Annotated in this window: 43 protein-coding genes and 1 tRNA gene; 31 read left to right on the top strand and 13 right to left on the bottom strand. The window is 70.2% G+C overall.

Annotation, left to right across the window (positions count from 1 at the left end; genetic code table 11):
- Positions 1-85: 85 nt before the first annotated feature.
- From AOK00_RS06230 to ligD, 3 genes are all read right to left on the bottom strand, one after another.
- A complete protein-coding gene (locus AOK00_RS06230) occupies positions 86-2,212 on the bottom strand; it encodes a hypothetical protein (protein WP_055599302.1) in 2,127 nt (708 codons plus the stop codon).
- A gap of 188 nt (positions 2,213-2,400) precedes the next feature.
- Positions 2,401-3,285: an ATP-dependent DNA ligase gene (locus AOK00_RS06225; RefSeq protein WP_254047257.1), complete on the bottom strand. Its 885-nt coding sequence runs from the start codon at positions 3,283-3,285 to the stop codon at positions 2,401-2,403.
- 355 nt (positions 3,286-3,640) lie between these two features.
- Positions 3,641-4,537 carry a non-homologous end-joining DNA ligase gene (ligD, locus tag AOK00_RS06220; protein WP_055599301.1) on the bottom strand — a complete coding sequence of 299 codons (897 nt, stop codon included), beginning with the start codon at positions 4,535-4,537 and terminating at the stop codon, positions 3,641-3,643.
- Between the two features lie 73 nt (positions 4,538-4,610).
- Between ligD and AOK00_RS06215 the strand changes: the two genes are divergently transcribed.
- On the top strand, positions 4,611-5,714 hold the full coding sequence (locus tag AOK00_RS06215) for a Ku protein (RefSeq protein ID WP_055599300.1): 1,104 nt from the start codon (positions 4,611-4,613) through the stop codon (positions 5,712-5,714).
- A 117-nt stretch (positions 5,715-5,831) separates the two neighbouring features.
- Here AOK00_RS06215 and AOK00_RS06210 read toward each other — a convergent pair whose 3' ends face one another.
- Positions 5,832-7,520 (bottom strand): AAA family ATPase, encoded by a 1,689-nt coding sequence (locus AOK00_RS06210; protein ID WP_063886528.1) that lies wholly within the window; start codon positions 7,518-7,520, stop codon positions 5,832-5,834.
- Between the two features lie 351 nt (positions 7,521-7,871).
- Between AOK00_RS06210 and AOK00_RS06205 the strand changes: the two genes are divergently transcribed.
- Positions 7,872-8,294, top strand: coding sequence for a hypothetical protein (locus AOK00_RS06205; RefSeq protein ID WP_055599299.1), 423 nt, complete (start codon positions 7,872-7,874; stop codon positions 8,292-8,294).
- A 130-nt stretch (positions 8,295-8,424) separates the two neighbouring features.
- On the opposite strand, the gene AOK00_RS06200 is transcribed toward AOK00_RS06205, so the two are convergent.
- From AOK00_RS06200 to AOK00_RS06185, 3 genes are all read right to left on the bottom strand, one after another.
- Positions 8,425-8,922: a DUF4265 domain-containing protein gene (locus tag AOK00_RS06200; protein WP_159041687.1), complete on the bottom strand. Its 498-nt coding sequence runs from the start codon at positions 8,920-8,922 to the stop codon at positions 8,425-8,427.
- A gap of 113 nt (positions 8,923-9,035) precedes the next feature.
- Entirely contained in the window at positions 9,036-9,791 is a 756-nt protein-coding gene (locus AOK00_RS36765) for a restriction endonuclease (RefSeq protein WP_079041855.1), read from the bottom strand.
- 1,075 nt (positions 9,792-10,866) lie between these two features.
- A tRNA-Arg gene (locus AOK00_RS06185) sits at positions 10,867-10,938 on the bottom strand.
- A gap of 160 nt (positions 10,939-11,098) precedes the next feature.
- Here AOK00_RS06185 and AOK00_RS06180 point away from each other — a divergent pair.
- From AOK00_RS06180 to AOK00_RS06060, 25 genes are all read left to right on the top strand, one after another.
- Positions 11,099-11,581: a response regulator gene (locus AOK00_RS06180; protein ID WP_079041854.1), complete on the top strand. Its 483-nt coding sequence runs from the start codon at positions 11,099-11,101 to the stop codon at positions 11,579-11,581.
- 101 nt (positions 11,582-11,682) lie between these two features.
- Positions 11,683-12,693 carry an ArgS-related anticodon-binding protein NrtL gene (gene nrtL / locus AOK00_RS06175; protein WP_055599294.1) on the top strand — a complete coding sequence of 337 codons (1,011 nt, stop codon included), beginning with the start codon at positions 11,683-11,685 and terminating at the stop codon, positions 12,691-12,693.
- Between the two features lie 12 nt (positions 12,694-12,705).
- On the top strand, positions 12,706-14,097 hold the full coding sequence (gene lysA / locus AOK00_RS06170) for a diaminopimelate decarboxylase (protein ID WP_055599293.1): 1,392 nt from the start codon (positions 12,706-12,708) through the stop codon (positions 14,095-14,097).
- 143 nt (positions 14,098-14,240) lie between these two features.
- Positions 14,241-15,533 carry a homoserine dehydrogenase gene (locus AOK00_RS06165; protein WP_055599292.1) on the top strand — a complete coding sequence of 431 codons (1,293 nt, stop codon included), beginning with the start codon at positions 14,241-14,243 and terminating at the stop codon, positions 15,531-15,533.
- Between the two features lie 6 nt (positions 15,534-15,539).
- Complete coding sequence (thrC, locus tag AOK00_RS06160) at positions 15,540-16,610, top strand: threonine synthase (RefSeq protein WP_055599291.1); 1,071 nt, start codon at positions 15,540-15,542, stop codon at positions 16,608-16,610.
- Between the two features lie 310 nt (positions 16,611-16,920).
- Positions 16,921-17,838: a homoserine kinase gene (gene thrB / locus AOK00_RS06155; RefSeq protein WP_030321061.1), complete on the top strand. Its 918-nt coding sequence runs from the start codon at positions 16,921-16,923 to the stop codon at positions 17,836-17,838.
- A 419-nt stretch (positions 17,839-18,257) separates the two neighbouring features.
- Positions 18,258-20,309, top strand: coding sequence for a transcription termination factor Rho (gene rho / locus AOK00_RS06150; RefSeq protein ID WP_301554186.1), 2,052 nt, complete (start codon positions 18,258-18,260; stop codon positions 20,307-20,309).
- 216 nt (positions 20,310-20,525) lie between these two features.
- A complete protein-coding gene (locus AOK00_RS06145; protein ID WP_055599289.1) occupies positions 20,526-21,623 on the top strand; it encodes an LCP family protein in 1,098 nt (365 codons plus the stop codon).
- 179 nt (positions 21,624-21,802) lie between these two features.
- On the top strand, positions 21,803-22,021 hold the full coding sequence (rpmE, locus tag AOK00_RS06140; RefSeq protein ID WP_055599288.1) for a 50S ribosomal protein L31: 219 nt from the start codon (positions 21,803-21,805) through the stop codon (positions 22,019-22,021).
- Positions 22,022-22,117: 96 nt separating this feature from the next.
- The gene (gene prfA / locus AOK00_RS06135; protein ID WP_055599287.1) at positions 22,118-23,194 is read left to right on the top strand and encodes a peptide chain release factor 1; all 1,077 of its coding nucleotides are present in this window, start codon (positions 22,118-22,120) and stop codon (positions 23,192-23,194) included.
- Positions 23,195-23,240: 46 nt separating this feature from the next.
- Positions 23,241-24,086, top strand: coding sequence for a peptide chain release factor N(5)-glutamine methyltransferase (gene prmC / locus AOK00_RS06130; protein WP_015036198.1), 846 nt, complete (start codon positions 23,241-23,243; stop codon positions 24,084-24,086).
- A 49-nt stretch (positions 24,087-24,135) separates the two neighbouring features.
- Positions 24,136-24,783, top strand: a complete 648-nt coding sequence (locus AOK00_RS06125; RefSeq protein ID WP_030321077.1) for an L-threonylcarbamoyladenylate synthase — start codon at positions 24,136-24,138, stop codon at positions 24,781-24,783.
- Positions 24,780-25,427 carry a protein-tyrosine-phosphatase gene (locus AOK00_RS06120; protein ID WP_055599286.1) on the top strand — a complete coding sequence of 216 codons (648 nt, stop codon included), beginning with the start codon at positions 24,780-24,782 and terminating at the stop codon, positions 25,425-25,427. The genes AOK00_RS06125 and AOK00_RS06120 overlap by 4 nt, the downstream gene beginning before the upstream one ends.
- Before the next feature lie 92 nt (positions 25,428-25,519).
- Complete coding sequence (glyA, locus tag AOK00_RS06115; protein ID WP_055599285.1) at positions 25,520-26,767, top strand: serine hydroxymethyltransferase; 1,248 nt, start codon at positions 25,520-25,522, stop codon at positions 26,765-26,767.
- Positions 26,768-26,885: 118 nt separating this feature from the next.
- Positions 26,886-28,199, top strand: coding sequence for an MraY family glycosyltransferase (locus tag AOK00_RS06110; protein ID WP_055599305.1), 1,314 nt, complete (start codon positions 26,886-26,888; stop codon positions 28,197-28,199).
- Positions 28,200-28,461: 262 nt separating this feature from the next.
- Complete coding sequence (locus AOK00_RS06105) at positions 28,462-28,875, top strand: hypothetical protein (protein WP_055599284.1); 414 nt, start codon at positions 28,462-28,464, stop codon at positions 28,873-28,875.
- A 222-nt stretch (positions 28,876-29,097) separates the two neighbouring features.
- On the top strand, positions 29,098-29,907 hold the full coding sequence (gene atpB / locus AOK00_RS06100) for a F0F1 ATP synthase subunit A (protein ID WP_055599283.1): 810 nt from the start codon (positions 29,098-29,100) through the stop codon (positions 29,905-29,907).
- 94 nt (positions 29,908-30,001) lie between these two features.
- Positions 30,002-30,268: an ATP synthase F0 subunit C gene (gene atpE, locus AOK00_RS06095; RefSeq protein WP_055599282.1), complete on the top strand. Its 267-nt coding sequence runs from the start codon at positions 30,002-30,004 to the stop codon at positions 30,266-30,268.
- 40 nt (positions 30,269-30,308) lie between these two features.
- Entirely contained in the window at positions 30,309-30,854 is a 546-nt protein-coding gene (locus tag AOK00_RS06090; RefSeq protein ID WP_030321090.1) for a F0F1 ATP synthase subunit B, read from the top strand.
- Positions 30,851-31,666 (top strand): F0F1 ATP synthase subunit delta, encoded by an 816-nt coding sequence (locus AOK00_RS06085; RefSeq protein ID WP_055599281.1) that lies wholly within the window; start codon positions 30,851-30,853, stop codon positions 31,664-31,666. Before AOK00_RS06090 ends, AOK00_RS06085 begins: the two co-directional genes overlap by 4 nt.
- A 146-nt stretch (positions 31,667-31,812) precedes the next feature.
- Positions 31,813-33,411, top strand: a complete 1,599-nt coding sequence (atpA, locus tag AOK00_RS06080) for a F0F1 ATP synthase subunit alpha (RefSeq protein WP_030321094.1) — start codon at positions 31,813-31,815, stop codon at positions 33,409-33,411.
- A gap of 20 nt (positions 33,412-33,431) precedes the next feature.
- The gene (locus AOK00_RS06075) at positions 33,432-34,349 is read left to right on the top strand and encodes a F0F1 ATP synthase subunit gamma (RefSeq protein ID WP_055599280.1); all 918 of its coding nucleotides are present in this window, start codon (positions 33,432-33,434) and stop codon (positions 34,347-34,349) included.
- Complete coding sequence (gene atpD, locus AOK00_RS06070) at positions 34,349-35,791, top strand: F0F1 ATP synthase subunit beta (protein WP_055599279.1); 1,443 nt, start codon at positions 34,349-34,351, stop codon at positions 35,789-35,791. The genes AOK00_RS06075 and atpD overlap by 1 nt, the downstream gene beginning before the upstream one ends.
- A 113-nt stretch (positions 35,792-35,904) precedes the next feature.
- Positions 35,905-36,279, top strand: a complete 375-nt coding sequence (locus AOK00_RS06065) for a F0F1 ATP synthase subunit epsilon (protein WP_024761909.1) — start codon at positions 35,905-35,907, stop codon at positions 36,277-36,279.
- Between the two features lie 142 nt (positions 36,280-36,421).
- Positions 36,422-36,868, top strand: coding sequence for a DUF2550 domain-containing protein (locus tag AOK00_RS06060; protein ID WP_079041857.1), 447 nt, complete (start codon positions 36,422-36,424; stop codon positions 36,866-36,868).
- A gap of 64 nt (positions 36,869-36,932) precedes the next feature.
- On the opposite strand, the gene AOK00_RS06055 is transcribed toward AOK00_RS06060, so the two are convergent.
- From AOK00_RS06055 to AOK00_RS06045, 3 genes are all read right to left on the bottom strand, one after another.
- Positions 36,933-38,693 carry a glycoside hydrolase family 18 chitinase gene (locus AOK00_RS06055; protein WP_055599277.1) on the bottom strand — a complete coding sequence of 587 codons (1,761 nt, stop codon included), beginning with the start codon at positions 38,691-38,693 and terminating at the stop codon, positions 36,933-36,935.
- 211 nt (positions 38,694-38,904) lie between these two features.
- Positions 38,905-39,558 (bottom strand): response regulator, encoded by a 654-nt coding sequence (locus tag AOK00_RS06050; RefSeq protein WP_055599276.1) that lies wholly within the window; start codon positions 39,556-39,558, stop codon positions 38,905-38,907.
- Positions 39,555-40,751, bottom strand: a complete 1,197-nt coding sequence (locus AOK00_RS06045) for a sensor histidine kinase (RefSeq protein ID WP_254047256.1) — start codon at positions 40,749-40,751, stop codon at positions 39,555-39,557. The genes AOK00_RS06050 and AOK00_RS06045 overlap by 4 nt, the downstream gene beginning before the upstream one ends.
- A 152-nt stretch (positions 40,752-40,903) precedes the next feature.
- Here AOK00_RS06045 and AOK00_RS06040 point away from each other — a divergent pair, with 152 nt between their 5' ends.
- Positions 40,904-41,527, top strand: a complete 624-nt coding sequence (locus AOK00_RS06040; RefSeq protein ID WP_055599275.1) for a hypothetical protein — start codon at positions 40,904-40,906, stop codon at positions 41,525-41,527.
- Here the strand turns inward: AOK00_RS06040 and AOK00_RS06035 are convergent.
- From AOK00_RS06035 to AOK00_RS06025, 3 genes are read right to left on the bottom strand one after another with little or no spacing between them, the layout of a single operon-like run.
- Positions 41,447-42,019, bottom strand: coding sequence for a cob(I)yrinic acid a,c-diamide adenosyltransferase (locus tag AOK00_RS06035; RefSeq protein ID WP_055599274.1), 573 nt, complete (start codon positions 42,017-42,019; stop codon positions 41,447-41,449). The two genes, AOK00_RS06040 and AOK00_RS06035, sit on opposite strands and share 81 nt — an antisense overlap.
- A 13-nt stretch (positions 42,020-42,032) precedes the next feature.
- Entirely contained in the window at positions 42,033-42,782 is a 750-nt protein-coding gene (locus tag AOK00_RS06030) for an ABC transporter permease (protein WP_055599273.1), read from the bottom strand.
- A gap of 35 nt (positions 42,783-42,817) precedes the next feature.
- The gene (locus AOK00_RS06025) at positions 42,818-43,591 is read right to left on the bottom strand and encodes an ABC transporter ATP-binding protein (RefSeq protein WP_055599272.1); all 774 of its coding nucleotides are present in this window, start codon (positions 43,589-43,591) and stop codon (positions 42,818-42,820) included.
- A 106-nt stretch (positions 43,592-43,697) separates the two neighbouring features.
- Here AOK00_RS06025 and AOK00_RS06020 point away from each other — a divergent pair, with 106 nt between their 5' ends.
- The 3 genes from AOK00_RS06020 to AOK00_RS06010 form a co-directional block, all read left to right on the top strand.
- Entirely contained in the window at positions 43,698-44,336 is a 639-nt protein-coding gene (locus tag AOK00_RS06020) for a TetR/AcrR family transcriptional regulator (RefSeq protein WP_055599303.1), read from the top strand.
- A gap of 323 nt (positions 44,337-44,659) precedes the next feature.
- Positions 44,660-45,508, top strand: a complete 849-nt coding sequence (locus AOK00_RS06015; protein WP_055599271.1) for a 3-hydroxyacyl-CoA dehydrogenase family protein — start codon at positions 44,660-44,662, stop codon at positions 45,506-45,508.
- Positions 45,509-45,634: 126 nt separating this feature from the next.
- On the top strand, positions 45,635-45,861 hold a 227-nt coding region (locus tag AOK00_RS06010; protein ID WP_107097318.1), incomplete at its 3' end, for an STAS domain-containing protein.

The raw sequence follows: 45,861 nt of genomic DNA, 5'->3' as shown, positions 1-45,861 counted from the left end.
GGCCGGGTACTCCACCACCCATCAGCCGGGACTCCACCGCCCCGCCGTCCGGCACTCCATCGCCCCGCCGTCCGGGCCCCGCAGCCTAGAACGCGCCCCGCTCCATCCTCGCGAGGGCCGCCCGGCACACGGTCAGGAGCTTCTCGTCGAGATGGATGTCATGGCTGCCGGAGGCACCCTCGCGGGCGTTGTGGCGGCGCCGTCGGGTCAGCTCGGTGAGGATCACCAGCTGCGCCTCCGAGGCGGCCGGGCCCATCTCCGCCAGGCACTCGGCCACGTCCACGCGCGCGTGCCGGTTCTCCTCCCAGGCCGCGAGCAGCACCGGCAGCGCCGCCGCCGTGTCCCCTGACACCCGCCACAGGGCCGCGGCGCTGCGGACCCGTACCCACAGGTCCCGCGCGGTCAGACCCGGCCCGAGGGCGGGGGCCGTCGAGGCGGCGGCCGGGCCGATCTCGCCCAGGGCCTGGGCGGCGGAGCACCAGTCCGCGCCCGAGGCGCCGGGCCGGAGCCATCGCTCCAGGGCGGTCAGGACCTCGCCCAGATCACCCTCGGCCGCCCACAGCGCGCGCGCCGCCGTCGTGGAGACGGTGGCCGATTCGGCGGTGAGGAGCCTGCGCACGTCCGGTACGGCCTCGCAGGCCGCGGGCCCGAACGCCGCCAGGGTCCGCAGCGCGGACTCGCGCACCCAGTCGCGCCGGTTCGCGGGCGCGCCGCGCAGGACCCGCAGGACCTCCGGCACGGCCTGGGAGCCCCGTACCGCCGCGAGGGCGTAGAGCAGGGGTGCCGCCCGGTCGTACAACCGCTCGTCGAGCTCGACCTCGGCGAGCCGGCGCCGCAGCAGCGGGGCCAGCATGGCGGCGGAGGGCCCGAGGCCGTCCATCGCGTACAGCAGCTCGCGCCGCACCTCGCGCTCCTCCAGGGCACGGGCGAGCAGCGGGACGGCGCGGGTGTCCCCGGCGCGGGCGAGCGCGAGCAGGGCGCCGTCGCGCCCGGACCGCCCGACGAAGCCGGTCTGGGGGCTGCCACCGACGCCGCTGCCGCCTGCCTGGGCAGGGCCGGGGCCGGTGCCCACGGCGAGGCGGGCGGCGAGTGCGTCGGCGGCGGGTGCGCCCAGCTCGAAGAGACGCTCCAGGAACGAGGTCGCGGCCTCCCGGAGCCGTGGCTCGGGGTCGTTGAGCTGGGCGCCGACGAGCCGGACGACCTCCTCGTACCGCCCCCGCCAGATCCGTATCAACCCGCCGCACAGCCAGATCGCGTCCGAACGCTGCCCCCAGTCGGGGCTGCGCAGCTGCGCCAGGATGAGCGCGATGCGGTCGTCGACCCGGTCGTCCAGCGCCGCGTGCAGGGTCCGGAGCAGCTCCTCCGTCCAGGGGGCGGGGCGCCCGGCGGCGTGCTCCTCCAGGAGCTCGCGGACCTGCCCGATGAGGGTCGGTGTCGCGGCCCGCTCGGTGCCGGGTACGGCCGGTCCCAGCGCCGAGGTCCTGATCTCCTCCAGGAGTCCCGTCACCCACGGCACGATGTCGTCGGGGATGTCGCCGGGCGCGCAGCGCGCCCGCTGGGCGAGGGCCGCGAGCCGGAGGCCGGGGTCCTGGGCGGCGCGGGCGAGCCAGCCGAGCCAGTCGACGGTCTCGTCGCGCAGCGACGCGTGGCGCAGGGCGATCCGCCCGACGGCGGCGACCAGGGCGAGCCGCACCTCGGTGTCCCGCTCGACGGTGAGCCGCTCCCGCAGCAGGGTCAGCACGCGCGCGGGCTCGGGGTGCAGCGAGGCGAGCGCGCAGGGCGCGGCGAGCCGCACCTCCGGGTCGGGGTCGGAGACGAGCCCGATGAAGACGTCGGCGCCGGCGGCGATCGCGGCGGCGGCCATCGCGTAGTTGGCGGCGGGGATGAACTCCTCGTCCTCGGAGTCGAGTTCGTCCAGTTCCTCGTCGTCGTCGAGCTCGATCCCGCCGATGCTGGTGAGCAGCTCGACGATGCAGCCGCGGTCCTGGACGGCGGGGTCGGCGACGAGTTCGAGGAGGAAGGGGATGCAGGCGAGGGTGGAGTCGTAGACGTCGCCCTGGTGGTGCACGGCCCCGTACATGCCGTCGAGGGCCGTCTCCCGCTCCGCGGGATCGGCGGAGGCGAGTCCGCGGAGCAGCTCCGGCACGTCGTCCGCGGGGCCGTACGCGTGCCCCAACGAGGCCCAGTCGACCTCCTCGATCCCCGTCAGCATGTGCCAGGCCGCCTTCCCCGTGAGCCCTGTACCAGGCAGCAAGTGTGCACCACGGGACGGGTAGCAAGGCCTTACCGGCAACACCGGGCCCGCGTAGAGCCCCAGTTGCGGTCTCTTTGCGCCATGTGCGGTACGCAGTGGGGCAGTTGCACTCAGTGCCCACCCCGGGAACGGGGTCCGGCGGCCGCCTACCCCTCGGACCGGACGCGGACGAAGGTCGCGTTCTCCTGCCGCTGCCGCACGGCGAGCTGCCGCAGTTCGACCGGGAGCGGCGGGTCGATCCACCGCACCGGTCCGTGCTCGGGGTCCTGGGCGAGCGGCCCCGCGCGGTCCCCGGCCAGGGCGCCGACCTCACGCGACTGCGCCGGGGTGAGCCGGGGCGAGGTGGAGACCGTACGACCGTCCGCGAGGCGTACGACCAGGGCCCGGGGCCGGTCGGGCGGTCCGACGACAGCGAGCAGCACGCCGTCGCTCGTCTCCATGTGCCGGATCTTCCGCCAGGCCCAGGTGGAGCCGGCCCGATAGGTGGAGGTCAGGGACTTCGCGACGATCCCCTCGACACCCGCGTCCCGCAGATCGCGGAACCAGTCGCGGGCGGTCTCCTCGTCCTGGGTGGCGAGCACCCGCTGGAGCGGCGGCTCGGCGTCGACCAGGGCCGTACCGAGCAGCTCCCACCGGTCGCGGAGCGGCAGTGCCCGTACGTCGCGCCCGGGGACGGCGAGCAGGTCGAAGGCGATGTACGAGACCGGAACGCCGGCCCGCGCCCGGTCGGCGGGGGAACGCAGCAGGTCGGTGAAGCTCAGCCGCCCCTCACGATAGGCGCACAGCTCGCCGTCGAGGACGATCCCGGGCGGCAGCTGGTCACGCAGGTGTGCGGCGATCCCGGGGAACTCGGGGGCGAGGTCGCGACGGGAACGCGACTGGAGGACGACCTTTCCGTCACCGAGGACGAAGGCGAGCGCGCGGAACCCGTCGAGCTTGAGCGAGTACTGGAGCTCCCGGGGCGGTCTTCCCTGCGCGGGGATCTCGTCGGCGGAGCGGGGCCGCATGACGTCGACGGGCGGAAGAAGCACGAGGTCGTGGGCGCCGGGGCGGGGGCCGCGGCCGGCCCCGGGGTCAACGCCGCGGCCGGAGCGGGAGCCGCGACCGGAGGCACGGCCGGGATCGGGGCCGCGGCCGGAGGCAGGGCCGGGACCGGGGCCGGGGCCGACGCCGGAGGCGGGAGCGCGATCAGGGCCGCCGCCGGGGGTGCGGGGCTCGGTGCGGCCGTGACCCGGAGTGCCACCGGCCGCGGGCGCGCCCCGGCCGGGGGGCCCGCCGGGGGTCCCGCCGTGCCCGCCCGGAGCGCCGCCACCGGTGGTCGCGGCGTCGCCGCGCCCGCCCCGGGCGTGCGCCCCGGCCCCGTTCACGACGCGTCCCCGGCCCGGTTCACGGCACGACCCCCGCCCGCTCGGGCGCGAAAAGTGGCGCGAGGAGATCCCCGTACCGCTCAAGACGTGGCGCGATGTCATCCATGAGGAGGACGAGGGACTCGGGGTCCGCGGCAGGCCCGGCGCACTCCTCGACCTCCTCCCACGTGACGGGCGCGGAGACCATGGGGAGGGGCCGCGCCCGCAGGGTGTAGGGGGTGGCGGTGGTCTTCGCGGCGGCGTTCTGGCTGTGGTCGACGAAGACCTTGCCGGGCCGCAGCGCCCGGGCCATGCGGTGCACGACGAGCCGCGGCAGCGCGGCCTCCGCCTCGACGGCGAGCTTGCGCGCGTACGCCGAGACGAGCGGGGACGGCGTGGGCACCACGGGGACGAGCAGGTGCAGCCCCTTGGAGCCGGAGGTCTTGGCGAAGGCGTCGAGACCGTCCGCGGCGAGCCGTTCGCGCAGGTGGAGGGCGACGCGGCAGCACTCGACGACCGTCGCGGGCGGCCCGGGGTCGAGGTCGAACACGATCCGGTCGGCGACGGCGGGGGCGGCGGCCCGCCACTGGGGCGTGTGGAACTCCACGACGAGGTTCGCGGCCCACATCAGCGAGGCGAGGTCCTCGACGACGACCTGCCGCGCCCGGGGGTCCTCGGAACGCGGCACGGGGGTGGTCCTCACCCAGGAGGGTGTGCCGGGCGGCGGATTCTTCGTGAAGAAGAGCTGCCCGTCGGGACCGTCCGGATAGCGCAGGAAGGACACCGGGCGATCGCGCAGATGCGGCAGGATCGCGGCCCCGACGGTCGCGTAGTAGTGGAGCAGCTCGCCCTTGGTGGTGCCGGTGACCGGGTGGAGCACCTTGTCCAGGTTGCTGAGCGCCAGGCGCCGTCCCTCCACCTCTGTGAGAGGCGTCATACGATGAGAATCCCACGATTACGGACAAATCGGGGACGACGAAACGTCCTGATCCGACCCGAAGGGAACATCTGTGCGATCCATCTGGAACGGCGCCATATCCTTCGGCCTGGTCAGCATCCCGATCAAGCTGGTGAACGCCACCGAGAGCCGGTCCGTCTCCTTCCGGCAGATCCACACCGAGGACGGCGGCCGCGTCCGCTACAAGAAGGTGTGCGAGCTCGACGGCGAGGAGGTCCCGCAGGCGGAGATCGGCAAGGCGTACGAGGACGCCGACGGGACGATGATCCCGATCACCGAGGAGGACCTGGCCGCGCTGCCGCTCCCCACCGCGAAGACGATCGAGATCGTCGCCTTCGTGCCGGCCGGTGACATCGACCCGCTGCAGATGGACGCCGCGTACTACCTCTCGGCGAACGGCGTCCCGGCGGCCAAGCCGTACACCCTGCTCCGCGAGGCGCTGAAGCGCAGCGACAAGGTGGCCGTGGCCAAGTACGCCCTCAGGGGACGGGAGCGTCTGGGGATGCTCCGGGTCGTGGACGACGTGATCGCCATGCACGGCCTGCTCTGGCCGGACGAGATCCGAGCGCCGGAGGGCGTGGCCCCGGAGAACCCGGTGAGCGTACGGGACGCCGAACTCGACCTGGCGGACGCCCTGATGGCCACCCTCGGCGAGGTCGACATGAGCACCCTGCACGACGACTACCGCACCGCGGTCGAGGAGATGATCGCGGCGAAGGCGGAGGGCGGCGAGGGGGTCGCACCCCCGGCCGCGGGCGAGGAGCCCGGCGGCGGCCAGGTCATCGACCTGATGGCGGCCCTGGAGAACAGTGTGAGGGCCGCGAAGGAGGCCAGGGGCGAGCAGGAGGAAGGGGAGGGGAAGGGGGCGGCGGAGGTCACGCCGCTGAAGCCACGGGCGGCTCGTGCGCCGAAGTCGACGGACGCGAAGAAGTCCACGTCGAAGACGGCGGCGAAGAAGACGGCGGCACCGGCGCGCAAGTCGACGTCGAAGACGGCGGCGAAGAAGACGCCGGCGAAGAGCACGGCGACGAAGAGCACGGCGACGACGAAGAAGACGACGGCGAAGAAGGCGACGGCGAAGAAGGCGACGGCGAAGGAGACGACGGCGAAGGAGACGACGGCGAAGAAGGCCACCCCACGCAAGCGCACGGCTTGAGGCGGCCCACGGGCGTCCACGGGCCGCCGACACTCCGCCCACACCTGCCGGCACTCCGCCACACCTGCCCGCACCCCGCCCACACCTGCCCACCGCCGCCCATCGGGTGGCCGGGTGTCACCTCGCAGGAGGACCGCCGGCGGAACGCAGCTCCTCGTACGCGGTGTTGATGTCGGCGACGCGTACGGTGACGAGGTCGTCCCGACTGGGGGTGGCGCTCCCGCCGTGGGTGTCGTAGAGGCGCAGGTCGCGGGAGGAGGCGGCCTTGCGGCAGAGCTCACGGGCGAGCCGCCCGTTCCCCAGCCGGTCGACGAGCCCGTCCTGTACGACGCTCCGGAAGTGGGAGTGGAGGACGGCGGCGGCGTCCTCGTCCACGACGTCGCCCTGCGCCTCCAGAACGCCGTGGGCGATCCGGAGGAGTTCCGCCGCCGAGTACGAGGGGAAGTCGATCCGCGTACTGAAACGGGAGGTGAGGCCGGGGTTCGTGGAGAGGAGTTCGGCCATCTCGTCCGGATATCCGGCCAGGATGACGACGAGCCGGTCGCGGTCGTCCTCGGCCCGCTTGAGCAGCACCTGAAGGGCCTCCTTGCCGAAGGCGTCGCCGCCGGAGTAGCCGGTGTTGCAGAGCGCGTAGGCCTCGTCTACGAAGAGGACACCACCGAGGGCGGAGTCGATGACGGCTTTCGTCTTCATGGCCGACGACCCGAGGTGTTCGCCCACGAGGTCGACCCGCGAGGTCTCGACGAGCGTCCCCGTCTCCAGCATGCCGAGCCCGGCGAAGATGTCGCCGACGATGCGGGCCACGGTCGTCTTGCCCGTGCCCGGGGGACCGGCGAAGACAAAGTGCTGCGGCCCGGCGGTCGTCGGCAGGCCCTGCTCCCTGCGGACCGTGGCCATCCGCAGCTGGGCGACGAGGGTCCGCACCTGCCGTTTGACCGGTTCGAGCCCGATCATCCGGTCGAGCCGCGCGAGCGCCTCGTCGAGCCGCCGGTCCGCGGGAGTGGCGCTCTCCCCGGAGGGGGCGGCCGCATCCGCCGCGCCTTCCGGGGCGGCGGCGGGGACCTGAACGGGAACATGGGCCTGCGCGCGCTGGGCGACGTCTGCGAGGCCGGGGAAGCAGCGGAAGGCGTACTGGAATTGGCGCAACGCCTCCCGGCTGTCGCCGACGCCCTCGTGGGCCAGCCCGCGCAGGTAGGCGACCTCGCCGTCGAACCTTCCGCCCCGGCCCAGCACACGGGGGAGGGGCGCCACGGTGTTGAGGACCTCGTGGAAGACGCGCTGGCGGGCGAGCGCGTACCCGACGTACAGCTGGGCCTCGTCGCGCAGGAAGGGCGCCTCGATGCCCCGCGAGAACTCCAGGACCTGCGGCCAGTTCTGCTTGAGGTAGGCGTAACGGGTGCACAGGAACCGCGTCTCGTCACAGTCCAGAACGGCGGTGAGGAGAGCGGGCTCGGCCTCGTCGACGCGCCCCGAGGAGAGCTGCTGCGCCATGCCGGCGAGCCAGAGATCGCGCGAGGTCTCCAGCCGGAAGGTGACGTAGACGCCGAGGTCGAACCGGGAACGGACGGTCAGCGCGCACTTGTTCCGCAGTGCGCCGAAGGAATGCCGGTACCGCCCCATGGCTTCGACGGCCTCGGCCTGGGACCGCCCCGTCGCATGGAGCCCCAACCAGGCGTCGGCGGCCGTGGGGTCGTACTCCAGCACCTCGGTGAACCGAACGGCGGCCGGATCGAACTGCCCCAGCCGAAGCAGCGCGACCCCCTCACGCCACGCCCGCTCGACCTTCCTGCCGGTACGCCTGGACACGGACTCTCCCGCCACAGTTCCCCCCGACCTAGGCCCCCCGGCCGCCGCTCGAACGCCGAAGCCGCCGGAACCACCCCGACGACACCTGACGACCCATCAAAGAACACCCCGAAAGGCGAACCGGTCAAAGCGTAATACCGCCCTGATCTCCCCGGCGCGGCACGGCACGGCACGCCACGCCACGACACGGCAAGCCACGACACGGCAGGCGAAGGAAAGGCCCGTCGCTACGGAGCTGCCCGACTGTGCGGCTCGACCGATCAGGGCCCCCACCCGAGGGAACCGCTCCGTTGTCGGTGCCGCCCCCTACGCTGCGTGCTCACAAGGACAGCGCACAGGGAGGGAACGAGGATGGGCGGCAACGCGTGGACGCAGACAGGCCCGTATCAGCGTGATCTGGCGGCTGCGTTCCAGCAGTTCCGGGCGGAGACGCTCGCTCAGGACGACAACGGCTTCGAGGGCCGGTCCATCGAGGAGCTGTGGCGGGACCCGGCATGGCACGAGTACATCTTCACCGGCGGCACAGGCACCGTGCTGGACTTCCCCGCGATGATCGACGCCACGGACACGGACGACGGCCCGTTCATGCGACCGCTGACCGACGCAGAGGTACGCGCCTGGTCCCCCGAAGGCCGACCCACGTACGAGGAATGGACCAAGGCGCTCGACTCGGGACTCTTGGACTTCCCCGATCGCGCCCAGGGCAACTGCACCGTGCTCTACCGCGACGGCGAGCCCGCTCGGATCGGCTACTGGGGAGTGACGGCCGACTAGCGGGGCGCGGGGGCCTCACCCCACGCGAGGCCCCCTGTCATACGGCAGCGCGGCGCCGCACACGCCTCCCCATGCAACAAGACCCCCAGCGTTTCCGCTGACGACGGGGTGTGTGGCACGTCCACGCCGGTCATCCCTCCGGTTCCTGCCACCAGTTCAGCGGTTCTCCGTCCGGTCCGAACACGTTGCCGAATCCCCATTCGAGCAGCCCGCTCACACTTGGCGCCCACGTTTCCATCACCGCCTCGACGGCGGGGAATCCGGCATCGACGGGCACCGTCACCACGAGGAACCGCCGGTCAGCAGGAGCCTCCACCAGGCCGGCGAGGGGGGCGAAGGCCCTGCTCAGAGAGTCCACCGACTCAGCGGCAAAGGGAGGCCGGCCGAATGCCTGGATACAGAGGTTCGGGCCTCGACGCTCGATCTGGAACAGGCCGTCGGAGTCGATCTTCAGTACGTCTCCTGCGGCGCAACCCTCGACCATGCCGGGACTGCCCATCAGCTCGTAGCCGCCGAGACCGACCGACCTGGCAGGAAGCGTCTCGAACACCGGCGCACCCGAACCGGCAAAGCCGGCCCGCAGCGCCACATGGCAATAGTCGGACCGCGCCGGGTTCTCGATGCTCATCCCAAAATGCTCGCAGACGCGCTCCGAGGCCTGGGGGGCGGGTTCGGCTCCCCTTCCCGCGCCACGGTCGAGCAATCCCGGGCCCTCTGTGCTGCCTCCTGGTCGATGGTCATTCAAATGGGAAGTTCGAGGTCGGCGACTTGGTACAGATGATCCGCATCTTCCGACCATCTGGTCAGGGTTTCGCGGTCGATCAGTCGGATTCCGTGCCTGGCCCCCCAGGCTGCGGCATCGCGCGTGAATGATCCGTTGGTCACCACCATCGATTCGTTCGCCCCATAGGCGGCCTGGGCCGTTCCATTTATCTGATAGAGAACTTTGGAGTCGACTTTGCGGCCGCGAGTCGTGTGCTTGCACTGCACGGCAATCCGCTGACCGGCGACGTCTACGGCCAGCACATCGACTGCCTGGTCGCCTCTACCGCCGATGACCTCGGCCTTCAGGCCGTCGCGTTCCATCAGCTTTCGAACAATTTCCTCGAATTGTGCTGGTGAGGATTTATCGATCACGGCAATTGATGGACTGTGTATGGACCTCCGGTTCGGTCGGCTGGTTTCAAGCCCGGCGATCCATGCATCCCTCCTTCTCTCTTCCTCTCGGAGGATCTGTGCCTGCATCTTCCGGTTCTCGTCGAGAAGCCTCTTTATCTCTTCTCTGTGGTGTCTTATTTGACGTCGATGAGAAGCCCGGGCGAAGAGCTCAACGGGCAGTGCGAGGATGAGTCCTAGGGTTACCGAGGCGGAGATGTCCTGGATTCGCATGAATCCGTTGCCCGGGTCGGCCGACGCCAGTGGCTGTCCGCTTGCCCAGTTGTTGACAAGAGGAAGTCCGAGCGAGCCCAATATGATCAGCCCGAGTTTCCAGCTCATGACCTTGTCGTGTGGATATCTCGGCTGGCCTCGCAACCCAATTCCCCTTCCTGAAGAACTCGCAGAAGACAACCGGCCGGCGCGCCTCTATCGAGGTGTCCGTATGGCTTTGCGATGTCAGAAAACCGGCGACGCAGGACCGCATGTGGTGGTGTCACCTGCTCCAGCAGATTTTCTTCCTCAACCGCTGAGGCGACGTCCTCGAAATCACGCTTGCGTCCGTCGAAGTAGCTGTAGATCAGCTCCGAAGCCTTGGCAGTTGGGATATCCACCCAACACCGCCGGGCTGGGGTCCTTACCAGTGGCGTACCGGTACCCCTGCGCTACGCGCAACTGGCCACCCATGCATCCCCCTGGGGCTGTACCGACTTGACGATCGCCGCTGACGGTAGCCGGTGGCACTGACACCGTCCTGGCGGTCGTCGTCGCAGGGGTGGGCATCGGTCTGTACGACATCTTCAGGAGTGGCGACTACATGGCCCCACCGACCTGGCCGACGTGGAAGGGACACGGATCGGCAAGGAAGGAGGCGACGCACGGCTGCTGGTACATGGGGGGACGGTACGGCCGAGCTGACGTCTGAGGCGCAAGCCGACGTCTGCGGATGGCCGGCGGGGCGCGACGCCCGGGTAGTACGGGCGGCATGGACCTTCGGCGGCATCGGCGATCCACGGCTGATGCACCTGGAACTCAAGTACCCCGACCCCGATACGGCCTCCCCCTGCTCTTCCGAACTCCACGTCGACCCGGACGGGCAGGCCGGCACCGTCGTCGCCCGAGGTCGCCGAGCGAGCCGGCAACAGCGTGGAGGTGCTGCCGAGTCGATAGCCGAAGTGCCTGGACGGCCGCCAGGAGGTGGCGAATCGGCGCATCGGAGATCTCCTGGGGGAGCACGAGTGAGCGGCCTTCGTCGTTCCCTGGACTGATCTGCGCTGATGCCGCGAGCTCCTGTCCGCGAACAGTCCACGGACCTCGACATACGACCGCTCGGCGCGGCACCCACCCGCACATACAACAAGACCCCGTTCTCAGCGTTTCCGCTGATCACGGGGTCTGTCTGGCACTTCCTGCGAAGTGCCCCCGGCAGGATTCGAACCTGCGCACACGGCTCCGGAGGCCGTTGCTCTATCCCCTGAGCTACGGGGGCGTCCGCCGCGTTCGGCGGCGACGGGTAGAACCCTACCAGCTCCGCGGGAGTGGCTGTGAACAGGTATTTCCGGGGTGTCACCAGGGGCTGGGTCCCCCGCACGGGTCAGAAGTGGGTAAAACCCGGACGCAGCCGTTCGGGGCGGCCTACTCTCGTTCGTGTGTCAGGCGTGTCCGGTCGGGTGCTCGTTGTCGACGACAACAAGGTGATCCGGCAGTTGATCAGGGTCAATCTCGAACTCGAGGGGTTCGAGGTCGTGACCGCGGCCGATGGTGCCGAGTGTCTGGATGTCGTACATCGGGTCTGTCCTGATGTCGTCACCCTGGACGTCGTCATGCCCCGCTTGGACGGGATCAAGACGGCCGAGCGGCTGCGGGCCGACCCCCGGACCAGCCATCTGCCCGTCGCGATCATCAGCGCCTGCGGTGAGCACGAGGTGTCCGGTGGGGTCGCCTCCGGCGTCGACGCCTTCCTCGCCAAGCCCTTCGAGCCCGCCGAGCTCGTCCGCGTCGTCCGTCAGCTGATGCACCGCGAGCGCCGGGAGCGGCCCGAGGGGGCCGGGCCCGACGGGGGAGAGGACCCGGCCGCAGTCGACGGCTGCCAGGAGTCCCGGCGTGCCAGGAGCACCAACCGTCCGCACTGACCGCGATCCGTCGCCCGGCCTGCGGGTCGGCCTCCGCCTCGGGTGACCGCATGGCGAAACCGGTTCGCGTTCCGCCCCCCCTCCTCCCCTACGCTTGTCCCGTGACCCCCGCGGACCTCTCCCTCACCGTGCTGCACGCCGTGCGCCGTGCGGTCGACGACGGTGCGCTGCGGGTCGACGTGCCCCCGGTGGTCAAGGTCGAGCGGGCTCGGCCCGGCGGCGTCGGCGATTACGCCAGCAACGTCGCCCTCACTCTCGCCCGGCCCGCCGGACGCACCGCCCTCGACGTCGCCGGGATCCTCGAAGAACGTCTCCGTGACGCCCCCGGACTCCAAGCGGTCGCCGTCACCGGTCCCGGCTTCCTGAACTTCACCCTTCGGCCCGATGCCGGCGGCGAGCTCGTACGGGCCGTCCGCGAGGCCGGGAAGGCGTACGGGACCGGCACCGCCCTCGCCGGGGTCACCGTCCGCTTCGCCGACCTGACAGAGTCGCGCGCGCTGCTCGTCACCGAGACCGTCGTCCGGCTCCTCCGGACCCAGGGCGCCGACGCCGGGTTCCGCGGGGACCAGCGCATCGACGAGCCGATCGACCAGCAGGTTGCTGATCGGAGCGACGAGCGGATTCATGTGCACCCAGGGGCGTACGAGCCGGACGTCCTCGGTGTCGACGCCGCCCGCTGGGCCCTCCTCCGGCCCGCCCCCCAGGACCGGCCCCTCGACGGGCCTCCCCTCCTCGTCCAGCACGAGCGCAATCCCCTCTTCCGCGTGCGGTACGCCCACTCCCGGGTCCGGAGGCTGCTCGTCAACGCCGCGCAGCTCGGCTTCCGGCCCGCGTACGAGACTCCCGTCCACGCACCCGAACTTCTCGGCGTCCTCGGCGATCACCCCGTCGCCCTCCTCACCGCCGCCCGCTACCGCGCCCCTGACCGGGTCGCCCGGCACCTGGAAGCCACCGCCGACGCGCTGCTCGCGTTCCAGCACACCGTTCTGCCGCTCGGCGACGAGAAACCCTCGGCCGCCCATCGTTCCCGGCTCGCGCTCGCCGAAGCCGCCGGGACGGTGCTCGCCGGTGGCCTCTCCGTGCTCGGCATCAGCGCACCCGAACGGATTTGAAAGAGTTCAGACATGAGTCGTTCCGCCCATCCCGCAGGCCCTCGCCACGCCGACGTCCTTCCCGAGGGCCACTACACCGCGCCGCCCGCCGACCTCAACGTCCTCGACCCCAAGGTGTGGTCCCGGACCGTCGAGCGGGACGAGCGCGGTGTCGCCACCGTCGGGGGGCTGAGCGTGACCGAGCTCGCCGAGGAGTTCGGGACCCCCGCCTACTTCCTCGACGAGAGCGACTTCCGCGCTCGCTGCCGCGCCTGGGCCGAGGCCTTCGGCAAGGACGCCGACGTCTTCTACGCCGGGAAGGCCTTCCTCTCCCGGGCCGTCGTGCGGTGGCTCAAGGAAGAGGGGCTGAACCTCGACGTGTGCTCCGGCGGGGAGCTCACCACCGCCCTTTCCGCCGGGATGCCCGCCGAGCGCATCGCCTTCCACGGCAACAACAAGAGCGAGAACGAGATCCGTACGGCCGTCGAAGCCGGCGTGGGGCGGATCGTTCTCGACTCCTTCCAGGAGATCGTGCGGGTCTCGCACATCGCGCAGTCCCTCGGCAGGCGCCAGCGCGTGCAGATCCGTGTGACCGTCGGCGTCGAGGCCCACACGCACGAGTTCATCGCCACCGCGCACGAGGACCAGAAGTTCGGCATCGCGCTCGCGGGCGGGCAGGCCGCCGAGGCCGTGCGGCGGGCCCTCAAGCTCGACGGGCTCGAGCTCATCGGCATTCACTCGCACATCGGCTCGCAGATCTTCGACATGGCGGGCTTCGAGGTCTCCGCGCGCCGCGTCGTCCAGCTGCTCGCCGAGGTGCGGGACGAGCACGGTGTCGAGCTGCCCGAGATCGACCTCGGCGGCGGCCTCGGCATCGCGTACACCTCCGAGGACGACCCGCGCGAGCCGCACGAGATCGCCAAGGCGCTGAGCGAGATCGTGACGCGCGAGTGCGAGGCCGCGGGCCTCGCCACCCCCCGTATCTCCGTCGAGCCCGGGCGCGCCATCGTCGGGCCCACCGCCTTCACGCTGTACGAGGTCGGCACCGTCAAGCCGCTCGAAGGGCTGCGGACGTACGTGAGTGTCGACGGCGGCATGTCGGACAACATCCGCACCGCGCTGTACGACGCCGAGTACAGCGTCAACCTCGTCTCGCGGACCAGCGACGCCGCGCCCATGCTCTCCCGGGTCGTCGGCAAGCACTGCGAGAGCGGCGACATCGTCGTACGGGACGCCTTCCTGCCCTCGGACCTGGCGCCCGGCGACCTCATCGCCGTGCCGGCCACCGGTGCGTACTGCCGCTCCATGGCCAGCAACTACAACCACGCACTCCGGCCGCCCGTCGTCGCCGTCCGTGACGGCGAGGCGCGGGTCATCGTGCGGCGCGAGACGGAGGAAGATCTCCTGCGTCTCGACGTCGGGTGATGAAATAGTCGAGTGATGAAATAGATGTCTCAGGATCCGGACGAGGGGCAGAAACCCCCGTCCGGTGAGTGAGACTGGTTCCACCGTCGAGAACCGCAGAGACTCGAACGTAGAGATACGAAGTAGGACGAGAAAGAGGTCGGATGATGCGTACGCGTCCGCTGAAGGTGGCGCTGCTGGGCTGTGGAGTGGTCGGCTCAGAGGTGGCGCGCATCATGACGACGCACGCCGACGACCTCGCCGCGCGCATCGGCGCCCCGGTCGAGCTCGCCGGCGTGGCGGTCCGCCGCCCGGACAAGGTCCGCGAGGGCATCCCCGCGGAGCTGATCACCACCGACGCCACCGCCCTCGTGAAACGGGGGGACATCGACGTGATCGTCGAGGTCATCGGCGGGGTCGAGCCGGCCCGCACCCTCATCACCACCGCCTTCGAGCACGGCGCCTCCGTCGTCTCGGCGAACAAGGCGCTGCTCGCCCAGGACGGCGCGAACCTGTACGCCGCCGCCCAGGAGCACGGCCAGGACCTCTACTACGAGGCCGCCGTCGCCGGTGCCATCCCGCTCATCCGCCCGCTGCGCGAGTCCCTCGCCGGCGACAAGATCAACCGCGTGATGGGCATCGTCAACGGCACGACCAACTTCATCCTCGACAAGATGGACACCTCCGGGGCCGGCTACTCCGAGGCGCTCGACGAGGCCACCGCCCTCGGGTACGCCGAGGCCGACCCGACCGCCGACGTCGAGGGCTTCGACGCCGCCGCCAAGGCCGCCATCCTCGCCGGGATCGCCTTCCACACGCGCGTGCGCCTCGACGACGTCTACCGCGAGGGCATGACCGAGGTCACCGCCGCCGACTTCGCCTCCGCCAAGCAGATGGGCTGCACCATCAAGCTGCTCGCCATCTGCGAGCGCGCCGCCGACGGCGAGTCCGTCACCGCGCGCGTGCACCCGGCGATGATCCCGCTCAGCCACCCGCTGGCCTCCGTCCGCGAGGCGTACAACGCGGTCTTCGTCGAGGCCGACGCCGCCGGGCAGCTCATGTTCTACGGCCCCGGCGCCGGCGGCGCTCCGACCGCCTCGGCCGTCCTCGGCGACCTCGTCGCCGTGTGCCGCAACAAGCTCAACGAGGCCAACGGCCCCGGCGAGTCCGCGTACACCCAGCTGCCCGTGAGCCCCATGGGCGACGTGGTGACGCGGTACCACATCAGTCTCGACGTGGCCGACAAGCCGGGCGTCCTCGCCCAGGTCGCGACGGTCTTCGCCGAGCACGGCGTATCCATCGATACGGTGCGCCAGCAGGGCAAGGACGGCGAGGCCTCCCTCGTCGTCGTCACCCACCGCGCGCCCGACGCCGCCCTTTCGGGGACCGTCGAGGCGCTGCGCAAGCTCGACACCGTGCGCGGTGTCGCCAGCATCATGCGTGTTGAAGGGGAGTAAGGACCCATGACCCACAAGGGCACCCACCAGTGGCGCGGCATCATCGAGGAGTACCGGGACCGCCTTCCGGTCACGGACAAGACGCCGGTCGTCACGCTCCGTGAGGGCGGCACGCCGCTCGTACCCGCTCAGGTCCTCTCCGAGCGCACGGGCTGCGAGGTGCACCTCAAGGTCGAGGGCGCCAACCCCACCGGCTCCTTCAAGGACCGGGGCATGACCATGGCCATCACCAGGGCCAAGGAGGAGGGGGCGCAGGCCGTCATCTGCGCCTCCACCGGCAACACCTCCGCCTCGGCCGCGGCCTACGCGGTACGCGCCGGCATGGTGTCGGCCGTCCTCGTGCCGCAGGGCAAGATCGCGCTCGGCAAGATGGGCCAGGCCCTCGTGCACGGCGCGAAGATCCTCCAGGTCGACGGCAACTTCGACGACTGCCTGACCCTGGCCCGCAGCCTCTCGGAGAACTACCCGGTGGCGCTGGTCAATTCGGTCAACCCGGTCCGCATCGAGGGCCAGAAGACCGCCGCCTTCGAGATCGTGGACATGCTGGGCGACGCGCCCGACATCCACGTCCTGCCCGTGGGCAACGCCGGCAACATCACGGCGTACTGGAAGGGGTACCGCGAGTACGCCGAGGACGGCCTCGCGACGCACCGCCCCCGCATGTGGGGCTTCCAGGCCTCCGGTTCGGCCCCGCTGGTCCGCGGCGAGATCGTCAAGGACCCGTCGACGATCGCCACCGCGATCCGCATCGGCAACCCGGCCTCGTGGGACTACGCGATCGCCGCGCGCGACGAGTCGGGCGGCTTCATCGACGAGGTGACGGACCGTGAGATCCTGCAGGCCTACCGCCTGTTGGCCGCGCAGGAGGGCGTCTTCGTCGAGCCCGCCTCCGCCGCCTCGGTCGCCGGTCTGCTGAAGGCCGCCGCCCAGGGCAAGGTCGACCCCGGCCAGCGGATCGTCTGCACGGTCACCGGCAACGGGCTCAAGGACCCCGACTGGGCCGTCGCCGGCGCGCCGCAGCCGGTCACCGTTCCGGTCGACGCGGCCGCCGCCGCCGAACGCCTCGGTCTGGCCTGATCCTCACCCCTCCGCGCGGGGAAACGTGCTGATCGAAACCCGATCAGGAACGTACATAGGCGCACAGGTTGGCTCGCGACACGCATCGTGCGCCTCCTGTGCGCCCTATGTCGCGGCAGAACCTTCCTTCGATAGGCTGTACCGAACCCGCCCCGACGCATATGCGCGGTGTTGTTGCCGTCGTCGCCTCCGTGGCTGAAACGGCCCCCGGGTTCCCCGTACTTCTCTTGAAACACACACCCGAAACACCCTCTGAAACACCCGCTGTTCCAGAACAACCCGTTGTCGCAATCAAGGAGATCATCGAGCGATGGCCGGTCCAGCGTTCCGCGCCGCCGCCGTACGGGTGCGCGTCCCCGCCACCAGCGCCAATCTCGGTCCGGGCTTCGACGCCTTCGGCCTGTCGCTGGGCCTCTACGACGACGTCGTCGTCCGTGTCGCCGACTCCGGACTGCACGTCGACATCGCCGGCGAGGGCGCCGAGACGCTCCCGCGCGACGAGAGCCACCTGCTCGTACGCTCCCTGCGCACCGCCTTCGACCTGCTCGGCGGACAGCCGCGCGGCCTCGAGGTCGTCTGCGCCAACCGCATCCCGCACGGCCGCGGCCTCGGCTCCTCCTCGGCCGCCATCTGCGCCGGCATCGTCGCCGCCCGCGCCGTGACCATAGGCGGGGACGCCAAGCTCGACGAGGCCGCCCTCCTGGAGCTGGCCACCGAGATCGAGGGCCACCCCGACAACGTCGCCGCCTGTCTGCTCGGCGGATTCACGCTCGCCTGGACCGAGTCCGGTGCGGCGCGGGCGATCAGGATGGATCCCTCGGATTCCATCGTTCCGGTGGTTTTCGTCCCCGGGAAGCCGGTGCTGACCGAGACCGCCCGCGGACTCCTGCCGCGCACCGTCCCGCACGTGGACGCCGCGGCCAACGCCGGGCGCGCCGCCCTCCTCGTCGAGGCCCTGACCCGCCGCCCCGAGCTGCTGCTCGCGGCCACCGAGGACCGGCTGCACCAGGAGTACCGGGCTCCCGCGATGCCCGACAGCATCGCCCTGGTGAACCGGCTGCGGGCGGACGGCGTCCCCGCGGTCATCTCCGGCGCGGGCCCCACGGTCCTCGCGCTGGCCGAACACGGGACGGCCGACAAGGTCGCCCGCCTCGCGGGCGAGGGCTGGGCCGCGAACCGGCTCGACCTCGACGCGTCCGGAGCGAGCGTCCTTCCGCTGGCGCCCTAGGCGCACGGCGGCCGGACGCCGGGCAGCGTCCGGTACAGGAGATTGCCGGTGAGGGAGAGGGGGAATGTTTGTTGGAGCCGGTAGTGTTAACCTCAAGTCAGCACCCGGCGCCTTTGTGGCGCGGTGCTGAGTGTCCCCATCAGGGACCACCGATTCTTCCGGGAGCCTCCCCAACTGCCTGAGCAGCCTGCCTGAGCAGTTTCGAGCACGCTCCGGAACCGGCACGACACCCCTCGCTCTTCTTTTCTCGCGAGGGCCGAGCAGGGGGCGCTCGGGCCGGACCCCAGCACGTTTTCTCTCCGCCGTACCCGGCGGGACCACCGCCCCGGACACGGTCCACCCAACACGGGACCGCTGCCGGACAGCACAACCGGTCGCCGAGCCAGATGGCCGACGTCCGCTCCAGGGAAGGACCCTTCGTGAGCGACACCACCGATCTGATGGGCGTGACTGCCGACAGCAGTGTCGACGCCGCCGCGCCCGCCGCAGGTGCTGCCACCGGCGGCACCGCACGGCGCCGCCGCTCCGGCACCGGCCTCGAGGGCATGGTCCTGGCCGAGCTGCAGCAGGTCGCGTCCGGCCTCGGCATCAGGGGCACCGCGCGGATGCGCAAGAGCCAGCTGATCGAGGTCATCAAGGAGGCGCAGGCCGGTGGAGGCTCCGCCGCCCCCGCCAAGGCCGCCGACGCCGCCGAGACCAAGCCGAAGCGCCGCACCACCGCCAAGACCCGTACGGGTGAGACCGCTGCCGAGGCCGCCGAGCCCAAGGCGGAGAAGGCCGAGAAGGCCGTCGCCCAGCAGCAGATCGACATCCCGGGTCAGCCGGCCTCCGACGACCAGCCCGCGGGCGAGCGTCGTCGCCGCCGTGCCACCGCCCCCGCCGGTTCGCCGGAGGGCGAGGCCAAGGCCGAGGCCGCGCAGGCCGTCAAGACCGAGACCCGTGCCGAGGCCAAGGCCGACGCGGGCACCGACACCAAGGCCGAGGCCGCCGTCGACGGCGCCGAGGGCCGTGGCCGCCGTGACCGCGGCGAGCGCGGCGAGCGCGGGGAGCGTGGCGAGCGCCGCGACCGCCGTGACCGTCAGCGCGACCGCGGCAAGGGCGACGAGCAGCAGGGTGGTGGCCAGGGCGGCCAGCGCCAGCGCCAGGGCGGCCAGGGTCAGGGCCAGCAGGTCCAGGGCCAGGGTCAGCAGGGCGGCCAGCAGGCCGGCCCGCAGGACGACTACGACGACGAGGCCGGCGGGCGCCGCGGGCGCCGCGGCCGCTACCGCGACCGTCGTGGGCGCCGTGGCCGTGACGACTTCCAGGCCGGCGAGCCGCAGGTCGCCGACGACGACGTCCTGATCCCCGTCGCGGGCATCCTCGACATCCTCGACAACTACGCGTTCATCCGGACCTCCGGCTACCTGCCCGGTCCGAACGACGTGTACGTCTCCCTCGCCCAGGTCCGCAAGAACGGCCTGCGCAAGGGTGACCACGTCACCGGTGCCGTGCGTCAGCCGAAGGAGGGCGAGCGCCGCGAGAAGTTCAACGCGCTGGTCCGCCTGGACTCGGCGAACGGCATGGCCGCCGACTCCGGCCGCGGCCGCCCCGAGTTCAACAAGCTGACCCCGCTCTACCCGCAGGACCGGCTCCGTCTGGAGACCGACCCGGGCGTGCTGACCACGCGGATCATCGACCTCGTGTCGCCGATCGGCAAGGGCCAGCGCGGTCTGATCGTGGCCCCGCCGAAGACCGGCAAGACCATGATCATGCAGGCGATCGCCAACGCGATCACGCACAACAACCCCGAGTGCCACCTGATGGTCGTCCTGGTCGACGAGCGTCCGGAAGAGGTCACCGACATGCAGCGGTCGGTCAAGGGCGAGGTCATCTCCTCGACCTTCGACCGTCCGGCCGAGGACCACACCACGGTCGCCGAGCTGGCCATCGAGCGCGCCAAGCGTCTCGTGGAGCTGGGTCACGACGTGGTCGTCCTGCTCGACTCGATCACCCGCCTGGGCCGCGCGTACAACCTCGCGGCGCCGGCCTCCGGCCGCATCCTGTCCGGTGGTGTCGACTCGACCGCGCTCTACCCGCCGAAGCGCTTCTTCGGTGCGGCGCGCAACATCGAGGACGGCGGCTCGCTGACCATCCTGGCCACCGCGCTGGTCGACACCGGCTCGCGCATGGACGAGGTGATCTTCGAGGAGTTCAAGGGCACCGGCAACATGGAGCTCAAGCTCGACCGGAAGCTCGCCGACAAGCGCATCTTCCCGGCCGTCGACGTCGACGCCTCGGGTACGCGTAAGGAAGAGATCCTGCTCGGCAGCGACGAGCTCGCCGTCACCTGGAAGCTGCGTCGCGTGCTGCACGCGCTCGACCAGCAGCAGGCGATCGAGCTGCTGCTCGACAAGATGAAGCAGACGAAGTCGAACGGCGAGTTCCTGCTCCAGATCCAGAAGACGACGCCTGGCGGCAAGAACGACGACTGACGTGTGACCTGCGTCATGCCCCAGTCGTGCGACCGGGACGCGGCCTCGGTGTCGTAACCCCGTCGTGACCTGCGTGAACCACTGCGCCCACCGTGCCCCGCACGGTGGGCGCAGTGCTGTTCCGGTCCGCGCTCACCGAAACCTCACAGGCCCGTATGCAACCCTTTCGGGTGCTTCACCGTCACATATGGTGAACCTAGGGCCCGAGGGATGGCGATGACCGAGCAGAGCAGGAGCGGCCGAACAGGCGGTGCGGGCAGCGGCCGCCGCCGCAAGGAGCCCGCCAGGCGCAGCCGCAGGGCGGCCGTGCTGGTCTCGGGCGCCCTCGCCCTCCTCGTCCTCGGCGGCGCGGGCCTCGGATACGTCTACTTCAAGCTCGACGGCAACCTCGAGACCGTCGACATCAACGCACAGCTGGGCACCGACCGCCCCGACGACGTCGACAACGGCTCCCTGGACATCCTCGTCCTCGGCTCGGACTCCCGGTCCGGTGACAACGGCGCGTACGGCAAGGACGAGGGCGGCGCCCGCTCCGACACCGCGATGGTCGTCCACGTCTACGAGGGCCACAAGAAGGCCGCCGTCGTCTCCGTCCCCCGCGACACCCTCGTCGACCGGCCGAAGTGCACCGACACCCGGGGCACCGCGGTCGCCGCCGAGCAGCGGGTCATGTTCAACACGGCGTACGAGGCCGGCGGCCCCGCCTGCGCCGTCAAGACCGTCGAGTCGATGTCCGGCATCCGCATGGACCACTACGTCGAGGTCGACTTCACCGGCTTCAAGAAGCTCATCGACAAGCTCGGCGGGGTGGAGATCACCACCACCACCGCCATCAAGGACAGCAAGAGCCACCTCGACCTGGAACCGGGCACCCACACCCTCGACGGGGAGCAGTCCCTCGGCCTCGTCCGGACCCGCAAGAGCGTCGGCGACGGCAGCGACCTCGGCCGCATCCAGCTCCAGCAGGCCTTCATGAAGGCCTTCATGAACCAGGTCAAGGATGTCGGCGTCCTCACCAACCCGAAGAAGCTCCTCGACCTCGCCGACGCCGCCACCAAGGCCGTCACCCCCGACTCCGAACTCGACTCGGTCCAGGAGCTGATGGGCTTCGCCAAGAGCCTCTCCGGAATCGGCTCGCAGAACGTCCACATGGTCACCCTGCCCGTCGAGTACGACCCTCGGGACCCCAACCGCGTCGTGCCCCTGGAGGCCCAGTCGCAGCAGGTCTGGACGGCCCTGAGGAAGGACCTGCCGATCCCCGCGTCGGCGACGAAGGACGCGGCCACCGGCAAGGCCGGGGGCATCGTGAAGTAGTGCCGGGGCGCCGTGGCAAGCACGGCGGCCCGTCGTCCGAGGCAGCTCAGGAATACTTTCGCCGCCACCCCGGTTTGGGGAGATGCGGCCAGTCCTGGCAGACTGGTACGTCGGCCCCGGTTCACGTTTGCCGCGACCCGCGGAAGCGACCCGGAGCCCTCCCGAAACTAGGAGACACCTTGAAGCGCGAGATTCACCCCGAGTACGTCGAGACCCAGGTCAGCTGCACCTGTGGCGCGTCGTTCACCACCCGGAGCACCCTGACCGACGGCACCATCCGTGCCGAGGTCTGCTCCGAGTGCCACCCGTTCTACACGGGCAAGCAGAAGATCCTCGACACCGGCGGCCGCGTCGCCCGCTTCGAGGCCCGCTTCGGCAAGGCCGGCTCCGCCAAGTAGCGAGCCCCTGCGCCGGTCCACGGTCGCCCCGCGCGGGTGGCCGGGACCGGCGCTTTGCCGTCCCGTAGCAACTGACGAAAAACCCAGGAGCCCCCGATGTTCGAGGCGGTCGAGGAACTGGTCGGCGAGCATGCCGGCCTCGAGACGAAGCTCGCAGACCCTTCGGTCCACGCCGACCAGGCGAACGCGCGCAAGCTGAACAAGCGCTACGCCGAGCTGACCCCGATCGTCGCCACCTACCGGGCCTGGAAGCAGACCGGTGACGACATCGAGACCGCCCGCGAGCTGGCACACGACGATCCCGACTTCGCCGCCGAGGTCAAGCAGCTGGAGAAGGACCGGGAGGAGCTCACCGAGAAGCTCCGTCTGCTCCTCGTCCCGCGCGACCCGAGCGACGACAAGGACGTCATCCTGGAGATCAAGGCGGGCGCGGGCGGCGACGAGTCCGCCCTCTTCGCCGGCGACCTGCTCCGCATGTACCTGCGGTACGCCGAGCGCGTCGGCTGGAAGACCGAGATCATCGACGCCACCGAGTCCGAGCTGGGCGGCTACAAGGACGTCCAGGTCGCCGTGAAGACCAAGGGCGGCAACGGTGCCACCGAGCCCGGCCAGGGCGTCTGGGCGCGTCTGAAGTACGAGGGCGGGGTGCACCGCGTGCAGCGTGTGCCCGCGACCGAGTCCGCCGGCCGTATCCACACCTCCGCCGCCGGCGTCCTCGTCACGCCCGAGGCCGAGGAGGTCGAGGTCGAGGTCCACGCCAACGACCTGCGCATCGACGTCTACCGCTCGTCGGGCCCCGGCGGCCAGTCGGTCAACACCACCGACTCCGCCGTCCGCATCACCCACCTGCCGACCGGCATCGTCGCCTCCTGCCAGAACGAGAAGAGCCAGCTCCAGAACAAGGAGCAGGCCATGCGCATCCTGCGGTCCCGGCTGCTCGCCGCCGCGCAGGAGGAGGCCGAGTCCAAGGCCGCCGACGCCCGTCGCAGCCAGGTCCGCACCGTCGACCGGTCCGAGAAGATCCGTACGTACAACTTCCCGGAGAACCGGATCTCGGACCACCGCGTCGGTTTCAAGGCGTACAACCTGGACCAGGTGCTCGACGGCGACCTGGACGCGATGATCCAGGCGTGCGTCGACGCCGACTCGGCTGCCAAGCTCGCCGCGGCGTAAGTGGCGTAAGTTCCGTAAGCCCCACCCCGCACCACGGAGGACCAGCGTGAACCTGCTGCTTGCCGAGGTGGCCCAGGCCACCCAGCGGCTGGCCGACGCCGGCGTTCCCTCACCGCGTTTCGACGCGGAGGAGCTCGCCGCGTTCGTGCACGGCGTCAAGCGGGGGGAGCTGCACAACGTCAAGGACGCGGACTTCGACGCCCGCTACTGGGAGACGGTCGCCCGCCGCGAGGCCCGCGAACCCCTCCAGCACATCACCGGGCGGGCGTTCTTCCGGTACCTGGAGCTCCAGGTCGGGCCCGGGGTCTTCGTACCGCGCCCGGAGACCGAGTCGGTCGTCGGCTGGGCCATAGACGCCGTCCGTGCGATGGACGTCGTCGAGCCCCTCATCGTCGACCTCTGCACCGGCTCCGGCGCCATCGCCCTCGCGATGGCCCAGGAGGTGCCGCGCTCGCGCGTGCACGCGGTCGAGCTCTCCGACGACGCGCTCGTGTGGACGCGCAAGAACGCCGAGGGCTCCCGCGTCACCGTCCACCAGGGCGACGCGCTCAGCGCGCTCCCCGAGCTGGACGGCCAGGTCGACCTGGTCATCTCCAACCCGCCGTACATCCCGCTCACCGAGTGGGAGTACGTGGCACCCGAGGCCCGTGACCACGACCCGGAGATGGCCCTCTTCTCCGGCGAGGACGGCCTCGACACCATCCGCGGCATCGAGCGCACCGCCCACCGGCTGCTCCGTCCCGGCGGCCTCGTCGTCATCGAGCACGCGGACACCCAGGGCGGGCAGGTGCCGTGGATCTTCAACGAGGAGGCCGGCTGGGCCGACGCCGCCGACCACCCGGACCTGAACAACCGGCCGCGCTTCGCGACCGCCCGCAAGGCCATGCCATGACCGGCATGACCGCCATGACGAACCACGCGTACGAGGAGGCCGGGAACTGATGGCACGGCGATACGACTGCAACGAGGCGACCGACCGTGTGACGGGTCTGCGCGAGGCCGCGTCCGCCGTCCGCCGGGGCGAGCTGGTCGTGCTGCCCACCGACACCGTGTACGGGATCGGGGCGGACGCCTTCAGCAGCGAGGCCGTGGCGGATCTGCTCGCCGCCAAGGGCCGGGGCCGCAACATGCCCACGCCCGTGCTCATCGGCTCCCCGAACACCCTCCACGGCCTGGTCACGGACTTCTCCGAGCAGGCGTGGGAGCTCGTCGACGCCTTCTGGCCCGGCGCCCTCACCCTCGTCGCCAAGCACCAGCCGTCCCTGCAGTGGGACCTGGGCGACACCCGGGGCACCGTCGCCATCCGCATGCCGCTGCACCCGGTCGCCATCGAGCTGCTCACCGAGGTCGGCCCGATGGCCGTCTCGTCGGCGAACCTCACCGGCCACCCGTCCCCGGAGGACTGCGACGCGGCCCAGCAGATGCTCGGCGACTCCGTCTCCGTCTACCTGGACGGCGGACCGACGCCCGGCATCGTCCCGTCCTCCATCGTCGACGTCACGGGCAAGGTGCCGGTGCTGCTGCGCGAGGGCGCGCTCTCGCCGGAGGAGCTCCGGAAGGTCGTACCCGACCTCGAGGTGGCGAATTGACCGCCCCTGAGGGGCGTGGCATAGCGGGGTTCGACGACAGCAGCACCTTCCGCATCCTCCACGTCAGCACCGGCAACGTCTGCCGCTCGCCGATCACCGAGCGGCTGACCCGGCATGCCCTGAGCGACCGCCTCGGCGACCCGCTCGGCGGCGGCCTGATCGTGGAGAGCGCGGGCACCTGGGGCCATGAGGGCGCCCCGATGGAGGCCAACGCGGAACTGGTCCTCGCCGACTTCGGCGCGGACTCCAGCGGCTTCGTGGGGCGCGAGCTCCTCGACGAGCACGTCATCCGCGCGGACCTGGTCCTCACCGCGACCCGTGACCACCGCGCCCAGGTCATCTCGATGGGCCACTCGGCGGGCCTGCGCACCTTCACCCTGAAGGAGTTCACCCGCCTGGTCCGCGCGATCGACCCGGCGACGCTGCCGGACGCCCGCGACGAGGGCATGGTGGAACGCGCGCGTGCCCTGGTCCGCGCGGCAGCGGCTCTACGCGGGTGGCTCCTGGCCCCCTCGGTGGACGCGGACGAGGTCAACGACCCGTACGGGGCCCCCATCACCTTCTTCCGCTCGATCGGCGACGAGATCAACCAGGCGCTGGATCCCGTGGTGACGGCGCTGACGGGTGTGCGGGCGCGCGACTGACGTTCGCCCGGTGTGCGCACGTCGTTCACCGGGCGCGTGGGCGCCGGGCTGCCTACATTGGTGCTGACATCCCTCCACGCCCGGAGTCAGCCATGCCGGTCACCGCTCCCCCCGATGAGGCTCTCGACGTCCTGCGCCGGCAGGACCCGGAGATCGCCGACGTGCTGCTCGGCGAGGCGCGGCGGCAGGCCGACAGCCTGCAGTTGATCGCCGCCGAGAACTTCACCTCTCCCGCCGTTCTCGCCGCCCTCGGTTCCCCGCTCGCCAACAAGTACGCCGAGGGGTATCCCGGCGCACGTCATCACGGTGGCTGCGAGTACGCCGACGCCGCCGAGCGCGTCGCCGTGGAACGGGCCACCGCGCTGTTCGGCGCCGACCACGCGAACGTCCAGGCGCACTCGGGCTCCTCGGCCGTCCTGGCGGCGTACGCGGCCCTTCTGAGGCCCGGTGACACGGTGCTCGCCATGGGCCTGGACCACGGGGGGCACCTCACGCACGGTTCGCCCGCCAACTTCTCCGGGCGCTGGTTCGACTTCGTCCCGTACGGCGTCGACGCCGAGACCGGGCTGGTCGACTACGAGCAGGTCGCCGCGCTCGCCCGGCACCACCGCCCGAAGGCGATCGTGTGCGGCTCCATCGCGTACCCCCGGCACCTCGACTACGCGCTCTTCCGCGAGATCGCCGACGAGGTCGGCGCCTATCTCATCGCCGATGCGGCCCACCCCATCGGCCTGGTCGCCGGGGGAGCGGCCCCCAGTCCCGTCCCGTACGCCGATGTCGTCTGCGCGACCACCCACAAGGTGCTGCGCGGGCCGCGCGGCGGGATGGTCCTCTGCGGGGAGGAGCTCGCGGGGCGGATCGACCGGGCCGTCTTCCCGTTCACCCAGGGCGGCGCCCAGATGCACACCATCGCGGCGAAGGCGGTGGCCTTCGGCGAGGCGTCCACTCCCGCGTTCACCGCGTACGCCCATCAGGTGGTCGAGCACGCGCGCGTGCTCGCGGCCGCGCTCGCCGCCGAGGGGTTCGCGCTGACGACCGGCGGCACCGACACCCACCTCATCACCGCCGACCCCGCCCCCCTCGGCGTCGACGGCCGCACCGCCCGGGCCCGGCTCGCCGCCGCCGGCATGGTCCTCGACACCTGTGCGCTTCCGTACGGGGAGGGGCGCGGGATCCGGCTCGGCACCGCCGCCGTCACCACCCAGGGGATGGGGGCCCCGGAGATGGCGCGGATCGCCGCGTTGTTCACCGCGGCGCTGCGTGACGATCCCGCGGAGACGGCCCGGGTACGGGCGGAGGTACGGGGGCTGACCGGGCGATTTCCCCCGTATGGGGGCTGAGACGAGGTCACGGAAAGTCGCTGTGCAACCGTTCGGGGGGTCCAGGTGTCTCCAAGCACATGGACGGCACGGCTAGGGTGTGGGGCTGAGATGGCCAGCGAAACCTGTGGGGCAGCCCGTGCGTGATTACCTGCTGACGCTCTGTGTCACGGCCGCGGTGACCTACCTGCTCACCGGCCCGGTGCGGAAGTTCGCCATCGCGACCGGGGCGATGCCGGAGATCCGTGCCCGAGACGTACACCGAGAACCGACTCCGCGGCTCGGTGGCATCGCCATGTTCTTCGGGCTGTGCGCGGGACTCCTCGTCGCCGACCACCTGCAGAACCTGAACAGCGTCTTCGAGCTCTCCAACGAGCCGCGCGCGCTGCTCTCCGGTGCCGCCCTGATCTGGCTGATCGGCGTCCTGGACGACAAGTTCGAGCTGGACGCCCTGATCAAGCTGGGCGCGCAGATGATCTCGGCGGGCGTCATGGTGGCGCAGGGTCTGACGATCCTGTGGCTGCCGATCCCGGGTGTCGGCGTCGTCTCGCTGACCCCGTGGCAGGGCACGCTCCTGACCGTCGCCCTGGTCGTCCTCACCATCAACGCGGTCAACTTCGTCGACGGCCTCGACGGTCTCGCGGCCGGCATGGTGTGCATCGCCGCCGCCGCCTTCTTCCTGTACGCGTACCGCCTCTGGTACGGCTACACGATCGAGGCCGCCGCTCCCGCGACGCTCTTCACCGTCATCCTCATGGGCATGTGCCTGGGCTTCCTGCCGCACAACATGCATCCGGCGCGGATCTTCATGGGCGACTCCGGCTCGATGCTGATCGGTCTGATCCTGGCGGCCTCCGCCATCTCGATCACCGGCCAGGTCGACCCGGACGCGCTGAAGATCTTCGAGGGCTCGACCCGTGAGGCCACGCACGCCGCCCTGCCGGTCTTCATCCCGCTGGTGCTGCCGCTGACGATCATCGCGATCCCCATGGCGGACCTGATCCTCGCGATCGTGCGCCGTACGTGGAAGGGCCAGTCACCGTTCGCGGCCGACCGCGGCCACCTGCACCACCGGCTCCTGGAGATCGGGCACTCGCACAGCCGCGCGGTCCTGATCATGTACTTCTGGTCGGCGCTCATCGCCTTCGGGACGCTGGCGTACTCGGTCCACTCGGCGTCGATGTGGATCGTCCTCTGCGTCGTCGCGCTCAGCGCGATCGGCCTGGTGCTGCTCCTGCTGCCGCGCTTCACCCCGCGCGCGCCCCGCTGGGCCGAGTCGGTCGTACCGCCCCGCTACCGGCGCCGCAAGCCGGCCCCCGTCGTGGTGGCCGCCGCGGAGCCGGTCGTGGTCGAGGAGGAGCGGATTCCGGTGCCCGCGGGGATCAACGGCGCCACCGCCATCGGCAACCGGGGGCGCTTCACCGACAGGCGGAAGGCCGGAACGCCAAGTTGACGAAAGCCGCATACGCGGCCATTAGCAGACAAGGCGTCGCACTGTCGCGCACACACGCGCGGGGTAACTCTCATGTGTGACTGTTGGCACACCTTATGGGTAAAGACCTATTCAAATAGTTTGTGATACCGTTCACGAGACCCGGCGGCAGTGCCGAAAGACCGTAGTGCGACGGTCCGTTGGCCCCGAGACCCACCTCGGACCGGGCTTACGCTCGTCCTTGACGACACCATCGCCCCCTTCAGCAAGCGGAGACACCGCCATGCCGTCCAACGACGCACGCATCCTTCTGCACACCGTCATCCCCACCGCTGCCGTCGGCGCGATCGCCACGGTCGTCAGCGCTGTGGTCGCCGGTGGCAAGGGCGCGCTCGGCGCCGTCGTCGGCACCCTGGTCGTGCTCCTCTTCATGGGAATCGGGCAGGTCGTCCTGCAGCGGACGGCGAAGTCGCTCCCGCATCTGTTCCAGGCCATGGGGCTCATGCTCTACACGGCCCAGTTGCTGCTGCTCTTCATCTTCCTGGCTTTGCTCAAGGACACCACGCTGTTCAACTTCAAAGCCTTCGCTTTCACGCTGCTCGCGGCGACCGTGGTGTGGGTCGCCGCACAGGCCCGTGCCTACATGAAGGCCAAGATCACGTACATCGACCCCGGAAACACGGGGTCGAAGTCGTGAAGGGTAGGGCCGGGATAAAGCCGTGTTCGGCTTCCTGCTATCGTCCGGTGCCAACTGCGGCACTGCGGGCGCGGGCATCCGAGACGCCTGTCCCAGCGCGAGGCTCGATGCCGAACCGCCGCCCCCTTATCCGTAAGACCAGTCCAGTGCCGACCCGCGGCTGCGTGCCGCGCCGACACAACGAGGTTGCCGTACCTATGCGCCACGCTGAAGGAGCCCGCGGTGAGTGCTGACCAGACGCTTGCCTTCGACCCGGATTGTCACATCTTCAGTGGATGTGGCTTCCCGGCGCCGGGCCTGCACACGTTCATGTACGAGCCCATCGCCACGGTGGGGGGCATCGAGTTCACCAAGCCGATGCTGCTCGCCATCCTGGGCTCCATCGTGGTCGTCGGGTTCTTCTGGGCCGCCTTCAACAAGCCCAAGCTGATCCCCGGCAAGATGCAGATGGTCGGCGAGGCCGGTTACGACTTCGTGCGCCGCGGCATCGTCTACGAGATCATCGGCAAGAAGGACGGCGAGAAGTACGTCCCCTTCATGGTGTCGTTGTTCTTCTTCGTCTGGATCATGAACCTCTGGTCGATCATTCCGCTCGCCCAGTTCCCGGTCACCTCGCTGATCGCCTTCCCGGCCGGTCTCGCGCTGATCGTCTACGTCATGTGGATCTCGCTGACGTTCAAGAAGCACGGCTTCGTCGGCGGCTGGAAGAACATCGTCGGCTACGACAAGTCGCTCGGCGCGATCCTTCCGATGGTCGTCGTCCTCGAGTTCTTCTCGAACCTGCTGATCCGGCCCTTCACGCACGCGGTGCGACTGTTCGCGAACATGTTCGCCGGTCACCTGCTGATCGTGATGTTCTCGCTGGCCACCTGGTACCTCATGAACGGCCTGGGCTTCGTCTACGCCGGCGCCTCGTTCGTGATGGTCCTCGTGATGACCGCCTTCGAGCTCTTCATCCAGGCCGTCCAGGCGTACGTCTTCGTCCTCCTGGCCTGCAGCTACATCCAGGGCGCGCTCTCCGAGCACCACTGAGCCGATCCGTCCCGGATCGTGGCTTCACCCCCAATCCAACAGTCGTCCGGTGGCCAACCCCCACCGGGTCATTGAAAGAGAAGGAAGTAACGGCATGTCCGCTGCTCTCGAACTGGTCAACCTCGCCGCCCCCGGCGACTCCGCCAAGACCACCCTCGTCGGCAACGTCGCGTCCATCGGCTACGGCCTCGCCGCGATCGGCCCCGGCGTCGGCGTCGGCATCATCTTCGGTAACGGTACGCAGGCTCTCGCCCGTCAGCCCGAAGCTGCCGGCCTGATCCGCACCAACCAGATCATGGGCTTCGCGTTCTGTGAGGCGCTCGCCCTCATCGGCATCGTCATGGGCTTCGTCTACCAGTAAGCCGGACCGACAGCCCGATTCTTTTACGGAAGGCACTGATGTGAACGCGCTGCTTCTTGCGCAGGCGGAGGAGCCCCAGCCTCCTCTGATCCCGCATCTCGACGAGCTCGTCATCGGCCTGATCGCCTTCGTCATCGTCTTCGGTTTCCTCGCCAAGAAGCTCCTCCCGAACATCAACAAGGTTCTGGAGCAGCGTCGCGAGGCCATCGAGGGTGGCATCGAGAAGGCCGAGTCGGCCCAGATCGAGGCTCAGAGCGTGCTGGAGCAGTACAAGGCCCAGCTCGCCGAAGCCCGCCACGAGGCCGCGCGTCTTCGCCAGGAGGCGACGGAGCAGGGCACCGCGATCATCCAGGAGATGAAGGCGGAAGGCCAGCGCCAGCGCGAGGAGATCATCGCGGCCGGCCACACGCAGATCGCGGCCGACCGCAAGGCCGCCTCTGCTTCGCTGCGTCAGGACGTGGGCAAGCTCGCCACCGACCTGGCCGGCAAGCTCGTCGGCGAGTCCCTCGAGGACTCCGCCCGCCAGAGCCGGACGATCGACCGCTTCCTCGACGAGCTCGAGGAGAAGGCGGAGGCCGTCCGATGAACGGAGCGAGCCGTGAGGCACTGGCCGCCGGACGCGAGTCCCTCGACGCGCTGACCGACAACACGTCGGCCGACGCGACGAAGCTCGCGGACGAGCTGGCCGCAGTCACCACGCTGCTCGACCGCGAGGTGTCGCTGCGTCGGGTCCTGACCGACCCCGCGCAGTCGGGCGAGGCCAAGGCCGAGCTCGCGCAGCGACTCCTGAGCGGTCAGGTGGGCGGCGAGACCGTCGACCTGGTGTCCGGCATGGTGCGTTCCCGCTGGTCGCGTTCGCGTGACCTGGTCGACGCGACCGAGGAGCTGGCGAACACCGCCGACCTCACCGCGGCGCAGAAGGCGGGCGCCCTCGACGGTGTCGAGGACGAGCTGTTCCGCTTCGGCCGGATCGTGTCCTCCAGCCCCGAGCTCCGCTCGGCGCTGACGGACAAGGCCGCCACGGCCACCGCCAAGGGCGAGCTGCTCCGCAGCCTGCTCGGCGGCAAGGCCAACGTCACCACCGAGCGCCTGGTCGTCCGTCTGGTGACCCAGCCCCGGGGACGTAGCCTGGAAGCGGGACTCGAGTCCCTCTCCAAGCTCGCCGCGGCGCGCCGGGACCGGATGGTCGCCGTCGTCACCTCGGCGGTGCCGCTGTCGGACCAGCAGAAGCAGCGCCTCGGAGCCGTACTCGCCAAGCTGTACGGCCGCGAGATGCACCTGAACCTGGACGTGGACCCCGCGGTCCTCGGCGGGATCACGGTGCAGGTCGGCGACGAGGTCATCAACGGATCGATCGCGGAGCGCCTCGACGAGGCGACCCGTCGACTGGCCGGCTGACGACCGTCACCAGCACAAGGCATCACAGCTACACAGCATCACCAGCGGCCCGGTTGGGCCGTGCAGAGATTGCAGAAGATTCCTGGGGGTCGGCCCCCAGACCCCTTAAGAAACTTCGGGCCCAACAAGGAGAGCAGGGAACCCAGATGGCGGAGCTCACGATCCGGCCGGAGGAGATCCGGGACGCACTGGAGAACTTCGTCCAGTCGTACCAGCCGGACGCGGCCTCGCGCGAGGAGGTCGGCACGGTCAGCCTGGCCGGTGACGGTATCGCGAAGGTCGAGGGTCTTCCCTCGGCCATGGCGAACGAGCTGCTGAAGTTCGAGGACGGGACCCTGGGTCTCGCGCTGAACCTCGAAGAGCGCGAGATCGGTGCGATCGTCCTCGGCGAGTTCAGTGGCATCGAGGAGGGTCAGTCGGTGCAGCGCACCGGCGAGGTCCTCTCCGTCGGTGTCGGTGAGGGTTACCTGGGTCGCGTCGTCGACCCGCTCGGCAACCCGATCGACGGTCTCGGCGAGATCGCGACCGAGGGCCGCCGCGCCCTCGAGCTGCAGGCCCCGGGCGTTATGGCCCGTAAGTCGGTGCACGAGCCGATGGAGACCGGCTACAAGGCCGTCGACGCCATGACGCCGGTCGGCCGTGGTCAGCGTCAGCTGATCATCGGTGACCGTCAGACCGGCAAGACCGCTCTGTGTGTCGACACGATCATCAACCAGCGCGACAACTGGCGCTCGGGCGACGTGAACAAGCAGGTCCGCTGCATCTACGTCGCCGTCGGCCAGAAGGGCTCGACCATCGCGTCCGTGCGCGGCGCCCTGGAAGAGGCCGGTGCGCTCGAGTACACGACGATCGTCGCCGCCCCGGCGTCCGACCCGGCCGGCTTCAAGTACCTGGCGCCGTACACCGGCTCCGCCATCGGCCAGCACTGGATGTACCAGGGCAAGCACGTCCTGATCGTCTTCGACGACCTGTCGAAGCAGGCCGACGCCTACCGCGCCGTGTCGCTGCTGCTGCGCCGCCCGCCGGGCCGTGAGGCCTACCCGGGTGACGTCTTCTACCTGCACTCGCGTCTGCTCGAGCGCTGCGCGAAGCTCTCGGACGAGCTGGGCGCCGGTTCGATGACCGGTCTTCCGATCGTCGAGACCAAGGCGAACGACGTGTCGGCGTTCATCCCGACCAACGTCATCTCCATCACCGACGGCCAGTGCTTCCTGGAGTCCGACCTGTTCAACGCCGGCCAGCGTCCGGCCCTGAACGTCGGTATCTCGGTCTCGCGTGTCGGTGGCTCCGCCCAGCACAAGGCGATGAAGCAGATCTCCGGTCGCCTCCGTGTGGACCTGGCCCAGTTCCGTGAGCTCGAGGCGTTCGCCGCCTTCGGTTCCGACCTGGACGCCGCCTCCAAGGCGCAGCTGGAGCGTGGACAGCGCATGGTCGAGCTGCTCAAGCAGGCTCAGTACCAGCCGATGCCCACCGAGAACCAGGTCGTCTCCGTCTGGGCCGGCACCACCGGCAAGATGGACGACGTCCCGGTCGCCGACATCCGCCGCTTCGAGGCCGAGCTCCTGGCGTACCTCCGCCAGAACCACTCGGGCCTCATGACCTCCATCCGTGAGGGCGGCAAGATGTCCGACGACACCCTGCAGGCCGTGGGCGACGCCATCGCGGAGTTCAAGAAGCAGTTCGAGACCTCTGACGGCAAGCTGCTGGGCGAGGACGCTCCTGCCGCCGTCAACGTCTCGAAGTGACGACGGAAGGGACCTGACTCATGGGAGCGCAGCTCCGGGTCTACAAGCGTCGCATCAAATCCGTCACCGCGACGAAGAAGATCACCAAGGCGATGGAGATGATCGCCGCCTCGCGTGTCGTCAAGGCGCAGCGCAAGGTGCAGGCGTCGACTCCGTACGCGACCGAGCTGACGCGCGCGGTCACGGCGGTGGCCACGGGTGCGAACGACAAGCACCCGCTGACCACCGAGGCGGAGAACCCGGTCCGCGCCGCGGTCCTGCTCCTCTCGAGCGACCGCGGTCTGGCCGGCGCCTTCAACTCCAACGCCATCAAGGCCGCGGAGAAGCTGACGGCGAAGCTTGAGGGCGAGGGCCGTGAGGTCACCGTCTACGTCGTCGGCCGTCGTGGCATCGCCCACTACAACTTCCGCGAGCGGAAGCTGGCCGGCACGTGGACCGGGTTCACGGACCAGCCGTCGTACGGCGACGCCAAGACGATCGCGGCTCCGCTGATCGAGGCGATCGAGAAGGACACGGCGGAGGGTGGTGTGGACGAGCTCCACATCGTCTACACCGAGTTCGTCTCGATGATGACGCAGACGGCGGTCGAGGCCCGGCTGCTGCCCCTCAGCCTCGACGAGGTGGCGAAGGAGGCGGGCGACAAGGACACCCTTCGTCCGCTGTACGACTTCGAGCCGTCGGCGGAGGACGTCCTCGACGCCCTGCTGCCCCGGTACGTCGAGAGCCGGATCTACAACGCGCTGCTCCAGTCGGCTGCTTCCAAGCACGCCGCCACGCGACGCGCGATGAAGTCGGCGACCGACAACGCGGGAGACTTGATCAACAACCTCTCCCGACTTGCCAACGCGGCCCGCCAGGCCGAAATCACCCAGGAAATCAGCGAGATCGTCGGTGGCACCGCAGCCCTGGCCGACGCGACCGCGGGGAGTGACAAGTAATGACGACCACTGTTGAGACGGCCGCCGCCACGGGCCGCGTCGCCCGGGTCATCGGCCCGGTCGTCGACGTGGAGTTCCCCGTCGACGCGATGCCGGAGATCTACAACGCGCTGAACGTCCAGGTTCCGGACCCGGCCGTCGAGGGCGGGACCAAGACCCTGACCCTCGAGGTCGCCCAGCACCTCGGTGACGGCGTTGTCCGCACCATCTCGATGCAGCCCACCGACGGTCTGGTCCGCCAGGCCCCGGTGACCGACACCGGCACGGGCATCACCGTTCCCGTCGGTGACGTCACCAAGGGCCGCGTGTTCAACACGCTGGGTCAGGTGCTGAACGCGGACGAGTCCACCGTGGCCGACGCGCCGCGCTGGACGATCCACCGCAAGGCCCCGGCCTTCGACCAGCTCGAGTCCAAGACCGAGATGTTCGAGACCGGCCTGAAGGTCGTCGACCTTCTCACCCCGTACGTCAAGGGTGGAAAGATCGGTCTGTTCGGTGGTGCCGGTGTCGGCAAGACCGTTCTGATCCAGGAAATGATCGTCCGTGTGGCCAAGCTGCACGACGGTGTGTCGGTCTTCGCGGGCGTCGGTGAGCGCACCCGTGAGGGCAACGACCTCATGGTGGAGATGGAGGAGGCCGGCGTTCTGGACAAGACCGCGCTGGTCTTCGGCCAGATGGACGAGCCCCCGGGCACCCGTCTCCGCGTGGCCCTCGCCGGTCTGACCATGGCGGAGTACTTCCGCGATGTGCAGAAGCAGGACGTGCTGTTCTTCATCGACAACATCTTCCGCTTCACCCAGGCCGGTTCCGAGGTGTCGACCCTGCTCGGCCGCATGCCCTCCGCGGTGGGTTACCAGCCGAACCTGGCCGACGAGATGGGTCTCCTCCAGGAGCGCATCACCTCGACCCGTGGTCACTCGATCACCTCGATGCAGGCGATCTACGTCCCCGCCGACGACCTCACCGACCCGGCGCCGGCGACCACCTTCGCCCACCTCGACGCGACGACGGTTCTCTCCCGTCCGATCTCCGAGAAGGGCATCTACCCGGCCGTGGACCCGCTGGACTCCACGTCCCGGATCCTGGACCCGCGCTACATCGCGCAGGACCACTACGACGCCGCCACGCGCGTCAAGGGGATCCTGCAGAAGTACAAGGACCTCCAGGACATCATCGCGATCCTCGGTATCGACGAGCTGAGCGAGGAGGACAAGCTCGTTGTCCACCGCGCCCGCCGTGTCGAGCGCTTCCTGTCCCAGAACACCCACGCGGCGAAGCAGTTCACCGGTGTGGACGGTTCGGACGTTCCGCTCGACGAGTCGATCGCCGCGTTCAACGCGATCTGCGACGGTGAGTACGACCACTTCCCCGAGCAGGCGTTCTTCATGTGTGGTGGCCTCGAGGACCTCAAGGCCAACGCCAAGGAGCTCGGCGTCTCCTGAGCCCCGTGCTCTCCCGAGGGGGGCGGGATCCGGTCCCGCCCCCCTCACCACGCCCACTAGAATTGACCCCAACACCCGGCACGACCGCCGGGTGGTGACCCGAGGAGCCACCCTTGGCTGCTGAGCTGCACGTCGAGCTGGTCGCCGCGGACCGGAGTGTCTGGTCCGGCGAGGCCACCCTGGTCATCGCGCGTACCACCTCCGGCGACATCGGCGTCATGCCCGGCCACCAGCCGCTGCTCGGTGTGCTGGAGTCGGGCCCGGTGACCATCCGTACCAGTGAGGGCGCGACTGTCGTCGCCGCCGTCCACGGTGGATTCATCTCGTTCGCCGACGACAAGCTGTCTCTGCTCGCGGAGATCTGCGAGCTGGCGGACGAGATCGACGCCCAGCGCGCCGAGCGCGCGCTGGAGCGTGCGAAGTCGGATTCCGACGCGGCCGCCGAGCGGCGCGCCGATGTCCGGCTGCGCGCGGTAGCGGTCCGCTGACGGTCCGCGCAGAGTAGTGCCCTCAGCCGCGGCACGGCTGGAATTTTCCAGACCGTGCCGCGGCTGAGGCGATGCAGATGCAGGTTGTATTCGGTTCTGCCGGCGGTGCCGGCTACGGGACGCAGCGAGGAGGTCGGTGAAGATGTTCCTCGCTCTGCTCGTGTGCGGCCTGGTCGTCGCACTGGTGGTGATCGGGCTCTTCGTCTTCGGCTTGCGCCGGAGGCTGATCCAGCGTGCCGGCGGCACGTTCGACTGCTCGCTGCGCTGGAACGTCCCGGACGAGCCGGATCCGAGCGGCAAGGGCTGGGTGTACGGCGTCGCCCGCTACAGCGGTGACGAGATCGCCTGGTTCCGCGTCTTCTCGTACGCGCCCCGCCCGCGCCGGACCCTGGAGCGTTCGTCCATCGTGGCCCTGGAGCGCCGGATGCCGGAGGGCGAGGAGGAGCTCGCGCTGCTCTCCGAGATGGTGATCCAGCCCTGTATGTACGAGGGCGTCCGCCTGGAGCTCGCGATGAGCGAGGACGCCCGGACGGGTTTCATGGCCTGGCTGGAGGCGGCGCCTCCCGGGCAACGGGTGAATGTTGCCTGATGCGTGAAGAAGCGGGGGTCGGCGTGCTGCGCCGGCCCCCGCTTCGTCGTATCCCCGTGGGGGGCTAGTTCAGACCGGTGTTGATGGCGCCGACGAGTTCGCCGTTGCTGGTGTCACCGCTGAACTCCCAGAAGAACGCTCCGCCGAGGCCCTGGTTCTTGGCCCAGCTCATCTTCGAGTTCACGGTGGCCGGGGTGTCGTAGCTCCACCAGTTGCTGCCGCACTTGGCGTAGGCCGTGCCCGCGATCGTGCCGGTGGCCGGGCAGGAGGTCTTGAGGACCTTGTAGTCCTCGATGCCCTGCTCGTAGGTGCCCGGGGCGGGGCCGGTCGCCGTGCCGCCGGGGGCGGCCTGGGTGACGCCGGTCCAGCCGCGTCCGTAGAAGCCGATGCCGAGCAGCAGCTTGTTGGCGGGGACGCCCTTCGCCTTGAACTTGGCGATGGCCTCGGCGGAGTTGAAGCCCGCCTGCGGGATGCCGGCGTACGAGGTGAGCGGGGAGTGCGGGGCCGTCGGGCCCTGCGCCGCCCAGGCGCCGAAGAAGTCGTACGTCATGACGTTGAACCAGTTCATGTACTGAGCGGCGCCCGCGTAGTCGGCGGCGTCGATCTTGCCGCCGGCGGAGGCGTCGGCCGTGACGGCCGCGGTGACCAGGTAGTTGGGGCCGAACTTGGCACGCATGGCCTGCATCATGTTCTTGAATGAGGCGGCGCCGCTGGTGTCACAGGACAGACCGCAGGCGTTGGGGTACTCCCAGTCCAGGTCGATGCCGTCGAAGACGTCGGCCCAGCGCGGGTCCTCGATCAGGTCGTAGCAGGACTGCGCGAAGGCGGCCGGGTTCTGCACGGCCTGGCCGAAGCCGCCGGACCAGGTCCAGCCGCCGAAGGACCACAGGATCTTGATGTTCGGGTAGGCCTTCTTCAGCTTGCGCAGCTGGTTGAAGTTGCCGCGCAGCGGCTGGTCCCAGGTGTCGGCGACGCCGTCGACGGACTGGTCGGCGGTGTAGGCCTTGTCGTAGTCGGCGTAGGCGTCACCGATGGTGCACTTGCCGCCCGTGACGTTGCCGAAGGCGTAGTTGATGTGGGTGATCTTGGACGCGGAGCCCGAGGTCACGATGTTCTTCACGTGGTAGTTGCGCCCGTAGACGCCCCAGTTGGTGAAGTAGCCCATCTTCACGGCGTTGGGGAGCGGCTGGCCGCCACCGCCGCCGGTGGTGCGGACGGGAGTCGCGCCGGAGGCCGGGCCGGTCTGGTCGATGGTGTCGCGGGCGACGACCGTGTAGTTGTAGTCGGTGCCGGCGGTCAGGCCCGTGTTGGTGTACGTGAGGCCGGTGACGGTGGCGACGGTGGTGCCGTCGCGCTTGACGTCGTAGTTCTTGATGCCCTTGTCGTCGGTGGCCGCGGTCCAGGTGAGCTTCACCGAGGTGTCGGTGATGTCGGAGGCGACGGGGGTGCCGGGGGCCGAGGGGGCGTTGTCGCCGGGCTGGCTGGTGCCGTCGCAGGCGGCGCCGTTGATCTTGCAGCCGCTGGGGGCGCCGGGGCCGGCGCCGTTGTAGCCGAAGGAGACGGAGGCGCCGGGCGCGAGGGTTCCGTTCCAGCCGACGTTCTTGGCTGTCCAGTGGTTGCCGGAGCTGGTGACGGTGGCGTCCCAGGCGGAGGTCACGGAGGTGCCGGCGGGGTAGTCCCACTCGACGGTCCAGGAGTTGATGGTGGTGGTGCCGGTGTTCTTGACGGTCCAGCTGGCACCGAATCCGGTGCCCCAGTCCTGGGTCTTGGTGTACGTGGCGGTGGCCGAGGTGGCCGCTTCGGCGGGGGTGGCGAGGCCGACCATGGCGGCGAGGGGCAGGATCAGGGCGGTGAGACCGGCGGCGGCCCGGTGTCTGAACCCTGCTCTGCGCGTCGGTGCTTGAGTGCTCAACGGTGCTCCTCAAGTTGCGGACGGACATGGGTGGGGGTGGTCCGTGAAGATGCGCGCGCCCCGAGAGCGTAGGAAGGTCTGGACCAATCGTCAAGAGGTCCAGACCAACGTCACCGATGTCCGGTCAGACCCCCAACTCCTGTGCCAGGACGGCCGCTTGGACCCTGCTCCGTAGGGCCAGCTTCCCGAGCACCTTGCTGACATGGGTCTTCACCGTCGCCTCCGCCATGTCGAGCCGTACCGCGATCTCCGCGTTCGACAGGCCCTGACCGAGCGTCGACAGGACCTGCCGCTCCCGGGGCGTCAGGACATCGAGCACGGAGGGGTCCGTCTTCGCCGTCTGCCGCACCGGAGCGCCCGTCGCCGCGAACTCCGCGATCAGCCGCCGGGTCACCGCGGGGGCGATCAGCCCCTCGCCGCGCGCCACCGTCCGGACCGCCTCGATCAGCTCCCGCGCCTCCGCGTTCTTCAGCAGGAAGCCCGACGCCCCCGCCCGCAGCGCCCCGAAGACATACGCGTCGAGATCGAAGGTCGTCAGGACCAGCACGTCGGCGAGCCCCTCCGACACGACGATCCCGGTCGCCGTCACCCCGTCCATCCGGGGCATCTGCACATCCATCAGGACCAGATCGGGGCGCAGCTCGCGGGCGAGCTCCACCGCCCGCTCGCCGTCCGCCGCCTCGCCGACGACCTCGATGTCCGGTGCGCTGCCCAGGATGAGCACAAGCCCCGCCCGTACCGCGGACTGGTCCTCGGCGACCACCACCCGCACTGTCATGCCCGCTCCTCGTCTTTCACGTCCATGGGCAGTTCCGCCCTGACCTGCCACCGCTTCCGCCCGTCGCGGTCCGTCACCGGGCCCGCCTCGAACGCGCCGCCGAGGAGGTCCACCCGCTCCCGCATCCCCACCAGACCGGCGCCCGAACCCGGTGCGGTCGGGCCGGGGCGATCCCCGCGCGGGCTGGTCACCTCGACGGTGAGGGCCGCCTGTCCGCCGGTGAGCACCACCCTGACCTCGCCCGGAGCCGCGTGCTTGAGCGCGTTCGTCAGGGACTCCTGCACGATCCGGTACGCGGCCAGCTCCACCGGGGCAGGGAGGCCCGCCGTCGACTCCCGGCCGTCCTCCAGGACGAGGTCGAGACCGCTCGGCCCGGCGTTGTCCCGCGCCTGTTCGACCAGGGCGTCCAGTCCGGCGAGCGTGGGCGCGGCGGCGGGCTCGGTGTCACCGCTGCTGTCCCGGAGGAGGCCGATGAGCCGCCGCATCTCCGCGAGGCCCGCCACGCTGTTCTCCCGGATCACGGTCAGCGCCTGCCGGGTGGTGGCCGGCTCGTCGATCGAGAGCGCCGCGGTGGAGTGGATCGCGATCGCCGAGAGGTGGTTCGCGACCATGTCGTGCAGCTCGCGCGCCATCCGGGCCCGCTCGGCCACGACGGCCTGGGTGCGGTCGATCTCGGCGAGCAGCGCGGTCTGCTCCGCGCGGAGGAGGGCGGCGTCGGCGGCCTGGCGGTGGTTGCGCACGACGGCTCCGGTCAGCGCGGGCAGGAACGACACCATGCCGGTGAGCAGGCCGACCACCAGGGCGATCGCGTTCTGCCACCAGACGAGGAAGCCGATCGTCACGCCGATCGTGACCAGGCCGGTCGTGTACGGGATGCGCCGGGCGGCGGCAGCCGTCCCGTAGACCACGGCCGCGTAGACCAGGTCCGTGTACATCAGCGCGGTCACGAGCGTGCCGTAGGTGAACTGGTCCGCGACGAGGGCGACCGTGCCGACGGCCAGGGCGGTCTGCGGCATCGTCCGCCGCACGGCCTCCATCGCGGCCATGACGAAGAGCGGGACCAGGGTCGCCCAGCGCGCGGTGATCAGCCGGTCGGTCTGGGTGTGCAGTCCGAAGGACCACATCAGCAGACCGACAGCGAGGCCGCCGGCGGCCATGAGCAGGTCGACGCGGTGCGGTCGGGGGAGTGTCACGTTCCCATCCAACACGGTCGGCGGACGCCGGACCTCGCCGTCCGGGCCGATCCGCCCCTCCGTCGAAGGATGTAGGCGCAGTTCGTCATCGGCGACGACGATCCGGGCGGTCCGCCGGGGGACGCTGAGGGGGTACCGAAAGGGGAACCGTCGTGATCGTCACGCTGATCGTCGTCTGCGAGGTCGGCTTCTGGGTCCTGCTGGCCGCCGGGCTCGGCGCCCGCTACCTGCTGCGGATGCCCGGACTGGGCATGGCACTGCTGCTGTGCGAGCCGCTCCTGGAGGTGCTGCTGCTCGTCGCCACCGCGATGGACCTCAAGAACGGCGCGGAACCGGCCTGGCGGCACGGCCTCGCCGCCATCTACATCGGCTACACCGTGGGCCACGGGCACCGCACCGTGAAGTGGCTCGACGGACACGCCGCCCACCGCTTCGGCGGCGGCCCGCCGCCCGTGAAGGCGCCGCGCTACGGCATGGCGCGCGCCCACCACGAGGGACGGATCTGGCTCGGCTCGGTGGTGGCCGCCTCCGTCGCCGCCGCCCTCCTGCTCGCCGCGATCTGGTACATCGGTGACGACGGCGACACCTCGAAGCTGGAGGCCTCGATCGGGGGCGTCTGGCGGCTGGTCGGCATCCACGGTCTGATCGTGCTCACCTACGCGATCTGGCCGAAGAAGGCCCCGGAGGGAGAGGCCTCAGCGGTCCCCGCCCGGGACCCAGAGCACGTCCCCGACCTCCTTGTTCGCCGTCCGGGCAAGGATGAAGAGCAGGTCTGAGAGGCGGTTGAGGTACGTGGCGGTCAGGGCGTTCATCGTCTCGCCGTGCACCTCCAGGGCCGCCCAGGTCGAGCGCTCCGCCCGCCGGACCACCGTGCACGCCTGGTGCAGCAGCGCTGCCCCGGGCGTGCCGCCCGGCAGGATGAAGGAGCGCAGCTTGTCGAGCTGTTCCAGGAAGAGGTCGCAGTCGGCCTCCAGCTTGTCGACGTACGACTGCTCGACCCGCAGCGGCGGGTACTTCGGGTCCTCGACGACCGGTGTGCAGAGGTCCGCGCCCACGTCGAACAGGTCGTTCTGCACCCGGACGAGGACCTTGACGACCTCCGCGTCGAGCTGCCCGAGGGCGATCGCCGTGCCGATGGCGGCGTTGGCCTCGTTGGCGTCGGCGTAGGCCGAGACCCGCAGATCCGTCTTCGCGGTCCTGCTCATGTCGCCGAGCGCCGTGGTGCCCTGGTCGCCGGTACGGGTGTAGATGCGCGTCAGATTGACCATGGGGCCAGCCTAGTTAGGCGATGGCCTTCTGGAACGTCCGTGTGCCGACCGTCACGGCGAGCGCCGCGACGCCGAGGGCGACGAGCACCCCGTACAGCAGCGTCGGTGTCGTGTAGTGCCCGATGTACGCCTCCCGGACCGCGTCCACCAGATGGCGGAACGGCATCAGGCGGGAGAGGACGTCCAGCCAGCAGGGGGCGAGGGTCATCGGCAGCATCAGGCCCGACAGCAGCATCGCTGGCATCGCGAGGGTGTTGATCGCGGGTCCGAACTCCTGCGGGGTGCGGAGCTTCAGGGCGAGCGCGTACGAGAGGGAGGCCAGGGTCACCGAAAGCAGCGCGACGAAGCCGAAGCCGATCAGGATGCCGGCGAGCGGCGCCCTGAGGCCCATCGGGAGGGCGACCAGGACGAGCAGGACCGCCTGGAAGACGAAGAGGGCGGCGTCCCGCAGGACGCGGCCGAGCAGCAGGGCGAGCCGGCTCACCGGGGTGACCCGCATCCGGTCGAATACGCCCCAGTTCTTCTCCATGATGATCGAGAAGCCGGCGAACGAGGCGCCGAAGAGCCCCAGTTGCAGCAGGAGTCCGGGAACGAGGATCTGCCAGGAGTCGCCCTCGCCGCCGAGCGGCAGCCCGGTGAGCAGCGGTCCGAAGAGCAGCAGGTAGAGCAGTGGCATCAGGGCGCCGAAGAAGATCTGGAACGGGGAGCGCAGGGTCTGGCGGGCGTAGCGCCCGAAGAGGAGCGCGGTGTCGTGGAGCAGCATCGGATGTCCTGGGGACGTGAGGGGACCGGGAGGTCCTAGACGGCTACGGGGGTCGTGTCGACGGGGGCCGGACCGCGTCCGGTGACGGCGAGGAACGCGTCCTGGAGGGTGGCGGCGCCGTGGGCGGCCTTGAGGCCGGCGGGGGAGTCCTCGGCGACGACCGTTCCCTTGTCGACGACGACCAGCCGGTCGGCGAGGGAGTCGGCCTCGTCCAGGTAGTGGGTGGTGAGGACGACGGTGGTGCCGTGCTCGTCGCGCAGCCGCCGCACCAGCGCCCACAGGTCGGCGCGGCTGCCGGGGTCGAGGCCGGTCGTCGGCTCGTCGAGGAAGAGGATCTCGGGCCGGTGGGTGAGTCCCATGGCGAGGTCGAGCCGGCGGCGTTGGCCGCCGGAGAGCGCCGGGGTCCTGCGGTCGAGGAGCTCGGTGAGTCCGAGGTCGTCCGCGAGTTCCTCGGCGCGGGCCGTCGCGCGGGACCGGCTCATGCCGTAGAGGCGGCCCTGGGTGACGAGCTCGGAGCGGACGGTCTCCTGGGGGTCGAGGCCGCCGGACTGGGCGACGTACCCGATGCGGCGGCGGACGGCGGCGGGATTCCGTACGAGGTCGTGGCCCGCGACGGTGGCGGCGCCGCCGGTGGGCGGCAGGAGCGTGGTGAGCATCCGGAGGGTGGTGGTCTTGCCGGCGCCGTTGGGGCCGAGCAGTCCGAGGATCTCCCCGGGCCGGACGGTGAGGTCGATTCCGCGGACGGCCTCGACGGGGCCGTTCCTGGTCGTGAAGGTCCGGGCGAGCCCGGCCGTGCTGATGATGGGCATGGCGACTACGAAAACAGAGTCACTGAAATTTTGCAACGTCCCCAAAATTTCAGAGTGGGCAAAGTTGGTGAGGCGGTAAAATTTCAGGGAGTCTAGGATGGGAGGCATGGCCGAGGGACTCAGGGAACGCAAGAAGCGCGAGACGAAGCAGCGGATCTCGGACATCGCGACCGGGCTCTTCCTGGAGCACGGCTTCGTCCATGTGACCGTCGCGGACGTCGCCGAGGCGGCGGACGTCTCCGTCAACACGGTGTACAACTACTTCCCGGCCAAGGAGGACCTCTTCCTCGACCGGATGGACGGCGTCACCCAGCGCCTCGCCCGCGCGATCCGCGGCCGCGACCGGGGGGAGTCCGCCGCGCGGGCCGTCCTGCGCGAACTCCGCCAGGACATCGGGGCCGTGTCACCCGCGTACGGACTCATGGACGGCTTCGACGCCTTCATGAACGTCATCGAGCACGCCCCCACCCTCAAGGCCCGGCTCTTCCACGTCCAGCAGCAGGTCCACGACGCCGTCGTCGCCACCCTCCGCGAGGAGACCGGCGCCGCCGCGGAGGACCCGCTGCCGCTGCTCGTCGGCGGGCAGCTCGCCTGGATCGAGAGCACCGTCGTCGGCTACATCACCCGCGCGATGACCACCGGGGGCAGGGCGACCACCGTCTCCCGTGAAGCGCTCGTGCTCCTCGACGAGATCGAGGAGCTGCTGAGCGAGAAGGTGCTGGACTACGCGGTACGGGAGGGCTGACGGCGGCACCGCGAGTGGGGGCTGACGGCGGCACCGCGAGCGGGGGGTGACGGCGGCGTCGTGGGCCGTGCGGGGGTCGCCCCCAGGCCGTACTGAGGCAGGGCGGCGGCTCCTCGCCGTGCGGCGGCGGTCGGACGAGCGCGCTCGACCACATACCTCCCGGGGGTGTGTCGCGACCGTGGAGGTGCCCGAACGGGGTGCTGCGAGTGTGACGTCCGTCAAACAGGGCGTGACGCGCGTTACTTCACGGTCACATGACGGCTCCCGACCGCTAATCTCCGCCGGAGAGCCAGAAGTGAACAGGCGTTAAGGGGTGGAACATCGTGGCCAGGAAGCTCGCCGTCATCGGGGCCGGACTCATGGGATCCGGCATCGCACAGGTCTCGGCACAGGCGGGCTGGGACGTCGTCCTGCGTGACGTCACCGATGCCGCCCTCACCCGGGGCACCGACGGCATCAAGGCGTCGTACGACCGGTTCGTCGCGAAGGGCAAGCTGGACGCCGCCGACGCCGAGGCCGCGCTCGGCCGCATCACCGCCACCACCGAGATCGAGGCCGTCGCCGACGCGGACGTCGTCGTCGAGGCCGTCTTCGAGAACCTCGACGTCAAGCACGAGATCTTCCGCTCGCTCGACAAGGTCGTCAAGGACGGCGCGGTCCTCGCCTCCAACACCTCCGCGATCCCGATCACCAAGATCGCCGCGGTGACCGGGCGCCCCGAGTCCGTCGTCGGCGTCCACTTCTTCTCGCCGGTCCCGATGATGCAGCTCGTCGAGCTCGTCCGCGGCTACAAGACCAGCGACGAGACCCTCGCCACCGCCCGCGAGTTCGCCGAGTCCGTCGGCAAGACCTGCATCGTCGTCAACCGCGACGTCGCCGGCTTCGTCACCACCCGCCTCATCTCGGCCCTCGTCGTCGAGGCCGCCAAGCTCCACGAGTCGGGCGTCGCCACCGCCGAGGACATCGACATCGCCTGCAAGCTCGGCTTCGGCCACGCCATGGGCCCGCTCGCCACCGCCGACCTCACCGGCATCGACATCCTGGTGAACGCGGCCAACAACATCTACACCGAGTCCCAGGACGAGAAGTTCGCGGTGCCCGAAGCGATGCGCCGGATGGTGGACGCGGGTGACATCGGCCGCAAGAGCGGGCAGGGCTTCTACAAGTACTGAGCCGTACCCGCTACCCCGCCTCACCCTGTGGGGTGAATTTCGGTATCGGTTCGCTGACAAGGCGCAACGTATCTGCCGGTGCGGCAGTCAGTTGTTGCGAAGACGGAGCACTCTCGGGGAGCGCATATGCACATCAGGGGCGACCATGTCGAGCTGGTCGTCGGGGGCCGCCTCGACGTCCGGAGCGCGGCGGACGCCCGTACGGTCCTGCACTCGGCCGTCGACGACGGCGTCGGCGACCTGGTGCTCGACCTGACCGGCCTCGACTCCTGGGACGCGACCGGGCTCGGCGTCATCATGGGCGCCCACCGACGCGCGGGCCGCTGCGGCCGGCGCGTCGGTGGGCGCCCATG

The organism is Streptomyces aureus (assembly GCF_001418135.1).
Taxonomy (GTDB): domain Bacteria; phylum Actinomycetota; class Actinomycetes; order Streptomycetales; family Streptomycetaceae; genus Streptomyces; species Streptomyces aureus_A.
This window is presented reverse-complemented; position numbering and strand designations above follow the sequence as displayed.

Coding starts and splice junctions, on each gene's coding strand:
- atpE (WP_055599282.1), top strand. CDS start 30,002: ATGTCCGCTGCTCTCGAACTGGTCAACCTCGCCGCCCCCGGCGACTCC.
- AOK00_RS06200 (WP_159041687.1), bottom strand. CDS start 8,922: ATGAGCATCGAGAACCCGGCGCGGTCCGACTATTGCCATGTGGCGCTG.
- AOK00_RS06055 (WP_055599277.1), bottom strand. CDS start 38,693: ATGGTCGGCCTCGCCACCCCCGCCGAAGCGGCCACCTCGGCCACCGCC.
- AOK00_RS06030 (WP_055599273.1), bottom strand. CDS start 42,782: ATGCTGCTCCACGACACCGCGCTCCTCTTCGGGCGCTACGCCCGCCAG.
- AOK00_RS06105 (WP_055599284.1), top strand. CDS start 28,462: ATGCCGTCCAACGACGCACGCATCCTTCTGCACACCGTCATCCCCACC.
- lysA (WP_055599293.1), top strand. CDS start 12,706: ATGAGTCGTTCCGCCCATCCCGCAGGCCCTCGCCACGCCGACGTCCTT.
- AOK00_RS06145 (WP_055599289.1), top strand. CDS start 20,526: ATGACCGAGCAGAGCAGGAGCGGCCGAACAGGCGGTGCGGGCAGCGGC.
- AOK00_RS06075 (WP_055599280.1), top strand. CDS start 33,432: ATGGGAGCGCAGCTCCGGGTCTACAAGCGTCGCATCAAATCCGTCACC.
- AOK00_RS06085 (WP_055599281.1), top strand. CDS start 30,851: ATGAACGGAGCGAGCCGTGAGGCACTGGCCGCCGGACGCGAGTCCCTC.
- AOK00_RS06060 (WP_079041857.1), top strand. CDS start 36,422: ATGTTCCTCGCTCTGCTCGTGTGCGGCCTGGTCGTCGCACTGGTGGTG.
- atpA (WP_030321094.1), top strand. CDS start 31,813: ATGGCGGAGCTCACGATCCGGCCGGAGGAGATCCGGGACGCACTGGAG.
- AOK00_RS36765 (WP_079041855.1), bottom strand. CDS start 9,791: ATGAGCTGGAAACTCGGGCTGATCATATTGGGCTCGCTCGGACTTCCT.
- prfA (WP_055599287.1), top strand. CDS start 22,118: ATGTTCGAGGCGGTCGAGGAACTGGTCGGCGAGCATGCCGGCCTCGAG.
- AOK00_RS06165 (WP_055599292.1), top strand. CDS start 14,241: ATGATGCGTACGCGTCCGCTGAAGGTGGCGCTGCTGGGCTGTGGAGTG.
- AOK00_RS06205 (WP_055599299.1), top strand. CDS start 7,872: ATGGGCGGCAACGCGTGGACGCAGACAGGCCCGTATCAGCGTGATCTG.
- AOK00_RS06025 (WP_055599272.1), bottom strand. CDS start 43,591: ATGCCCATCATCAGCACGGCCGGGCTCGCCCGGACCTTCACGACCAGG.
- AOK00_RS06125 (WP_030321077.1), top strand. CDS start 24,136: ATGGCACGGCGATACGACTGCAACGAGGCGACCGACCGTGTGACGGGT.
- thrB (WP_030321061.1), top strand. CDS start 16,921: ATGGCCGGTCCAGCGTTCCGCGCCGCCGCCGTACGGGTGCGCGTCCCC.
- ligD (WP_055599301.1), bottom strand. CDS start 4,537: ATGACGCCTCTCACAGAGGTGGAGGGACGGCGCCTGGCGCTCAGCAAC.
- AOK00_RS06230 (WP_055599302.1), bottom strand. CDS start 2,212: ATGCTGACGGGGATCGAGGAGGTCGACTGGGCCTCGTTGGGGCACGCG.
- glyA (WP_055599285.1), top strand. CDS start 25,520: ATGCCGGTCACCGCTCCCCCCGATGAGGCTCTCGACGTCCTGCGCCGG.
- AOK00_RS06035 (WP_055599274.1), bottom strand. CDS start 42,019: ATGGTCAATCTGACGCGCATCTACACCCGTACCGGCGACCAGGGCACC.
- thrC (WP_055599291.1), top strand. CDS start 15,540: ATGACCCACAAGGGCACCCACCAGTGGCGCGGCATCATCGAGGAGTAC.
- AOK00_RS06050 (WP_055599276.1), bottom strand. CDS start 39,558: ATGACAGTGCGGGTGGTGGTCGCCGAGGACCAGTCCGCGGTACGGGCG.
- atpD (WP_055599279.1), top strand. CDS start 34,349: ATGACGACCACTGTTGAGACGGCCGCCGCCACGGGCCGCGTCGCCCGG.
- AOK00_RS06020 (WP_055599303.1), top strand. CDS start 43,698: ATGGCCGAGGGACTCAGGGAACGCAAGAAGCGCGAGACGAAGCAGCGG.